This is a genomic window from Acidimicrobiales bacterium (genome assembly GCA_035531755.1).
Classification (GTDB): Bacteria; Actinomycetota; Acidimicrobiia; order Acidimicrobiales; family UBA8190; genus DATKSK01.
The window spans coordinates 1-57671 of sequence record DATKSK010000003.1 but is presented as its reverse complement, the minus strand read 5'-3'; the positions used below and the strand labels follow the sequence as shown (position 1 = coordinate 57671).

Annotated in this window: 52 protein-coding genes and 2 tRNA genes (1 of these 54 running past the window's edge); 19 read left to right on the top strand and 35 right to left on the bottom strand. The window is 72.6% G+C overall.

Annotation, left to right across the window (positions count from 1 at the left end; translation table 11 throughout):
* From VMV22_00690 to VMV22_00590, 21 genes are all read right to left on the bottom strand, one after another.
* A protein-coding gene (locus tag VMV22_00690; GenBank protein ID HUY20833.1) for a histidine phosphatase family protein crosses the window boundary here: on the bottom strand, positions 1 to 286 show its beginning. Its footprint begins 422 nt before the window's first position; only the first 286 of its 708 coding nucleotides appear in the window; its start codon is at positions 284 to 286; its stop codon lies beyond the left edge, outside the window.
* A complete protein-coding gene (locus tag VMV22_00685) occupies positions 283 to 1734 on the bottom strand; it encodes a VWA domain-containing protein (protein HUY20832.1) in 1452 nt (483 codons plus the stop codon). The genes VMV22_00690 and VMV22_00685 overlap by 4 nt, the downstream gene beginning before the upstream one ends.
* 10 nt (positions 1735 to 1744) lie before the next feature.
* Positions 1745 to 2752: a MoxR family ATPase gene (locus VMV22_00680; protein ID HUY20831.1), complete on the bottom strand. Its 1008-nt coding sequence runs from the start codon at positions 2750 to 2752 to the stop codon at positions 1745 to 1747.
* The gene (locus VMV22_00675; GenBank protein ID HUY20830.1) at positions 2749 to 3996 is read right to left on the bottom strand and encodes a glutamate-5-semialdehyde dehydrogenase; all 1248 of its coding nucleotides are present in this window, start codon (positions 3994 to 3996) and stop codon (positions 2749 to 2751) included. Before VMV22_00675 ends, VMV22_00680 begins: the two co-directional genes overlap by 4 nt.
* A 106-nt stretch (positions 3997 to 4102) precedes the next feature.
* Entirely contained in the window at positions 4103 to 5311 is a 1209-nt protein-coding gene (gene proB, locus VMV22_00670; protein HUY20829.1) for a glutamate 5-kinase, read from the bottom strand.
* Entirely contained in the window at positions 5308 to 6639 is a 1332-nt protein-coding gene (obgE, locus tag VMV22_00665; protein ID HUY20828.1) for a GTPase ObgE, read from the bottom strand. The genes proB and obgE overlap by 4 nt, the downstream gene beginning before the upstream one ends.
* Before the next feature lie 54 nt (positions 6640 to 6693).
* Positions 6694 to 6948 (bottom strand): 50S ribosomal protein L27, encoded by a 255-nt coding sequence (gene rpmA, locus VMV22_00660; protein HUY20827.1) that lies wholly within the window; start codon positions 6946 to 6948, stop codon positions 6694 to 6696.
* A 23-nt stretch (positions 6949 to 6971) separates the two neighbouring features.
* Entirely contained in the window at positions 6972 to 7292 is a 321-nt protein-coding gene (gene rplU, locus VMV22_00655) for a 50S ribosomal protein L21 (GenBank protein ID HUY20826.1), read from the bottom strand.
* Between the two features lie 12 nt (positions 7293 to 7304).
* Entirely contained in the window at positions 7305 to 9266 is a 1962-nt protein-coding gene (locus tag VMV22_00650; GenBank protein ID HUY20825.1) for an Rne/Rng family ribonuclease, read from the bottom strand.
* Between the two features lie 24 nt (positions 9267 to 9290).
* On the bottom strand, positions 9291 to 9986 hold the full coding sequence (locus VMV22_00645) for a TIGR03936 family radical SAM-associated protein (protein HUY20824.1): 696 nt from the start codon (positions 9984 to 9986) through the stop codon (positions 9291 to 9293).
* Complete coding sequence (locus tag VMV22_00640; GenBank protein ID HUY20823.1) at positions 9983 to 11953, bottom strand: TIGR03960 family B12-binding radical SAM protein; 1971 nt, start codon at positions 11951 to 11953, stop codon at positions 9983 to 9985. The genes VMV22_00645 and VMV22_00640 overlap by 4 nt, the downstream gene beginning before the upstream one ends.
* 13 nt (positions 11954 to 11966) lie before the next feature.
* Entirely contained in the window at positions 11967 to 14255 is a 2289-nt protein-coding gene (gene mrdA / locus VMV22_00635) for a penicillin-binding protein 2 (GenBank protein ID HUY20822.1), read from the bottom strand.
* Positions 14252 to 14785 carry a rod shape-determining protein MreD gene (gene mreD / locus VMV22_00630; GenBank protein ID HUY20821.1) on the bottom strand — a complete coding sequence of 178 codons (534 nt, stop codon included), beginning with the start codon at positions 14783 to 14785 and terminating at the stop codon, positions 14252 to 14254. The genes mrdA and mreD overlap by 4 nt, the downstream gene beginning before the upstream one ends.
* Positions 14782 to 15627 (bottom strand): rod shape-determining protein MreC, encoded by an 846-nt coding sequence (mreC, locus tag VMV22_00625; protein HUY20820.1) that lies wholly within the window; start codon positions 15625 to 15627, stop codon positions 14782 to 14784. The genes mreD and mreC overlap by 4 nt, the downstream gene beginning before the upstream one ends.
* A gap of 125 nt (positions 15628 to 15752) precedes the next feature.
* The gene (locus tag VMV22_00620; GenBank protein HUY20819.1) at positions 15753 to 16784 is read right to left on the bottom strand and encodes a rod shape-determining protein; all 1032 of its coding nucleotides are present in this window, start codon (positions 16782 to 16784) and stop codon (positions 15753 to 15755) included.
* A gap of 229 nt (positions 16785 to 17013) precedes the next feature.
* Positions 17014 to 17424 (bottom strand): nucleoside-diphosphate kinase, encoded by a 411-nt coding sequence (ndk, locus tag VMV22_00615; protein ID HUY20818.1) that lies wholly within the window; start codon positions 17422 to 17424, stop codon positions 17014 to 17016.
* Positions 17421 to 18797, bottom strand: a complete 1377-nt coding sequence (locus VMV22_00610) for a folylpolyglutamate synthase/dihydrofolate synthase family protein (protein ID HUY20817.1) — start codon at positions 18795 to 18797, stop codon at positions 17421 to 17423. Before VMV22_00610 ends, ndk begins: the two co-directional genes overlap by 4 nt.
* Before the next feature lie 17 nt (positions 18798 to 18814).
* Entirely contained in the window at positions 18815 to 20089 is a 1275-nt protein-coding gene (gene clpX, locus VMV22_00605) for an ATP-dependent Clp protease ATP-binding subunit ClpX (GenBank protein ID HUY20816.1), read from the bottom strand.
* Positions 20090 to 20117: 28 nt separating this feature from the next.
* On the bottom strand, positions 20118 to 20759 hold the full coding sequence (locus tag VMV22_00600; GenBank protein HUY20815.1) for an ATP-dependent Clp protease proteolytic subunit: 642 nt from the start codon (positions 20757 to 20759) through the stop codon (positions 20118 to 20120).
* Positions 20756 to 22204, bottom strand: a complete 1449-nt coding sequence (gene tig / locus VMV22_00595) for a trigger factor (GenBank protein HUY20814.1) — start codon at positions 22202 to 22204, stop codon at positions 20756 to 20758. The genes VMV22_00600 and tig overlap by 4 nt, the downstream gene beginning before the upstream one ends.
* Positions 22205 to 22367: 163 nt before the next feature.
* Positions 22368 to 23189 (bottom strand): maleylpyruvate isomerase family mycothiol-dependent enzyme, encoded by an 822-nt coding sequence (locus tag VMV22_00590; protein HUY20813.1) that lies wholly within the window; start codon positions 23187 to 23189, stop codon positions 22368 to 22370.
* 374 nt (positions 23190 to 23563) lie between these two features.
* On the opposite strand from VMV22_00590, the gene VMV22_00585 reads away from it, so the two are divergent.
* Both VMV22_00585 and VMV22_00580 read left to right on the top strand, forming a co-directional pair.
* Positions 23564 to 25885: a sensor domain-containing diguanylate cyclase gene (locus VMV22_00585; protein HUY20812.1), complete on the top strand. Its 2322-nt coding sequence runs from the start codon at positions 23564 to 23566 to the stop codon at positions 25883 to 25885.
* A gap of 163 nt (positions 25886 to 26048) precedes the next feature.
* Complete coding sequence (locus tag VMV22_00580) at positions 26049 to 26198, top strand: DUF5679 domain-containing protein (protein HUY20811.1); 150 nt, start codon at positions 26049 to 26051, stop codon at positions 26196 to 26198.
* Positions 26199 to 26202: 4 nt separating this feature from the next.
* Here VMV22_00580 and VMV22_00575 read toward each other — a convergent pair whose 3' ends face one another.
* Both VMV22_00575 and VMV22_00570 read right to left on the bottom strand, forming a co-directional pair.
* Complete coding sequence (locus VMV22_00575) at positions 26203 to 27150, bottom strand: hypothetical protein (protein HUY20810.1); 948 nt, start codon at positions 27148 to 27150, stop codon at positions 26203 to 26205.
* Between the two features lie 35 nt (positions 27151 to 27185).
* Positions 27186 to 29612: a phosphoketolase family protein gene (locus VMV22_00570; GenBank protein HUY20809.1), complete on the bottom strand. Its 2427-nt coding sequence runs from the start codon at positions 29610 to 29612 to the stop codon at positions 27186 to 27188.
* A 29-nt stretch (positions 29613 to 29641) separates the two neighbouring features.
* Between VMV22_00570 and VMV22_00565 the strand changes: the two genes are divergently transcribed.
* Complete coding sequence (locus VMV22_00565) at positions 29642 to 30757, top strand: acetate/propionate family kinase (GenBank protein HUY20808.1); 1116 nt, start codon at positions 29642 to 29644, stop codon at positions 30755 to 30757.
* On the opposite strand, the gene VMV22_00560 is transcribed toward VMV22_00565, so the two are convergent.
* The gene (locus VMV22_00560) at positions 30754 to 31296 is read right to left on the bottom strand and encodes a pyridoxamine 5'-phosphate oxidase family protein (protein ID HUY20807.1); all 543 of its coding nucleotides are present in this window, start codon (positions 31294 to 31296) and stop codon (positions 30754 to 30756) included. The two genes, VMV22_00565 and VMV22_00560, sit on opposite strands and share 4 nt — an antisense overlap.
* A gap of 150 nt (positions 31297 to 31446) precedes the next feature.
* Here VMV22_00560 and VMV22_00555 point away from each other — a divergent pair, with 150 nt between their 5' ends.
* Complete coding sequence (locus VMV22_00555) at positions 31447 to 32457, top strand: zinc-dependent alcohol dehydrogenase family protein (protein HUY20806.1); 1011 nt, start codon at positions 31447 to 31449, stop codon at positions 32455 to 32457.
* Between the two features lie 23 nt (positions 32458 to 32480).
* On the opposite strand, the gene VMV22_00550 is transcribed toward VMV22_00555, so the two are convergent.
* The 4 genes from VMV22_00550 to VMV22_00535 all read right to left on the bottom strand — a co-directional run bounded on the left by VMV22_00550 (position 32481) and on the right by VMV22_00535 (position 37724).
* Positions 32481 to 33449, bottom strand: coding sequence for a zinc-binding alcohol dehydrogenase family protein (locus VMV22_00550; GenBank protein ID HUY20805.1), 969 nt, complete (start codon positions 33447 to 33449; stop codon positions 32481 to 32483).
* Positions 33450 to 33517: 68 nt separating this feature from the next.
* Positions 33518 to 35818, bottom strand: a complete 2301-nt coding sequence (locus VMV22_00545) for an IPT/TIG domain-containing protein (GenBank protein ID HUY20804.1) — start codon at positions 35816 to 35818, stop codon at positions 33518 to 33520.
* A 218-nt stretch (positions 35819 to 36036) separates the two neighbouring features.
* Positions 36037 to 36201: a hypothetical protein gene (locus VMV22_00540; protein HUY20803.1), complete on the bottom strand. Its 165-nt coding sequence runs from the start codon at positions 36199 to 36201 to the stop codon at positions 36037 to 36039.
* Between the two features lie 266 nt (positions 36202 to 36467).
* On the bottom strand, positions 36468 to 37724 hold the full coding sequence (locus VMV22_00535) for a serine hydrolase domain-containing protein (protein ID HUY20802.1): 1257 nt from the start codon (positions 37722 to 37724) through the stop codon (positions 36468 to 36470).
* A gap of 399 nt (positions 37725 to 38123) precedes the next feature.
* Here VMV22_00535 and VMV22_00530 point away from each other — a divergent pair.
* Both VMV22_00530 and VMV22_00525 read left to right on the top strand, forming a co-directional pair.
* A tRNA-Pro gene (locus tag VMV22_00530) sits at positions 38124 to 38197 on the top strand.
* Positions 38198 to 38294: 97 nt separating this feature from the next.
* Positions 38295 to 38369, top strand: a tRNA-Gly gene (locus tag VMV22_00525).
* A gap of 444 nt (positions 38370 to 38813) precedes the next feature.
* Here the strand turns inward: VMV22_00525 and VMV22_00520 are convergent.
* The 3 genes from VMV22_00520 to VMV22_00510 are packed head-to-tail and all read right to left on the bottom strand — an operon-like array spanning position 38814 to position 41808.
* Entirely contained in the window at positions 38814 to 40217 is a 1404-nt protein-coding gene (locus tag VMV22_00520; GenBank protein ID HUY20801.1) for an ATP-binding protein, read from the bottom strand.
* Complete coding sequence (locus tag VMV22_00515; protein ID HUY20800.1) at positions 40210 to 40908, bottom strand: response regulator transcription factor; 699 nt, start codon at positions 40906 to 40908, stop codon at positions 40210 to 40212. The genes VMV22_00520 and VMV22_00515 overlap by 8 nt, the downstream gene beginning before the upstream one ends.
* 21 nt (positions 40909 to 40929) lie before the next feature.
* On the bottom strand, positions 40930 to 41808 hold the full coding sequence (locus VMV22_00510; GenBank protein ID HUY20799.1) for a M48 family metalloprotease: 879 nt from the start codon (positions 41806 to 41808) through the stop codon (positions 40930 to 40932).
* Positions 41809 to 42462: 654 nt separating this feature from the next.
* Here VMV22_00510 and VMV22_00505 point away from each other — a divergent pair.
* Genes VMV22_00505 through VMV22_00495 form a run of 3 tightly spaced genes read left to right on the top strand, consistent with a single transcriptional unit; the run spans position 42463 to position 45096 of the window.
* Positions 42463 to 43401: a TerC/Alx family metal homeostasis membrane protein gene (locus VMV22_00505; GenBank protein HUY20798.1), complete on the top strand. Its 939-nt coding sequence runs from the start codon at positions 42463 to 42465 to the stop codon at positions 43399 to 43401.
* On the top strand, positions 43401 to 44018 hold the full coding sequence (locus tag VMV22_00500) for a DedA family protein (GenBank protein ID HUY20797.1): 618 nt from the start codon (positions 43401 to 43403) through the stop codon (positions 44016 to 44018). The genes VMV22_00505 and VMV22_00500 overlap by 1 nt, the downstream gene beginning before the upstream one ends.
* A 34-nt stretch (positions 44019 to 44052) precedes the next feature.
* Positions 44053 to 45096: a DMT family transporter gene (locus tag VMV22_00495; GenBank protein ID HUY20796.1), complete on the top strand. Its 1044-nt coding sequence runs from the start codon at positions 44053 to 44055 to the stop codon at positions 45094 to 45096.
* 841 nt (positions 45097 to 45937) lie between these two features.
* Here the strand turns inward: VMV22_00495 and VMV22_00490 are convergent.
* Both VMV22_00490 and VMV22_00485 read right to left on the bottom strand, forming a co-directional pair.
* Complete coding sequence (locus VMV22_00490; GenBank protein ID HUY20795.1) at positions 45938 to 47287, bottom strand: HAMP domain-containing sensor histidine kinase; 1350 nt, start codon at positions 47285 to 47287, stop codon at positions 45938 to 45940.
* Positions 47288 to 47292: 5 nt separating this feature from the next.
* On the bottom strand, positions 47293 to 47970 hold the full coding sequence (locus VMV22_00485) for a response regulator transcription factor (GenBank protein HUY20794.1): 678 nt from the start codon (positions 47968 to 47970) through the stop codon (positions 47293 to 47295).
* A 748-nt stretch (positions 47971 to 48718) separates the two neighbouring features.
* On the opposite strand from VMV22_00485, the gene VMV22_00480 reads away from it, so the two are divergent.
* The 6 genes from VMV22_00480 to VMV22_00455 all read left to right on the top strand — a co-directional run bounded on the left by VMV22_00480 (position 48719) and on the right by VMV22_00455 (position 53386).
* Complete coding sequence (locus tag VMV22_00480; GenBank protein HUY20793.1) at positions 48719 to 48841, top strand: hypothetical protein; 123 nt, start codon at positions 48719 to 48721, stop codon at positions 48839 to 48841.
* Positions 48842 to 49142: 301 nt separating this feature from the next.
* Positions 49143 to 50366 (top strand): hypothetical protein, encoded by a 1224-nt coding sequence (locus VMV22_00475; protein HUY20792.1) that lies wholly within the window; start codon positions 49143 to 49145, stop codon positions 50364 to 50366.
* 112 nt (positions 50367 to 50478) lie between these two features.
* Positions 50479 to 50817, top strand: a complete 339-nt coding sequence (locus VMV22_00470) for a hypothetical protein (GenBank protein HUY20791.1) — start codon at positions 50479 to 50481, stop codon at positions 50815 to 50817.
* Complete coding sequence (locus tag VMV22_00465; protein HUY20790.1) at positions 50781 to 51731, top strand: ATP-binding cassette domain-containing protein; 951 nt, start codon at positions 50781 to 50783, stop codon at positions 51729 to 51731. Before VMV22_00470 ends, VMV22_00465 begins: the two co-directional genes overlap by 37 nt.
* The gene (locus VMV22_00460; GenBank protein HUY20789.1) at positions 51731 to 52606 is read left to right on the top strand and encodes an ABC transporter permease; all 876 of its coding nucleotides are present in this window, start codon (positions 51731 to 51733) and stop codon (positions 52604 to 52606) included. The genes VMV22_00465 and VMV22_00460 overlap by 1 nt, the downstream gene beginning before the upstream one ends.
* A 21-nt stretch (positions 52607 to 52627) precedes the next feature.
* Complete coding sequence (locus VMV22_00455; GenBank protein ID HUY20788.1) at positions 52628 to 53386, top strand: tyrosine-protein phosphatase; 759 nt, start codon at positions 52628 to 52630, stop codon at positions 53384 to 53386.
* A 70-nt stretch (positions 53387 to 53456) separates the two neighbouring features.
* Here the strand turns inward: VMV22_00455 and VMV22_00450 are convergent, their stop codons facing one another.
* Positions 53457 to 53639, bottom strand: coding sequence for a hypothetical protein (locus VMV22_00450; protein HUY20787.1), 183 nt, complete (start codon positions 53637 to 53639; stop codon positions 53457 to 53459).
* A gap of 196 nt (positions 53640 to 53835) precedes the next feature.
* The gene (locus tag VMV22_00445; GenBank protein HUY20786.1) at positions 53836 to 54534 is read right to left on the bottom strand and encodes a DedA family protein; all 699 of its coding nucleotides are present in this window, start codon (positions 54532 to 54534) and stop codon (positions 53836 to 53838) included.
* A gap of 87 nt (positions 54535 to 54621) precedes the next feature.
* On the opposite strand from VMV22_00445, the gene VMV22_00440 reads away from it, so the two are divergent.
* The 4 genes from VMV22_00440 (at position 54622) to VMV22_00425 (ending at position 57671) form a co-directional block, all read left to right on the top strand.
* Positions 54622 to 55533, top strand: coding sequence for an alpha/beta hydrolase (locus VMV22_00440; GenBank protein HUY20785.1), 912 nt, complete (start codon positions 54622 to 54624; stop codon positions 55531 to 55533).
* Between the two features lie 10 nt (positions 55534 to 55543).
* Complete coding sequence (locus VMV22_00435; protein ID HUY20784.1) at positions 55544 to 56386, top strand: PD-(D/E)XK nuclease family protein; 843 nt, start codon at positions 55544 to 55546, stop codon at positions 56384 to 56386.
* A 102-nt stretch (positions 56387 to 56488) separates the two neighbouring features.
* Positions 56489 to 57058 carry a phosphatase PAP2 family protein gene (locus VMV22_00430; protein HUY20783.1) on the top strand — a complete coding sequence of 190 codons (570 nt, stop codon included), beginning with the start codon at positions 56489 to 56491 and terminating at the stop codon, positions 57056 to 57058.
* A gap of 7 nt (positions 57059 to 57065) precedes the next feature.
* The gene (locus tag VMV22_00425) at positions 57066 to 57671 is read left to right on the top strand and encodes a DsbA family protein (protein ID HUY20782.1); all 606 of its coding nucleotides are present in this window, start codon (positions 57066 to 57068) and stop codon (positions 57669 to 57671) included.

Below are 57671 nucleotides of genomic sequence, written 5' to 3'. Positions count from 1 at the left end.
CGGCGATGCCCGCCGTCTCGAGGGCGCGGGCGAGCACGCTGGCGTAGAGGGCGCCGGCGCCGGACAGCTCGCCGGTCTCGACGAGCCGGGTGCGCAGCGCCGCCGCCTGGCGGCGGCCGTCGGGTGACAGGCCGGTGCAGCCCGTGCGCCCGCCGATGACGCCGGCCACGTTGCAGGCGGCCTCACCGTGGCGGACGAGCACCACCCGGGTGCGTCCCTCGGGGGCCACGCGCACCGTCCGCAGCCCGGGGGGCACCCCGCCCCCGGGCGGGGCCTCCCCGCTCATGCCAGCTCCGTGACGAAGTGCTCGAGCTGGCGCAGGTTCCGGCACTCGAAGACGTCGTCGCAGTGCACCGCGTACTCGCCCAGGATCGAGTCGCCCGTCCCCCAGTAGGCGCGGGGCTCGGGGTTGAGCCAGAAGACGTGGCGGGCCCGGTGCCGGATCTCCTGGACGACCCAGGCCTGGGAGGCGTGGTAGTTGTTGCGGGCGTCGCCGAGCAGGAGCACGCTCGTGCGCGGCGTGATCTCCTCACCCCATCGCTCCCAGAACACCGATAGGGCATGGCCGTAGTCGGAGTGCCCGTCCACCCAGACGACATCGGCCTCCGTGTTGATCCGGTGCACCGCCTCGGCCACGTCGTCGACACCCTCGAAGAACCTGGTGACCTCGTCGATGCCGTCGATGAACACGAAGCTGCGGACCTTCGAGAACTGCGAGCTGATGGCGTGCACGAGGTGCAGCGTGAAGCGGGCGAAGGCGGCCACCGAGCCCGAGATGTCGGCGATCACCATGATGTCGGGCTTGGCCGGGCGCGGGTAGCGGAACTTCGGGTCCACCGGGACGCCGCCCGTCGAGAGCGAATGCCGCACTGTTGAGCGGAAGTCGAGCGGCCCCTTGCGGCCGTGGCGGCGCTTGCGGGCGAGGCGCACGGCCAGCTTCCGCGTGAGCGGATGGATGGCGCGGCGCAACGACGCCAGCTCGTCGCGCGTGGCGTGCATGAAATCGATCTCTTCGGGCAGCGGGGAGCGCAGGGACCGGGCGAGCGCCTCCGTGCCGCGGTCGGCCACCAGCCGGCGGCGGATCTCGTCCTCGAGCTCGCGCCGGAGGCGGTCGAGCCGCGCCTTGAACTCGTCGCGCGCCAACCGCTCCTCGAGCGGCGTCAGGTGGCCGTCGGGCGCCTCGGCGCGCGCCGTCTCCATGAGGCGCTCCAGGATCCCATCGAGGTCGAGGTTCCGCAGCGTGCGGTACAGGTAGTAGGTGCCACCGACCGGGCGTCCCGGCTCCATGCCGGCGTAGCGGGTGACGGCCTGGCGGGCGAGCGCGGCGACCTGGGAGTCGTTGGCCGACGCAAGGGCGCGGAAGAGCATCTCGGCCAACTCCTCCGCCGAGACGGGCTCCCCCCCGCCACCGCCCTGGCCGCGCCCACGGCCCTGGCCGGCGTCGGCGTCGGCGTCGGTGTCGGGGTCGGTGTCGAGGTCCCCGGTGCCGCCGTGGTCGGCGTCGATGTCGTACTGCGGGCCCCGCATGGAGAAGTAGACCTCGAAGGCGGTCTCGAACGCCTTCCAGTGCGCCGAGGACTTCACGAGGGTGGCAGCCAGCGCGTACTTGAGCGCCTCACGGTCCTCGAGCGGTATGTGGTGCACCGCTTCGGCGGCGTCGATGGACTCGGTGAGCGAGACCGGGAGCCCCGCGGCCCGCAGCTCGCCGACGAAGCCGGTCAGGACGTCGAGCACGGCGGGGCCCTCAGGCCCGCTTCTCCCCGGCGCCGGCGAGCTCCTTGGCCGCCCGCTCGAGGTCGCTTCTGTACTTGAGCAGGACGTGCAGCGTGGCGGTCGCCTGCTGGGCGTCGATCGACTCGACGCCCAGCACGACCAGCGTGCGTGCCCAGTCGAGGGTCTCGGAGACCGACGGGTACTTCTTGAGCTCGAGCGTGCGCAGCGACCGGACGATCCTCGCCACCTGGTCCGCGAGCTCCTCGGTGACGCCCGGGACGCGGGCCAGGACGATGTCGCGCTCGCGCTCGAGCGACGGGTAGTCGAGGTGCAGGTACAGACAACGGCGTTTGAGCGCCTCCGACAGCTCGCGGGTGTTGTTCGACGTCAGGAACACGAGCGGGATCTGCTCGGCGCGCACCGTCCCGAGCTCGGGGATCGAGACCTGGTACTCCGACAGCACCTCGAGCAGCAGCGCCTCGGTCTCGAGCTCGACGCGGTCGACCTCGTCGATCAGAAGGACCACGCGCTCGTGGGAGCGGATGGCCTCGAGCAACGGTCGGGTGAGGAGGAACTCCTCGGAGAAGATGTCGTCCTCGAGGTCGCGCCACGCGCCCGCCGCGGCCGGTGCGGTGCCTGCTCCGGGGGCCGACCCGGTATCGTCGACGACGCGCTGCGCCTGGATACGCAGCAGCTGCTTCTTGTAGTTCCACTCGTAGAGCGCCTTGGACTCGTCGAGGCCCTCGTAGCACTGCAGGCGGATGAGCCGGCTCCCCGTCACCCGGGCGACGGACTTGGCGAGCTCGGTCTTGCCGGTGCCCGCCGGCCCCTCCACCAGCACGGGCTTGGCCAGACGGTCGGCCAGGTGGACCACGCCCGCGATGCCGTCGTCGGCGAGGTAGCCGACCTCCGCCAGGCGCTCGCGCACCTCGGTCACCGAGGAGAACAGGGGCGGGCCGGGGTCCGGGAACCCGAGGGGGCCGGGGACCCCCGTGACGTTCTCCTCGGTCGCCGCTCCGGCCTCGCCCGCCACGCTCATGACCGCACCTGCCCGTCCCCGATCACCAGGTACTTCACACAGGTCAGCTCGCGTAGTCCCATCGGCCCGCGGGCGTGGAGCTTCTGCGTCGAGATCCCGATCTCCGATCCCAACCCGAACTCCCCCCCGTCGACGAACCGGGTCGAGGCGTTCACCACCACGGCGGCGGCGTCGACCTCGCGGCAGAACCGCTCGGCGGCACGCAGGTCCGTGGTCACGATGGCCTCCGAGTGCCCCGAGCCGTACCGGGCGATGTGGTCGATGGCGGCGCCGAGGTCGCGCACCACCGCCACCGACAGCACCGGGCCCAGGAACTCGGTGGCGAAGTCCTCCTCGGTCGCCGGCCCCATCGCCGCGACGACGGCCCGGCTGCGCTCGTCGCCGCGCAGCTCCACGCCGGCGAGCGCCTCGGCGGCGCGCGGCAGGAACTCGGCAGCCACGTCCTCGTGCACGAGGAGGGACTCCGCGGCGTTGCACACCCCGGGCCGCTGCGTCTTGGCGTTCACGACGATGGAGAGGGCCATGTCGAGATCGGCGGCGCCGTCGACGTACACGTGGCAGTTGCCGTCCCCGTCGATGACGTAGGGCACGGTGGCGTGCTCGCGGATCGACGCCACCAGCGAGTGGCCGCCGCGCGGCACCAGACAGTCGATCATGCCCTCGAGCTGCATGAACTCCACCGCGGCGTCACGGCTCGTGTCGGACACGAGCACCACGGCGTCCTCCGGGAGTCCTACCTTGGCGAGCGCGTCGCGCAGACAGCCGACGATGGCGGTGTTGGAGCGCAGGGCGCTCGACGAGCCCCGCAGCATGGTGGCGTTGCCCGCCTTCAGGCACAGCCCCGCGGCGTCACTCGTGACGTTGGGCCGGTTCTCGTAGATGATACCCACCACCCCGAGCGGGACGCGGACACGTTCGATGAGCAGGCCGTTGGGCCGCCGCCATCCCTCGACGACCTCACCCACGGGATCGCGCAGCGCGGCGATGTCGCGCAGGCTGGCCGCCATGGCCAGCACCCGGTCGCCCGTGAGGCGCAACCGGTCGAGCTGGACCTCGCTGGCCCCCTCCGCCCCGGCGCTGTCCAGGTCGGCGGCGTTGTGGCCGAGGATCTCGCGGGCGCGCCCCTCCACCAGGTCGGCCGCCACGCCCAGGGCCCCGTCCTTGGCGGCGGTGCCGGCCACGGCGAGCGCACGCGACGCCGCCTTGGCGCGGCGCCCGAGGTCGACGAGGTGCGCTCGGGCCATGCCCCAGGCTACCCCCGCCCCGCGACCGTCCCGGCCGCTCGGGGCCGCCCCGACCACCCGGCCCGTGTCCCGGACGGGCGGCAGTGGGGAGGGACGGGCGCGACCGTCAGACCAGCACCACGAGGTCGTCCCGGTGCACGACCTCGTGGGGCAGCGCCTCGGGGAGCTCCGTCGTGCGCCGGCCGGCCCACGACGCGATGCGCTCGGCGGAGTGCCGGGCGAGCCCCTTGGCGAAGACCACGCCGTCGGGCCCGGCGATCTCCACGGCGTCGTCGGCGTCGAACCGGCCCGACACCGAGACCACCCCCGCCGGAAGGAGCGACGCCTCCCGCTCGACGAGGGCGAGCCGGGCGCCCTCGTCGACCACGAGGCTGCCCGCCGCCGCCACCGCGAAGGCGATCCAGAGCTTGCGCGCCGGCAGCCGGCGCCCGCGCGGGCGGAACACGGTGCCCACGCCGGGTTCCCCGAGCACGGCGCCGCGCAGCACGCCGGGGCGGGCGGCGTCGGCGATCACCGTCTCGACGCCCGACCACGCGGCGATCTTGGCGGCCGCCAGCTTCGACGCCATCCCCCCACTGCCGACCTCGGTGCCCGGTCCACCGGCCAGCGCCTCGAGCTCCTTGTCGACTTCCACGACCTCCTCGATGAGCGATGCCTCGGCGGTGGTACGGGGGTCGGCGGTGAGCAGGCCGGCGGTGTCGGTGAGCAGCACCAGGAGGTCGGCGGCGACCAGGTGGGCGACGAGGGCGGCCAGGCGGTCGTTGTCGCCGAAGCGGATCTCGTCGTCGGAGGTGGCGTCGTTCTCGTTGACGACGGGGACCACGCCCAGCTCGAGAAGGCGCGCCAGCGTCCGGCGGGCGTGGAGGTACTGCTGGCGGTGGATGAAGTCGAGCGGCGCCAGCAGTACCTGCCCCACCGCCAGGCCGTGCCGGCCCAGGGCGTCGTCGTAGACGCGCATGAGCCGGGGCTGGCCCACCGCCGACACGGCCTGCAGGGTGGCCGGGTCGCTCGGCCGCGGCCCGCCGCCCATGGCGGACCAGCCCGCCGCGATGGCACCCGAGCTGACGAGGACGACGCTGTGGCCGAGCGCGTGCAGCGCCGCCACCTCTGCGCACAGAGCGTCGACGGCGGCGGTGTCCACGCCCCCGCCGGCGTCGGTCAACGACGACGACCCGATCTTGGCCACCACGGTGCGGGTGACGATGCCGGCCACGCCTGCTGCGCCGATCGCGTCGGCCGCGCCTGCTGCGCCGATCGGGTCGGCCGCGCCTGCTGCGCCGATCGGGTCGACGCCCGGCGCGGAGGGCCGGCTCACTGCTCGTCTCCGCCGTCGCGTCGCCGGGATCGGCGGATGGGCGCGGGCGGGGGCTTGGCCACGGCGGCGTCGACGCCTTCGTCGCGTTGGTACGTGAAGCTGAGGGCGCCGAGATGGACGACGTCCCCCTCGCGCACGCCGGCGCGCACGAGGGCGCGCTCCACTCCGAGCCGGCGCAGGCGGTGCTGGACGTAGTCGACGGCGCCGTCGTCGGTCAGATCCGACAGGGCGACGGCGCGCAGCGCGGCGCGGCCCTGCACGACGAAGGACCCGTCGTCGGCGCGGCTGACCTCGACACCCTCGGCGACAGGCCGGTGGATCACGATGGACCCGTCGGGTGCCGCCGCCGCCCCCCGGGCGTCGGTGACGGCGGCGGCGAGCAGGGCGAGCAGCTCCGGGACCCCGGCGCCGGTCACCCCCGAGACCCGGAGAGCCGGCCCGCCGACGGCACCGGGGGCGGCGTCGGCCCTCGAGCCGACGACCACGCGGGGCCGGTCGAGCAGCTCCGGGCGGAAGCGGCCCAGCTCCTCGAGCAGGATGCGCTCCTGGTCCTCCGGGGCGCGCCCGTCGGAGGCCGCCAGGTCGAGCAGCACCACGAGCACACGGGCACGCTCGGTGTGGCGAAGGAACCGGTGCCCGAGGCCCCGCCCCTCGGCGGCGCCTTCGATCAGGCCGGGGATGTCGGCCACCACGAACTCGGTCTCGTCGCCCTGTCGTCCCATCCTCACCACGCCGAGATGCGGCTCGAGCGTGGTGAACGGGTAGTCGGCGATCTTCGGCTTCGCCGCCGAGATCCGCGAGATGAGCGTGCTCTTGCCCGAGTTGGGCATGCCGACCAGCGCGACGTCGGCGAGCAGCTTCAGCTCGAGATCGAGCCAGCGCTCCTCCCCGGCCTCGCCCTGCTCGGCGAAGGCCGGCGCCCGGCGCCGGTTGGAGAGGAAACGGGCGTTGCCCCGGCCGCCCCGGCCGCCCTCGGCGGCCAGCCACCGGTCCCCCGCCGCCGCCAGGTCGGCGAGGACGGTGCCGTCGCGGGCACGCACCATGGTGCCGACGGGCACGGCGACGTCGAGGGCGGGCCCGCGGGCCCCGTGGCGCCGCTTGCCCTGCCCGTGCTGGCCGTTGGTGGCACGCCGGTGGGGGTGGTCGCGAAAGCCGAGGAGCGATGCCTGGTTGGGCGACGCCACCAGCCACACGTCACCGCCGTGACCGCCGTCGCCCCCGTCGGGGCCGCCCCGCGACACGTGCGCCTCACGGCGGAACGACACCGCGCCCGCTCCGCCGTCCCCGGCCTTCACGTGGACTTGCGCCTCGTCGACGAACCCGGGCACGGCTCCGATCCTACGGCGCAGTCCTGCCGGCCCGGCGTGCCGGGCGGCGAGGGCTCAGGACTCGGCGCGAACGCTCACGAGGCGACGGCCCTTGCGGCTGCCGAAGCTCACGACACCTCCGGCGGTCGCGAACAAGGTGTCGTCACCGCCCCGCCCGACGTTCTCGCCGGGGTGGAACTTCGTCCCGCGCTGGCGCAGGATGATGGCCCCGGCCGGGACGGTCATGCCGTCGTAGGCCTTCACGCCGAGGCGCTTGGACTTCGAGTCACGGCCGTTGCGGGTGGAGCCGCCGCCTTTGGTCTTCGACACGGGGATCTCCTCCTGGGTGCGGTCTAGCTGCCGGTCGGGACGGTGATCGACGTGATCTCGACCGTGGCGTACTGCTGGCGGTGCCCCCACCGGCGCCGGCGGCGGGCCTTGGCCTGGTACGTGAAGCCCCGGATCTTGGGGCCCAGCTCGTGGCCCACCACCCGGGCGGCCACGACGGCCCCGGCCAGCTCGGCCGGGGTGGCGAGCACCCGCTCCTCGTCGACCACCAGGACCGGGGCCAGCTCGACCTCGCTGCCCTCGGGCACCCCCAGGAGCTCCACGCGCAGCTGCTGGCCCTCGGCCACGCGCTCCTGCTTGCCTCCGCTCTGGATCACTGCGTACATAGCCCGACAAGCTTACAGCAGCGTGTCGTCGAGCACGATCCCGCGGCCCCCGCAGATCGTGCAGGTGCTCGAGAGCGACTCCACCAGGCCCTCCGAGACCCGCTTGCGGGTCATCTCCACGAGACCCAGTTCGGAGATGTCGAACACCTGGGTCCGGGTCTTGTCGCGTGCCAGCGCCGAGCGCAGGGCGGCGGCCACCCGGTCCCGGTTCTCCCGGATCTCCATGTCGATGAAGTCGATGACGATGATCCCCCCGATGTCCCGCAGGCGCAGCTGGCGGGCGATCTCCTCGGCGGCCTCGAGGTTGTTGCGGTAGACGGTCTCCTCGAGGTTCGAGGTCCCCACGTTCTTGCCGGTGTTGACGTCGATGACGGTGAGGGCCTCGGTGCGCTCGATGATGATCGAGCCGCCCGACGTCAGCCACACCTTGCGGTCGAGCGCCTTGTGCAGCTGTTCGTGGACGTGGAACCGCTCGAACACCGGGAGGTTCTCGGCCTGGGGGTCGTAGTACTCGACCCGGTCGGCGAGCTCGGGGTTCACCTGCCCGATGTAGTCGCGGACCTGGGCGAACAGCTCCTCGTCGTCGATGACGACACCGCGGTACTCGCGGTTGAATTCCTCGCGCACGATACGCACCGCCAAGTCGGGCTCGCGATACAGCAGGCCCGGCGCGCTCGACCGGCCCGCCTCGGCCTCGATAACGGCCCACTGCGACACCAGCCGGTCGACGTCGTGGCGCAGCTCCTCCTGGCTGGCCCCTTCGGCCGCCGTGCGCACGATGAGGCCGTGGCCGGGCGGCCGGACCTCGTCCACGATGCGGCGCAGGCGCTTGCGCTCGTTGTCGTCGAGGCGCTTGGAGATGCCGAACGCCGTGGAGTTGGGCACCATGACGACGAAGCGCCCCGGCAGCGACACCTCCTGGGTGAGCCGGGCCCCCTTGGCGCCGATGGGGTTCTTGGTGACCTGGCACAGGATCACCTGGCCGGGCCGGAGCATCTCCTCGATGCGCGGGGAGGATTTCTGAGCCGTCTCGATGTCGTCGCGGTCGTAGCGGACGTCACCCCGGTAGAGCACGGCGTTCTTGGGCGTGCCGATGTCGATGAAGGCCGCCTCCATGCCCGGCAGCACGTTCTGGACACGGCCCCGGTAGATGTTGCCGTCGATCTGCGTGGCGTCGTCGGAGATCCGCGACACGTAGTGCTCGACCAGCGTGCGCCCTTCCAGCACGGCGATCTGGGTGGCATGGGGCCGCACGTGCACGCACATCAGGTACCGGCCCACCGGGCGGCCCCGGCGCTCCCGGCCGCTCTTGCGGCGCGACCGGCCCCCGGCGGGCGACCCCTCGCCGGTGTCGTCGTCGGCGTCCCCACCGCCCGGGGCCGGCGCCGCCACCACCGACGACGCCGGCGCCGGGCGTTTGGCGCCGCGCGGCGCGCGGGTCGCCGGGCTCGCAGGCGCCACCGCGGCCGCCGGTGCGGGGGTGGCGGGGACGCGGGCGGGACGGGTGTCGCCGATCCTCGGGCGCGCCGGGGGCGGCCGCGTGTCGCCGAGCCGGGGCGACGGCGCCGCGGTGGGGACGACCTCGGCGATCGTGGCGGTCGCGCCCGCGACGGCGCCGACGGCGGCGACGTCGGCAGGCGCCGCCCCGGCCTCGCCGCCCGCGTCCTCGTCGGCCCCGGCCTCGCCGCCCGCGTCCTCGTCGGCCCCGGCCTTGCCGCCCGCGTCCTCGGCGGCACCGGCCGGCTTGCGCCGGCGGCGGTTACGGGATGCGCCGGTGGAGGACGGTGGTGACGGCGAGTCGCTCGAGGGCGCGTCGCCGGTGGGCGCGTCGCCGGTGGGCGAGCCGGTCGATGCCGAGCCGTTGGACTGGGGCTCGTGCGGCGCAGCGTCGCTCGACGCGGGGTCGGTGGATGCGGGCACGGACGGCGAGCCGGTCGGCTCGGCCGCCGGCGGCCCGGCGCTCGTATCGGACATGGGGATGATCCCTTCTCGTACTGCTCACGAGGCGCGCTCCCAGGTGAAGGCGGCACCGGTGTGGTCCGCCACGAGGGGCTCCCCGCGGGAGCCGTCGCGCTCGATCAGTTGACGGGTTCTGCGGGCAAGGCCGAGCTCGATGCCCATCGCCTGGGCGAGCTCGGCGGGACGGACGCCGCGTGGCCTGGTGCCCAGCTCCGCGAGGAGCAGGGCCCCGGTCGCACCGGCGCCGGCTGACGACAGCGCCAGCACCGAGGGGCGCAGGTCGTCGACCACGGCACGCCCCTTTCGCTCGCGCCGGATGGGGAGGGAGGCGGCCCCGAGCACGCGCTCGATGGCCGCACCGAGGTCGTCGGGATCACCCGGCACCTCGATCTCCCAGGTACACGAGGACACCATTTCCTGGAGCGACGGGGCGCCGTGCTCGAGGACACCCGCGGCGACGACGTCGACGCCGTCGGGCAACAGTGGCCCGACGAGTGCGCCGAGGTCGACCGGGTCGACGGGCGTGGCCAGCGAGATGTCGAGGTACTCGGCCACCGATTCGCAGCCGGTGGGCAGGGCGAGGCCGAAGCTCAGCTGGGGGCGCGGCGAGAACCCCGCGGTGTAGGCCACCGGAACGCGGCCCCGGCGCAGGGCGCGCTCCCACATGCGCGCCACGTCGCGATGGCTGGTCCAGCGCACCCGCCCGACCTTGGTGAAGCGCGCCCGCACCTTCATGCCGATCGCGCCCCGCCCACCGCGGCGACGATCGGCGCCTTGTCGAGGAACCGCACGGGCACCGCACCCCCGGTCGCCAGGTCCTGGCCCGTCCCCTGGCTGCCGCCCGCCGGGGGGACGGCGGAGGCGACCATGTGCTCGACGCCGAGGCCGGTGCAGGCCCCGCAGTCGTAACAGGGGGTCCAGCGGCAGTCCTCCAGGCCGTGCTCGGCCAGCGCCTCCTGGAAGTCCTGCCACAGGAAGTCCCGGTGCAGGCCGGCCGACAGGTGGTCCCAGGGCAGGACCTCGTCCTGCTCCCGGTGGCGGTACACGGCATCGGCGAGGTCCAGGCCCGCGGCGTCCAGGGCGTCGCGCCACAGGCCGAGGTCGAAGTGCTCGGACCACTCCTGGAAGGTGCCGCCGGCCCGCCACACGTGCTCCACCACCGCGCCCATGCGGCGGTCCCCCCGGCTCACGATGCCCTCGGCCGCGGTGGCCTCGGGGTCGTGCCAGCGCAGGGTCAGCCCGCGCGTGGCCCGGGCCTCGTCCTTGAGCAGCCCCACCTTGCGCCGGAGCTCCTCGATCGTGTTCTGCCCGAACCACTGGAACGGGGTGTGCGGCTTCGGCACGAATCCGCCGACCGAGGCGGTCACGGTGACGGAGCGGTGGTGGCGTCGGCCGATCTCCACGCAGTTCCGGGCCAGGCGGGCGATCCCGAGCACGTCCTCGTCGGTCTCGGTCGGCAGGCCGATCAGGAAGTACAGCTTCACGCGCTGCCAGCCCTGCGAGAACGCGGCGTCGACGGCGGCGTAGAGGTCCTCCTCGCGGATGAGCTTGTTGATCACCTGGCGCATGCGCCACGTGCCGCCCTCGGGGGCGAAGGTGAGCCCGGTGCGCCTGACCTTCTGGATCTCCGCCGCCAGGCCCACGGTGAACGCGTCCACCCGCAGGCTCGGGAGGCTCACCGACACCTGGCCCGAGCACTCGGGGTCGTTGATCACCGAGGACACCGCACCTTCGATGCCGGAGAAGTCGGCGCTCGACAGCGAGGTCAGCGTCACCTCGTCGTACCCGGTGCGGGCCAGCCCCTCGCGCACCATCCGGTCCACCTGCTCCACGGGGCGCTCGCGCACCGGGCGGGTGATCATGCCGGCCTGGCAGAACCGGCACCCCCGCGTGCAGCCCCGGAAGACCTCGACGTTGAGCCGGTCGTGGACGACCTCGACCAGCGGCACGAGCTGCTGCTTCGGGTAGGGCCACTGCCCGAGGTCGGCGATCGTCCGCTTCTCCACGCGCGCCGGGACGCCGGCGAGGCGCGGGACGACACCGGTCAGGCGCCCGTCGTCGTAGACCGGCTCGTAGCACGAGGGGACGTAGACGCCCGGGACCGCCGCCAGGGCCACGAGCAGGTCGGGGCGCGACCTGCTCCCCGCGGCCTGCCAGGCCCCGATCACCTCGGTCAGCTCGCCCACCGCCTCCTCGCCGTCGCCCAGCACGAAGGCGTCGACGAAGTCGGCCAGGGGCTCGGGATTGAAGGCGCAGTGGCCCCCCGCCACCACCAGGGGGTCGGTGGGGCCCCGGTCGGCGCTGCGCACGGGCACGCCGGCCAGGTCCACCAGGTTCAGCACGTTGGTGTAGGTCAGCTCGGCCGAGAGGTTGAAGGCCAGGACGTCGAACGCCGAGGCCGGGAGGCTCCCCTCGAGCGAGAACAGCGGGACCGAGGCGGCCCGCATGGCGGCCTCCATGTCGGTCCAGGGGGCGTAGGCGCGCTCCGCGACGGCGTCGTCACGCTCGTTCAGGATCTCGTAGAGGATCTGCAGGCCCTGGTTGGGCAGCCCGATCTCGTACGTGTCGGGATACAGCAGCAGCCAGGCCACGCGCCCGGGTGCATGGACGGGACGGAGCGCCCCGAGCTCGCCGCCGATGTAGCGGGCGGGCTTCGTGACCTGGGCCAGGAGAGACTCGATCCGTGGCCACAGGGAGGTCATGTGCCCGCCGAGTCTAGAGCCCTCCCCGCGGGGCCCGGCGCCGCTGCGGGGGAAGGGCCCCCGCCGTCGTGGAGGTGGCCACCGTCGTGGTGGTGCCGCCCGCCCCGGTGGCGCCGGCCGCCGAGCCCGGCTGGGCCGGGGTGGGCGGGGCCGGGGCCGATGGTGTGGCCGGCGCCGGCGGCGCCAGGCTGGCCGGGGCCTCGGGGTGGGCCACGAGGTAGTCGAAGCCCTGGCGCGCCACCGGGGCGGCGGCCAGGGACCCGTACCCACCGCCCTGGACCACGACGGCGATGAGGTACCGGGGGTGCGGCAGGGGCCCCCACCCGACGAACCACGAGTTGGGCTGCTGCTCGTTGGTCGTGGCGGTGCCGGTCTTGCCCGCCAGAGGGAAGGTCGACAGGGGGAAGCCGGCGAACGCCGGGGCGGCGGTGCCCTTGGGGTTCTGGACGACGCCTTCGAACCCCGACAGCATGGCCTGGTAGTTGGCGGGCGAGTAGTCGACGTGCCCGGCGACCTTGGGGGAGATGGTCCGGAGCACCCTGCCGTGGGCGTCGACGAACCCGGCGGCGACCTGCGGCACGTAGCGGGTCCCACCGTTGGCGAAGGTGGCGAACGCCACCGCCTGCTGGAGCGGGGTGATCACGGTGCCGCCCTGGCCGAAGGCGAGCTCGAGGTTGTTCCCCGTGAACCACCCGCCGTTGGGGTAGGCCTTCGGGTACTGGGCGTGCTCGCGGGCCACCACCGCCGGCGAGTCCACCCGCCCGAGGTCGGTCTCGCCGGGCAGGTCGATGCCGGTCACGATCCCGTAGCCGAGCTGGGTGGCGGCGTCCTGGATCGGCGTCGGGCCGTAGCGCCCGTTCGCCTTGTACGCGTCCCAGAAATTGACGCCGAGGTTGTAGAAGAAGATGTCGCTCGACACGGTGAGGGCCTGGGACACGTTGATGCGGCCCCCCACCTCGCCCTCGTTGTCGTGGTACACGGCGCAGCCCGACCCCCCGGTCTGGCACCCCGGGATGGTGTACGAGCCGGTGTCGTTGATCACGGTGCCCGGCGAGATCAGGCCCGTCTGCAGGGCGGCCGTGGCGGTGGCGAGCTTGAACGTCGACCCCGGCGTGTACAGGCCGGCGATGGCGTTGTTGTTGAGGGCGCCCGACGACCGCAGCTGGTCGTAGTGCGTGGTGGAGATGCCGTTGGTCCACCACGTGGGGTCGTAGGTCGGCGACGACACGAGCGCCAGCACGGCGCCCGTCTGGGGGTCGAGGGCCACCGCCGCGCCACCCTTGGAGGCGCCGTGGAACGTGGCGATCTCGGCGTCGAGTGCCTGCTGCAGCGTCTGCTGGAGGCCGGCGTCGACGTTGGTCACGAGGTCGGCGCCCGACTTCGGCGGCGTCTCGCCGAGGCTCCCCACGACCTGGCCGTGGGCGTCGACCTCGACCCTGTCGACACCGGGGTGCCCCCGCAGCTCGGCCTGGTACTGGCCCTCGAGCCCGCTCTGGCCGTAGAGGTCGCCGAGCTGGTAGCCGTCGGACTGGTGCGCCTGCAGCTGCGAGCTCGAGATCTGGCCGACGTAGCCGAGCATCTGCACCCCGGTCTGGCCCATGGGGTAGGTCCGGTTGGTGTCGGCGACCGTCGACACGCCGGGGAAGGCGGAGGCGTGCTCCCCGATGTAGAGGACGTCGGCGAGGGGCGCGTTCTCCAGGATGGGCACCGGCTTGTACAGGCTGTACTGGACGTTGGCCAGGTCGGCCTGGATCTGGGCCACGGGGATGCCGAGGAGCGCGGCGAGCTGGCCGACCACCTCGGGGTGCTGCTGGGCCGCCACCCGCGACAGCGTGATGTCGCGCGTCACCTGGTCGCTCACCATGATGTTGTCGGTGCGGTCGAGGATGAGCCCCCGCGGCGCGGGCACCTCGACGGGCCGCACCTGGTTGGCCACCACCGTCTGGGTGTACGCCGACTTGTCGAGCACCTGCAGGTACCACAGGCGGATGAACATGAGCGAGAACAGCGCCAGTGCGGCCACGCCCAGCACGCGCAGCCGGATCACGGGGCGCGGCGCCGACGGCTCGCTCACCGACATGACGCGGTCGACGACCGAGCGGCGCGGGCGCATGCGCGGCCCCCGGGGCTCGTGCGACCGCGCCGGGCGGGGGGCCTTCGGCTTGGGGTACAGGCGCGCGCCGCGCAGCGGGTGGCGCAGCCGGCCCCCGCCCACGCGCTGCGGGCGGGGGGGGCGCGGGGGGCGGCGCGGCGTGTCGGCCGAGCGCAGCGCCAGCGCGAACCGGCGGCGGCGGACCCTCATCGCAGCGCCCCGCCCATCTGGGCGCCGTGGCCGTGGGCCGGGCCCGGCGGCGGGACGGCCCATGCCACCATGCGCAGGACGGGGATGGCCAGCAGCGCCGCCGACGGTGCTCCCACCGCCAGGGCGGGCGCCAGGTACGCCCTGAGCATCGCGGGGTCGCCGAGCACGGCCCCCAGGATCGCGTAGGCCCCCATGCCGGCGGCGGTCGCGGCCACGGCGACGACGGGCGGCAACCACCACGAGCTGCGGACGAGCCCCCGGGTGGCCAGGCCGGTGACGAACCCGAGCAGGCAGCCGATGAGCGCGGACAGGCCGAACGGGGTGGGCAGGAACAGGTCGGCGACGAGGCCGGTGACGAAGCCGAAGACCGCCCCCCGGTCGGGCCCCGCCGCGTAGCCGGCCATCACCGGCAGCAGGAGCATCATGTCGGGGTGGGCGCCGCCGGCGCGCACCGAGTCGAGCAGGGTGTGCTGCACCACGAGCACCACCGCCACCACCAGCGTCGACCGGGCGACATCCGCGCTCGTCATGATCCCGACTGCCACTGCAGGACGTCGACGTAGGTGAGGACGTCGAGGTCGGCGAGGGGCTGGGCCGTCACCGTCTCCTGCGTGGCCGACGGTGTCGACGACACCGACCGGACGCGCGCCACGGGGATGTCGGGCGGGAACTGGGCGTGCTGGAGCCCGCTCGTGGTGAGCACCTCCCCCGTGTGCAGCGGCACCCCCGGGGCGACCAGGTTCACCGCCAGGTCGCGGCCCAGGCCCGATCCCTGGACCAGGGCGAGGTCGTCGCCGGGGCCGAAGCGCACGCCGACCGACGACCGGACGTCGGTGACGAGGCGCACGGTGCACCCCGAGGACCACACCTCGATGACCTGGCCGACGAGGCCGGCCCCGCCGACCACGGGCATCCCCACCGCCACCCCCTGCCTGCTCCCCTTGTCGAGCTCCACGGTGGCGGTGAAGTCCGACGGGCTCAGCGCCGTCACCTGGGCGACGACGGTGGGGATCCCCCCGGTCCAGGGCAGCGCGTCGAGGCGGTCGAGGGAGCGCACCGCGTTCTGGAGCGCCTGGCGGGAGAGCGCCTGGCGCTGCAGGGCACCCAGCTGGCGACGGAGCTTGGCGTTCTGGTTCTCGAGGTCCCCGGCGTGCACCGCCCCCGACAGGAAGCTCCCCACGGGCCGCACCACGTCGTCCACGGCGTGCTGGACGGGTGAGAAGGCGTCATGGGCGCCGCGCTTGGCCCACGAGATGACGCCGTGCGCCTGCCCCCGGTAGTCGAGGGTGATGATGGTGATCGACGCCACCACCAGCAGGGCGATGGTCATCCCGCGGCGGGCGCGCCGGGTGCGCCGTGTCCTCCTCGGCATGCGGGACCCTACTCAGGCAGGGCTGACGGCCCCGCCGGCCGGGCCGGCCTCCGCAGCGCGCCACCGGGCGGTCCCGCCGCCCCGCGTGCCGGCCGAATCGGCGCCGCGCCGGGCGCGGGCCCCCATCACCCGGCGGAGGACGTGATGAGGACCTGCTTGAGGGCTTCGAATTCCTCCAGGCACTGCCCGCTGCCGATGGCCACGCAGTTGAGGGGGTCGCGGGCCACCACGATGGGCATGCCGGTCTCCTCCTGCAGACGGGCGTCGAGGCCGTGGAGCAGGGCGCCGCCCCCGGTGAGCACGATCCCCTGCTCCATGATGTCGGCCGCCAGCTCGGGCGGGGTCTTGTCGAGGGTGACCTTCACGGCGTCGATGATGGCCGACACCGGCTCGTCGATCGCCTTGCGGATCTCCTCGGTGGAGACCACGACGGTCTTGGGCAGACCGGTCACGAGGTCGCGGCCCCTGATCTCGGCGTGCAGCTCCTCCTCGAGGGCGAAGGCCGACCCCAGCGCGATCTTGATCTCCTCGGCGGTGCGCTCGCCGAGGGCGAGGCTGTACTCCTTCTTGATGTAGGAGATGATCGCCTCGTCGAGCTCGTCGCCCCCGATGCGAACCGACTGGCTCGTGACGATGCCGCCCAGGGAGATGACGGCCACCTCGGTGGTCCCGCCGCCGATGTCGACGACCATGTTCCCCGTCGGCTCGTGCACCGGGAGCCCCGCACCGATGGCGGCGGCCATGGGCTCCTCGATGATGTAGGCCTTGCGGGCGCCGGCGTACTCGGCCGCCTCCATGACGGCGCGCTGCTCCACGCCGGTGATGCCCGACGGCACGCAGATCACCATGCGCGGCTTGGCGAAGCGGCGCTGGTGGACGCGCTGGATGAAGTAGCGGAGCATCTTCTCGCAGATCTCGAAGTCGGCGATGACGCCGTCCTTCAGCGGGCGGATGGCCTGGATGTGGCTGGGCGTGCGGCCGATCATGCGCTTGGCCTCGGCGCCCACGGCGAGGGGCCGACCGTCCTTGACGTTCACCGCCACGACCGAGGGCTCGTTGAGGATGATGCCGCGGCCTCGCACGTAGACGAGCGTGTTGGCGGTGCCGAGGTCGACCGCCATGTCGCGGCCGAGCAGGAAGAACCGGTTGTCCCTCATGGGCGTCGATCCTCGTGATGGAGCGGGGGCCGTCGCCGGATCCGGGCGGCCTCCCGCCGGTACTGGGGGTTGGCACAAGGGTACGGGACCATGCGCGACCACACAAGGCGACGCCCGGGACGCCACCGCCCGCGTTGTCCCTGCTGCCTGCGAGGACGCGCCGACGGCGCCGTCCACCACCCCTGGCCCCCGGGACGCCACGGCGGGCGTTGCCGCCGGGTGGCGGCCGTCAGACCAGGGACGGGAAGAAGATCCCGATCTCGCGCGCCGCGGACTCGGCGGAGTCCGACCCGTGCACCAGGTTCTCGGTCAGCAGCGATCCCAGGTCGCCGCGGATGGTCCCCGGCGGGGCCTCGGCGGGGTTCGTGGGGCCCATGAGCGTGCGCACGGTGCGCCAGGTGTCCTCGGGGCCCTCGACGGCGAGCACCATCGACGGCGACCGGGTGATGAAGGCCACCAGGTCCCGGTAGAAGGGCTTCCCTTCGTGCTCCCGGTAGTGCCGGGCGGCGGTGTCCTCGTCGATCCGCCGGAGCTCGGCGGCCACCAGGCGCAGCCCCTTGCGCTCGAGGCGGCCCACGATGTCCCCCACCAGTCCCCGTTCGACGGCGTCGGGCTTGCAGATCACGAGCGTGCGATTCATGGACCGGAGAGGCTACCGGGAGGGGCTTGCTGCGTCGATCCGACGAGCAGCGCACGGGCGTCCGCCACCACGTAGAGCGACCCGGTGACGACGAGCGTGCCGTCAACAGCCACCCGCCCGCGGGCGAGGGCCAGCGCGTCGGCCACCGTGTCGGTGGACACCGCCTGCAGGCCGAGGGCGCGGGCCGCCTCGGCGATCACCGTCGCCGGCAACGCGCGCGGCGACGGCGCCGTGCACGCCACGACGGTGTCGAGCCCCGCCGCGGCCAGCGCCTCGAGCACCGCACTCGGGTCGCGCCCCTGGAGCATGCCGATCACGACCACCGCCCGACCGCCGGCGCCCAGGTCGTCGACCAGGGCGCGGGCCAGCGCGTGGGCGCCCGCCACGTTGTGCGCCCCGTCGAGGACGACGAGCGGGGACCGCCCGACGATCTCGACGCGCCCGGGGACCCGCACCGCCGAGAAGGCCTGCTCGACCACGTCGGGCGACAGCGGGGCCGCGAAGAACGCCTCGGCCGCCGCCAGGGCGCACGCCGCGTTGTCACCCTGGTGCGCCCCGTGCAGCGGCAGGTACACCTCGGGGTACGAGGCCCCGGGCGTCCGCAGGTCCAGGAGCCGGCCCCCCACGGCGACCCGACTGGCGTCGCAGGCGAAGTCCCGGCCGCGCACCCAGGTCTCGACCACGCCGTTGGCCTCGGCCGCCCCGAGGAAGACGTCGAACAGCCCGGGCTCGGTCTCCCCGAGCACGAGCCGGCACCCGGGCTTGATGATCCCGGCCTTCTCGGTGGCGATGTCCAGCAGCGTGGGGCCGAGGATCTCGACGTGGTCGTAGCTCACGTTGGTGACGACGGCGACATCGGGCTCGACGACGTTGGTGGCGTCCCAGCGGCCGCCGAGGCCCACCTCCACCACGGCCACGTCGACGGGGCTGTCGGCGAACCAGCGGAACGCCGCCGCTGTCAGCAGCTCGAACCGGGTGAGGCGGTCGGTGAGCAGGGGCTCGACCAGCCGCAGCGCCTCCAGCACTTCGACGAGGTCGTCGTCGCCGATGGGCTCACCGTCGCGGGCGATGCGCTCGTTCACCCGGGCGAGATTGGGGCTCGAGTAGGTCCCCACCGTGAGCCCGTTGGCCATGAGCAGCTCGCTCAGGATCTTGGCGGTCGACCCCTTGCCGTTGGTGCCCGTCAGGTGCACCACCGGACAGGCCCGCTCGGGATCGCCCAGCAGCCGGCACAGGGCCCGGATGCGATCGAGCGTGGGGGCGCCCACGCGCGTCGGCATGGACCGCTCGTAGTCCGTGTGGTCGTCGAGCCAGGCGACCATCTCGTCGCGCGCGACGCGCCCGGCGTCGCCGCCCTCGTGGCGGACGGGCACCGCGGGTGGGAGCCGCGTCAGGAAGCGGCCCGACGGGTGCGAACGGTCTTGGCCGGTTCGCCCTGGGGCACAAGCGTCGGGTGGACGCGGTCGAGCACGACGGCACGGTCGATCAGGCACCGCCCGACGTCCGAGCGACTCGGGAGGTCGTACATCACGTCGAGGAGGACCTCCTCGAGGATGGCGCGCAGGCCCCGGGCCCCCGTGCCCCGCAGCATCGCCTGCTCGGCGACAGCCTCGAGGGCGTCCGGGGCGAACTCGAGCTCCACGCCGTCGAGCTCGAAGACACGGTGGTACTGCTTGACGAGAGCGTTCTTCGGCTCCACCAGGATCTGGATCAGGGCGACCTTGTCGAGGCTCGACACGGCACCCACGACCGGGAGCCGGCCGATGAACTCGGGGATGAGGCCGAACTTCATGAGGTCCTCGGGCAGGACGTGGCGCAGGACCTCGGCGTCGCGGGCCTCGGTGCTGCGGCGTACCTCGGCTCTGAAGCCGATGCCCTTGCGGCCGATGCGGCTCTCGATGATCTTGTCGAGCCCGGCGAAGGCGCCGCCGCAGATGAACAGGATGTTCGTCGTGTCGATCTGGATGAACTCCTGGTGGGGGTGCTTGCGCCCCCCTTGGGGCGGCACCGAGGCCGTGGTCCCCTCCAGGATCTTGAGCAGCGCCTGCTGCACTCCCTCACCCGACACGTCCCGCGTGATCGAGGGGTTCTCGCTCTTGCGGGCGATCTTGTCGATCTCGTCGATGTAGATGATCCCGGTCTCGGCCCGCTTGACGTCGTAGTCGGCCGCCTGGATCAGCTTGAGAAGGATGTTCTCGACATCCTCGCCGACGTACCCCGCCTCGGTGAGCGCCGTGGCGTCGGCGATGGCGAACGGGACGTTCAGCATGCGGGCGAGCGTCTGTGCCAGCAGCGTCTTGCCGCAGCCGGTCGGGCCCAGCAGGAGGATGTTGGACTTCGCCAGCTCGACCTCGGCGGTCTGCGTCGGGCCGGCCTGCACCCGCTTGTAGTGGTTGTAGACGGCGACCGACAGGATCTTCTTGGCGTACTCCTGCCCGATGACGTAATCGTTCAGGAAGTCGAAGATCTCACGCGGCTTGGGGAGCTCCTCGAACGACAGCTCGGTGGTCTCGGCCAGCTCCTCGGCGATGATGTCGTTGCACAGATCGATGCACTCGTCGCAGATGTACACGCCCGGCCCGGCGATCAGCTTCTTGACCTGCTTCTGGGACTTGCCGCAGAAGCTGCACTTCACGAGGTCCCCACCGTCCCCGAACTTCGCCACCGTCTCCCCCTTCGTCCCTTGGCCGAGCCTACGCCGCGCCGACGGCTTCGGCTGCGCCCACGGCGTCCCGGCTGGTGATGACCTCGTCGATCAGCCCGTAGTTCACAGCTTCCTCCGCCGTGATCACGAAGTCGCGGTCGGTGTCCCGGGCGATCTTCTCGACGGACTGGCCGGTGTCGTCGGCGAGCATCGAGTTGAGGAGGTCGCGCATGCGGATGATCTCCTTGGCCTGCAGCTCGATGTCGCTCGCCTGGCCGGCGGCGCCACCCCAGGGCTGGTGCAGGAGGATCCGGGCGTGCGGGAGGGCGAAGCGCTTGCCCTTGCCCCCGGCGGCCAGGAGGACCGCCGCCGCGGACGCCGCCTGGCCGAAGCAGAAGGTCGACACGTCGGGCTTCACGAACTTCATGGTGTCGTAGATGGCGAACAGCGCCGTGATGTCCCCGCCGGGCGAGTTCACGTACAGATGGATGTCCTTGTCGGGCTCCTCGTACTCGAGGAAGAGCATCTGCGCGCAGATCAGGTTGGCCACCGTGTCGTCGATGGGCGTCCCGAGGATGATGATGCGCTCCTTGAGCAGCCGGGAGTACAGGTCGTACCCACGCTCGCCGCGGCTGGTCTGCTCGATGACCGTGGGAACGAGATAGCCGTGTGCATCACCGGTGCCGCTCATGACTCGGCCTCCACGGTGGACCGCTCCTCAACCTGCACGCCCTCGCTCCCTTGCTCGCCGGGCCCGTCCGCCTCGGCGGTGCCCTCTCCGCCGCCGACGGGATCGGCGCCACCGGTCAGTTGTGCTCCGACGTCCGCCCGCAAGACGTCCCTGGCGACAGGCTTCCCGTCCTCGTCGACCAGGTCGACGTGGTCGAGGAGCCAGGTGAGTGCCTTCGCCTTCCTCCTGTCCGAGCGTACCGCGGGGAGCCTGCCTGCGCGGTCGAGTCGGCGGTGGAGATCTGCGGCCGTGGTGCCCGCCTGATGGGCCATCTCCTCCACCGCTTCCTCGAGCTCGTCGTCGGTGACCTGGATGTTCTCGGCGTCGACCAGGGCGCGCAGCGCGAGATCGAGACGCACCGCCCGGGCCGCGTCGGCACGGATCTCCGAGAGCAGGTCGGCCTCGTCCCGGCCCGAGGCCTGCAGGAACTGCTCGACGCTCAGGCGGCGGGCCTCCAGCCGGTGGCCGAGGTCGTGGAGGCGTTCGCGGACCTCCTCCTCGACGAGGGACGCGGGCGGGTCGTCGGCCACCAGGCCGACCAACGCGTCGAGGGTGCGCTCCCGCAGGGCGAGCTGGGCCTGCACCACCTTGATCTGGCTCAGCCTCGACCGCAGGTCGTCGCGCAGCGCCTCCAGCGTGTCGAACTCCGACGCCTCCGACGCCCACTCGTCGGTCGCCCGGGGGAGCACCTTCTCCTTGACGTCCTTCACCAGCACGCGGATCTGAGCCTCGTCCTGCGAGCCGTCCTCGGCGCGCACCGGCGCCGCGAACTGCAGGATGTCCCCGGGCTTGGTCCCGCGGAGCTGGTCGTCGAGGCCCACGATGTCGGCGCCGCTCCCCACCTCGTAGAGGTAGTCCTCGACGTGCAGGTCCTCGCCGCGCGGGCGTATGCCGGTGAGGTCGATGGAGACGTAGTCACCGTCCCTGGCCGCCCGGCCCACGGCGGTCAGTTCGCCACCCTGCTCGCGTAACCGGTCGAGCTGGGCGTCGACTTCCTCGTCCGTCGCCTCCACGCCCGGGAGCGTCACCTGGAGCCCGGCGTAGCCGGCGATCGACACGACGGGCCGGATCTCGACCACGGCGTCGAAGGTCACCGGGCCGTCGTCCTCCCCCGAGGTGATGTCGATCTCCGGTGCGGCGATGGGGTCGAGCTCGGTGTCCACGACAGCCCGGGCGTACATGTCGGGCAACGCGTCGTTGAGCGCCTGTGCACGCAGGGCGGCCGCGCCACCGAAGCGCGCCTCGAGGACGGGCCGGGGCACCTTGCCCGGGCGGAAGCCGGGGACGCGCACCTGCCGGGCGAGGCGGCGGACCGTTGCGTCGAGGGCCTCGTCGACCTCGGACTCGTCGACTTCGACCGAGAGACGGACCCGGTTGCCCTCGACCGGCACGGCGGTGGCACGCATAAGGAAGGCAGAGTCTACAAGCCTCGGCGCGACCGACCGTCGCCTCATGGGCGCACCACGGACCGTCGCCTCTCGGGCGCACCACGGACGGTGACCGTCGGGCCGAGCCGCCCAGGGCGGAGCTGTGCGGCGGCGGACCGGTGGGGCGTCGCCCGGGTCATGCTCAGACCATGAACGCCATGGCGTCGAGCACCCGCCGCGCCAGATCGGCGTCACCGTGGACGACGACCAGGCCGGCGTCACGGGCCGCGGCGCCCGTGACCCGGCCGCACGCCAGGCGCCAGAACACCTCGTCGTCGAGCTCGAGCACGGCGCCCGTCTCGTCGTCGCCGGCGGTGACGATGCTCGCCCGGCCTCCGCGCACGGCCACGTCCAGGCGCCCGAGCACCGGCCCGCGCAACTCGAAGCGCACGCACGAGCCCTCGGGCGCGGCCGCCTGCTTGCCGACGACGAAGGGCATGCCCGACGCCAGCCGGCCGAGCGCCAGCTGCGCGACGGGCCCGGTGCAGTGGCCGGGCCGCCCGGTGGCCACGCGCATGTCCTGCTCGTGCACCCAGCAGTCCATGGCGCGCACGCGCATGAACTCGCGGTACGGGACCGGCCCCACCGGGCTCGGACCCACAGCCGCGAAGCGCTCCTCGGGCCACGAGCGCATCTCGTCGAGCCGCCGCGCCGTGACCGCCCTGAACTCGTCGGCGACCGCACCGGCCGGGAGCGGCCGGCACTGCGCCACCCATGCCTCGTTGCTGGCGCCGAGGTCGTTGCGCACGAAGTCGGGTACGTCGGGCAGCGGGTCGGGCTCGGGCTCGCCGAGCAGCCAGCGCTCGGTCCCGATCATGTGCGCCAGGACGTCGCGCACGCTCCAGCCGGGGCACTCCGACGGCAGGTCCCACTCGACGTCGGCGAGCTCCTGCGCCAGAGCGGAGATGGCGTGCCACTCCTCGTCGAGGATCGCCACGACCGGCTCGACTGCTCGCGTTGGCATCTGGCCCCCTTCGCCGCGCCGGCCACCGACCCAACCCCCGCCGGCCCCGGGGCCCCCAGGCTAGGGGCGGCGGTGCCCGGCGGTTCAAGGCCCGGCCCCACGGGACCGACAATTCCCCTCACGAGGACCTTCCCATCCCCTTCCCCATTCCCGTCCCCCGCCCTGGCGGCCGTTCGGGCGACACCGGCCGCGCCCGGCGGCGGGCTGCAGCCCGCGGCACGCGCCCGGCGCGCGACGTCGCCGGCGCGCCCGTCCCGGCGCGCGACGTCGCCGGCGCGCCCGTCCCGGCGGGCGACGTCGCCGGCGCGCCCGTCCCGGCGCGCAATTACCATTCCGGGCGTGGCCAGGCACCACCGTCGAAGGGGTGGGCACCGATGACGGTGGGAACGTCGGGAGGGCCCGGGCTCGGGGCCGCCCGCCAGGATGTCTCGGGCGCGCTGACGAGCGTCGTGGTGCGCTACGTGCGCGGGCGCGTCGGGGACGAGGGCGTGGCCCGCATGCTCGAGCTCGGAGGCGAGACCCGGCCGGCGGCGGTGCTCGAGGACCCCACCAGCTGGAGCTCGCACGACGAGGCGGTGGCACTGCTCGACGCCGCCGCCGTGGTCACCGGCGACCCCGACATCGGCCGCCATGTCGGCGAGGAGATGCTCCGCCAGCACGATGGCACCGAGGTCGCCGACCTGTTGCGCTCCCTGGGCTCACCCGGCGAGCTGTTGCGCAACGTGGCCGCCGCCGCCGCCAAGTTCTCGACCGTCTCGACCGTGGAGCCCCTCGAGGTCGGCGACGCCCACGCCGTGGTGCGCGCCATCACCCGACCGGGCTTCGCACGCCACCCCCAGATCTGCGCATTCACGAAGGGCCTCCTGTCACAGGTCCCCGCCCTGTTCGGCCTCGTCCCCGCCGTCGTGGGCGAGTCGGAGTGCCAGGCTCGGGGAGGGCGCTTCTGCCTCTACAGCGTGGCCTGGGAAGCGGGGCAGTGGTCCTCCTTCGTCGACGGGCGCACCAGCCTGTACACCGCGGCCTGGAGCGACAGGACCGTGGTGGAGGCGCGCTCGCAGATCGAGCTCGACGAGCACGAGCGCATCGCCGCCCTGGAGGGCCAGGTGCGGCAGCTCACCAAGCGCCTCGAGGGCGTGTACTCCACGGCGGCCGACCTCCTCGCCGCCGAGGACATCGAAGGGGTCCTCGCCCGCATCACGGCCCGGGCGGCGCACGCCGTCAACGCTCCCCGGTACCTCCTCGTGGTGCAGACGTCGTCGGACGCCACCTACCAGCTGCACCATCACGGATTCTCCGAGGACGAGGCCAACCTGCTCGCCCACGAGCTGCTCGCTGACCGGCCCGACGACCTCGGCGGATCGCGCCTGATCGTCGACATCGCGTCGTCGCGTCGACACTACGGCCGCCTCGCCGCGGTCTATCCGGAGGGCATGCGGTTCTTCACGCAGGAGCAGCAGATCCTCGCCGTCTACGGGGACTACGCCGCCACCGCGCTCGACGTCGTCACCGCCCTCGACGAGGCCCGGCGCTCGAACGCCACGGCGAGTGCCCTGCTCGACTTCTCGCGGGCGCTCTCGGGCGCCGACACCGTCGACGAGGTGGTGGCCACGCTGCTCGCCACCGTCCCCACCGTCGCGGGTTGCGAGCGCGCCACGGTGATGCTGTGGGACCCCGACACCGAGACCCTCACCGTACGGCACCCCGCTCCCGGGTGGGCCCCCGTCGTGCCCGACGACGCCGGCGCGACCGCGCCGGACGACACCCCCGGCGCCGGGCCGGCGGGAGGGGCCGGAGCCGGCGCCGGGGCCGCCGACGAGACACTCACGATCCACCGGTCGGCCACACCACTGGTCGAGCGGCTCCTGCATCGGCGGGAGATCGTCATCGTGGACCGCGCCACCGACGACCCGTTCGTGCAATCGGTGCTGGCGGGCTCCGACACCGCCACGGCGGTGATCGCCCCCCTGTTCTCGGGCGACGAGTTCCTGGGGTTCGTCGCCGCCGACTTCGAGCACCGCATGGACGACATGCTGCGCACCGACCGGGGGCTGCACGAGCGGCTGCGGGGCCTCGCCGACCACGCCGTGACCGCCCTCCAGAACGCTCGGCTGCTGGAGCAGATCAGGCACATGGCATGGCACGACGCCCTCACCGGCCTGCCGAACCGGCGGCTGCTCGCCGACCGGGCGCGCCAGGCGCTGTTGCGCGCCACGCGCACCGGCGAGTCCGTCTGCATCTTCTTCGTCGACCTCGACCGCTTGAAGCACGTCAACGACGCCCTGGGCCACGCCTCGGGCGACGAGCTCATCCAGCAGGCGGGGCGCCGCCTGTGCGAGACCGTGCGCCGCCAGGACACCGTGGCCCGCCTCGGCGGCGACGAGTTCGCCGTGCTCCTGCCGGACGTGGGGGACCTCGAGGCGGTGTCGGAGCTCGCCGGCCGGGCCCTCCACGCCCTCGGCCAGCCCTATGTCGTTTCGGGCCGCGACGTGCACACGACGGCGTCGATCGGCATCGCGCTCGCCCCCCTCCACGGCGGGACCTACGACGAGCTGCTGTCGAGCGCCGACGCCGCCATGTACCAGTCGAAGGGAACGGGTGGCAACAACTTCCGCGTCTTCATGGCGGAGCCCCCGGGCCCGCGGCCCGACGACGCCCGGCAAGAGGCCGGGACCCGCCCCGGCCCGGCTCCCGCCTGACACCCCGGCCGCTCCGGCACCCCGCTCCTCCTGACGCCGGGGTGTCCCCGATCGCCCCGGCCGTCCTCGCGGCCCGGGAGGCGCCACCATCCGCGTGTGGTGGGGGGCCCGGCGATAGCTTCGACCCGACCCCTGGCGGGGCGCACAGCGAGGAGGCCGAAACGTGGCGTCGTACGAGGGCTATTGCGTGAAGTGCCGTGAGAAGCGGCAGTTCGAGGGCACCGAAGTCGAGCTCGCCAACGGTCGGCGTGCCGCCCAGGGCAGCTGCCCGACCTGCGGGACCAAGATGAACAGGATCCTGGGCAAGAAGTAGCAGCTCAGCGGCGGTCGAGGGCGTCGAGCAGCGCCCCTTCCCGCAGTCCCCACTCGCTCACCACGAAGCGCCCGACCCCCAGCTCGGTGGCCACGGTTGCCAGGACGGTCGCGCCCACCGGCAGCAGGTCCGCCCGACGTGGTTGCATGCCGGGCAGCGCCAGGCGGGCGCGCAGGTCGAGGCCGGCCAGGAGGCCGGCGAGCTCGCGGACCTGGTCGGCAGGCAGCTCCACCTGGTTGACCTCACCGGGGCCCGCCGAGGGCCGGCGCCGGGCCCGCGCCGCCACCAGACGGGCGAGTGCCCGTACCGTGCCGCCGCTCACCACGGTGCGCCCGGCCACGCCCCGGTAGCCCCCGATGGCCATGGCGATGGGGACCAGGGCCTGCGCAGTGCGGTCCCGCACCGCGTGGCGGTCGGCCTCCGACATCGGGTCGCCCGTGCCGAGCTCGCCGCGCAGACGCGCCGGGCCCACCGCCGCACTGGTGGCCACCGGCACCCGGTGGGCGTCGCCCACGGCCGCCTCGAGGCTCCCGCCACCGAGGTCGAGCCCGAGCGTCGGGCCCGGGCCCATCCACACCCCGGCACGCTGGCCGATGAAGCACAGGCGGGCCTCCTCCTCGCCGTCGAGCACGCGCACCTTGGTCCCGACCACCCGCTCCAGGCGTTCGACGACCTCGGTGCCGTTGGCGGCGTCGCGCAGGGCGGCGGTCGCCAGGGCCACGACCACCTCGGCGCGCGCCTCCGCGAGCCCGGCCCGCAGGCGCTTGGCGGCCGCCACCGAGGCCGCCACCCGGTCGCGGGGAATGCTCCCGCGCGCGCCCACGCTCAACCCCAGGTTGAGCAGGGCCCGGCGGTGCAGGACCGGGGTCAGCGTGCGCCCGGGCCCCGCCTCGCACACCAACAGGTGAAAGGAACTGCTTCCGAGATCCCACACCGCGACCCGCACCGGCACGGCGCGAACGTAGTCGCCGCCCGCACCCGGGCGTGTCAACCCGGCCAGCGCCACTGCGCGATGTCCGCCGGGTCCTCGCCGTGCTCACGGGTGTAGCGACGAGCCTCGAACCGGGCGTCGACCATCTGCTGGCGCAGTGCAGCGGTCCGCACCTCGAGGCCGGGCACCCGGTCGAGGACGTCGATGACCAGATGGAAGCGGTCGAGGTCGTTCAGCATGACCATGTCGAACGGCGTCGTGGTCGTACCGTGCTCCTTGTAGCCGCGCACGTGGATGTTGTCGTGGTTGGCGCGGCGGTACGTCAGCCGGTGGATCAGGAACGGGTACCCGTGGAAGGCGAACACGACCGGTCGGTCGGTCGTGAACATCGTGTCGAACTCCCGGTCGGTCAGGCCGTGCGGGTGCTCCGACTCGGGCTGCAGCCGCATGAGGTCGACCACGTTCACGACCCGCACCTTCAGGTCGGGCAGGTGCCGGCGCAGCAGGTCGACGGCCGCCAGGGTCTCGAGCGTGGGCACGTCCCCGCAGCAGGCCATCACGACGTCGGGCATCGACCCGGCGTCGTTCGACGCGAACTCCCAGACGCCCGCCCCGCGCGTGCAGTGGATCATGGCGGCGTCGGCCGACAGCCAGTCGTGCTCGGGGTGCTTGCCCGCCACGATGACGTTGACGTAGTCGCGGCTGCGCAGGCAGTGGTCCGCCACCGACAGCAGGCAATTGGCGTCCGGGGGGAGATAGACGCGGATGACCGACGCCTGCTTGTTCACGACCACGTCGAGGAACCCCGGGTCCTGGTGCGAGAAGCCGTTGTGGTCCTGGCGCCAGACGTGGCTCGACAGCAGGTAGTTGAGCGAGGCCACCGACCGCCGCCACGGGATGTGACGGGCCGACTCCAGCCACTTGGCATGCTGGTTGAACATGGAGTCCACGATGTGGATGAAGGCCTCGTAGCAGTTGAACAGGCCGTGGCGCCCGGACAGCAGGTATCCCTCGAGCCAGCCCTGGCAGAGGTGCTCGGACAGGACCTCGAGGACGCGCCCCCCGGGGGCCAGGTGGTCGTCGCCGTCGACGACCCGGCCCATCCACGCCCGGTCGGTGGCCTCGAACACGGCCTGCAGGCGGTTCGACGCCGTCTCGTCGGGGCCGAAGAGCCGGAAGGTCGACGGGTTGGCCCTGATCACGTCGCGCAGGTACTCGCCGAGCACCCACGTGGCGCCGTGGAGGGCCGGGCCCGGCGTGTCGACCTCCACGGCGTAGGCCGACCAGTCCGGGAGCTCGAGGTCTTCGAGCAGCACGCCCCCGTTGGCGACCGGGACGGCGCTCATGCGGCGCTCACCCACCGGGGCCACGCCCGTGACGACGGGGGTGGGCCGGCCGTGCTCGTCGAACAGCTCGTCGGGGCCGTAGCTGCGCATCCACTGCTCGAGCTGGGCGAGGTGCGCGGGGTTGCTCCGGACCTCGTCGAGGGGGACCTGGTGCGAGCGGGCCGTACCCTCCACGGCGACGCCGTCGACGAAACGCGGGCCCGTCCAGCCCTTCGGGGTGCGCAGGACCACCATGGGCCACGCCGGCCGCCGGCGGTCACCGCCCGATCGGGCCTGCGCCCAGATGCGTGCGATCTCGTCGAAGGCGGCGTCGAGGGCGACCGCCATCCGCTGGTGCACGAGCATCGGGTCCTCGCCGTCGAAGCCCCCGTCGACGATCCAGGGCCGGTAGCCGTAGCCGGCGAGGAGCGATGTCAGCTCGTGCTCGGGGATCCTGGCCAGCACCGTGGGGTTGGCGATCTTGTACCCGTTCAGGTGCAGGACGGGGAGCACGGCGCCGTCACGCTGCGGGTCGAGGAACTTGTTGGCGTGCCAGCTGGTGGCGAGCGCACCGGTCTCGGCCTCGCCGTCACCGACGACGCAGGCCACGACGAGGTCGGGGTTGTCGAATGCCGCGCCGTAGGCGTGCGCCAGGCTGTAGCCGAGCTCGCCGCCCTCGTTGATCGAGCCGGGGGTATCCGGTGCGGCGTGGCTGGGGATGCCGCCGGGGAACGAGAACTGCCGGAAGAGCCGGGCCATCCCGGTGGCGTCCGTCGAGACGTGGGAGTACAGCTCGCTGTAGGTCCCCTCCAACCAGGCGTTGGCCACCATGGCCGGCCCACCGTGTCCCGGGCCGCACACGTACAGGACGCTGGCGTCGCGCCGGGTGATGACGCGGTTGAGGTGCGCGTAGACGAAGTTCAGGCCCGGGCTCGTCCCCCAGTGGCCGAGGAGTCGGGGCTTGATGTGCTCGACACGCAACGGCTCGCGCAGGAGGGGGTTGTCGAGGAGGTAGATCTGGCCGACCGACAGGTAGTTGGCGGCGCGCCAGTAGGCGTCCAACCCCGAGAGGTCCTCGGGCGCGGTGTCACCGCCGGTGCCCCGCACGGCGACGGGCTCCTCCGGCGAACGGGACGGGGCGTCGGCCGCGTCGTGCATGGTGGGTTCCTCCTTGGCATGGTGGGGACGTGCGAGTGCTCGTGGTCAATGCGGGGTCGAGCAGCCTCAAGCTGAGCGTGCTCGGCCCCGACGACGTCCCGGTCATGGAACGCGCCCTCCCCCTGCCGGACCCGGGGGACATCGCCGACGTGGTGGAGGAGGCACTCCGGGACGTGCCGGCCGTGGCCGCCGCCGGGCACCGCGTGGTGCACGGCGGGCTCGAGTTCCGCCAGGCCGTCGTGCTCGGGCCCGCCCTCGAGGATCGGCTGGCGGGCCTGGCCACGCTGGCCCCGCTCCACAACCCGCCGGCCCTGGCGGCGATCCGCAGGCTCCAGGCGCTTCGGCCCGGCCTCCCCCAGGTGGCGTGCTTCGACACCGCCTTCCACGCCACGATGCCCGACGAGGCCTCGACGTACGCGCTGCCCGCCGCCTGGCGACGTCTCGGGCTCCGGCGATTCGGGTTCCATGGCCTCAGCCACGCCTGGGCCGCCCGGCGGGCCGCCGAGCTGCTGGGCCGCCCTGCCCGCTCCCTGCGGCTCGTCACCGCCCACCTGGGCGCGGGGGCGTCGCTGGCGGCGGTGGACGGCGGGCGGTCGGTCGACACCACCATGGGATTCTCCCCCCTCGACGGGCTCGTGATGGCGACGCGCTCGGGGAGCGTCGACCCCGGCGTGCTCGTGTGGCTGTTGCGCCACGAGCACGCCGGGGTCGACGAGATCGAGGACGTCCTGGACCGCCGCTCGGGCCTGCTCGGCCTGTCGGGCACCTCCGCCGACCTGCGGGCGGTGTTCGAGGCCGCCGACCGGGGCGACGACCGGGCGCGGCTGGCCGTCGGCGTGTACGTCCACCGGCTGCGCGCCGGCATCGCCGCCATGGTGGCGGCCATGGGTGCGCTGGACGGCGTGGTCTTCACGGGCGGCGCGGGCGAGGGCTCGCCACGACTGCGGCGCGATGCCGCCGGGGGGCTCGGGTTCCTCGGGATCGTGCTCGACCCGGCGCGCAACGAGGCGTCGGAGCCCGACCGCGTGGTGTCCCCCGACCGCGTGGTGTCCCCGGACGGCGTCGAGCCGGCCGTGCTGGTCGTGCGCGCCCGCGAGGACCTCGAGATCGCCCGGCAGGTCCGCGCCCTGGTCCCCGCCCCTTAGCGGCCGGGGTGCCCGGCGGTCGCCGGCGGCGCCGACCGGCGGGGCCCGGGCCGCACGCGGCGCCCCGTCATGGCCGTGGGCGTCAGGCGCAGCCAGTAGGCGCGCACACCGGCGGACCACGGCTCGGGCCTCGGCTGGGGCGATCCGTCGTGGATGTGGATCTCCTCGCGGACGTGGCCGGTCACGACCACGCTCCACCCCGACTCGGCGACGCGGTCGATGTTGTCCACCTCGAAGCACACCTCGGCGTCGCGCCGCACGGCGTCGAGCTTGGTCCCGGCCGCCGTGCGCATCACGACGGCACGGCCGTCGAGCACGAAGTTCACCGGGAAGACGTGGGGCGGCCGGCCCGAGACCACCAGACGGCCGACGCGCTCACCGCCCAGGAGGGCCAGGCAGTCCTCCTCGCCGATCTCCTCCAGGACGCCGCCGCCCCCGCCCGCTCCCCATGTCCCCGGGGACGCTCGACCGGTGTCGACCCGCCGCGGGGGCACGAGCCCGCCCGCCGGAACCGGCGCCGCCCCGCGCTCATTGGTCATGATCCCACCATCGCTCCCCCGGCGTGCCCGGACCAAGGGTCGAAGGTCCCTCTTTGCGGCCGGGTCGGTGCGGGGGCCCCGCGCGGGAACGCGCCCGGTGACCGCGTGCCCCGAACGGCGCCGGGCGTCGGCGGTGCGCGACCATGGGCCGTGCGCGCCTGGGAGGTCGTCTCGCCCGGACCCGTGGCGGGACACCCGCTCCGCCTGGCCGAGCGGGCCCGACCGGTGCCCGGCCCGGGCCAGGTGCGCGTGCGCGTCTCGGTATGCGGCGTGTGCCGCACGGACCTGCACGTGGTCGAGGGCGACCTCCCGGTCCACCGCCCCGCCGTCGTGCCGGGCCACGAGGTCGTCGGTGTCGTGGACGCCGTGGGCGCCGGCGCCACGCGCTTCGAGCCCGGGGACCGCATCGGCGTCGCCTGGCTGGCCACCACCTGCGGCCGCTGCCGGTTCTGCCGACGCGGGGACGAGAATTTGTGCCCCGAGGCCACCTTCACGGGCTGGGACCACGACGGCGGCTACGGCGAAGCGGCCGTCGTCGACGAGCGCTACGCCTACCGGCTCCCCGACGCCCTGGCCGACGAGCAGGCCGCCCCGCTGCTGTGCGCCGGCATCATCGGCTACCGCGCCCTGCGCCGCACCGAACTGCCCCCGGGTGGGCGCCTGGGCCTCTACGGGTTCGGAGGATCGGCGCACCTGACCGCCCAGGTGGCCATGCGCCAGGGCGCCGAGGTCCACGTCATGACCCGGTCCGCGGACGCCCGGCGCCTGGCGGCCGAGCTCGGGGTGTCCTCGGTGGGCCGGGCCGACGCCGCAGCGCCGGTCCCCCTCGACGCCGCCATCGTGTTCGCCCCGGCGGGCGAGATCGTGCCCAGGGCCCTGGCGGCCCTCGACCGTGGCGGGGTGCTCGTCATCGCCGGGATCCATCTGAGCGACGTGCCGCCGTTGCACTATCAGGACCACCTCTTCTACGAGCGGCAGGTGCGCAGCGTCACGGCCAACACACGACGCGACGGGGAAGAGTTCCTCCGCCTGGCGTCGCGTCTCGGCGTAATGGCGACGACGACCACCTATCCACTGCAGGAGGCCGACCGCGCCCTGGCCGACCTCGCCGGGGACCGCGTCACCGGGGCCGCCGTGCTCCGGGTGACCCCGGAGACGTGACGCCCGCGGCGCCCACGTCACTGTCAGGGGACGAGGAGGACGCGGCCGAAGGCCTGCCGGCTCTCGATGTAGGCGTGGGCGGCCGCGGCCTCCGACAGGGCGAAGCGGCGGTCGATGACGACACTGAGGCGGCCGGCGGCGACGTCCGCCAGGTGCCCGGCGATCACGGCGTGGGGACGCGGGCTCAGGAACAGCTCGGCGCCGAGGAAGTAGCCGGTGAGGCTCTGGTTGTTGGGGCGCAGGGTCGACACGTCGAGCTGCTCCAGGGCGTCGCGCCCGGCGTCCCCCACCGTGACGCAGCGGCCCCGGTAGGCGAGGGCGCGCAGGCTGCCCTGCAGGGTGGTGCCGCCCACCGAGTCCACGATCACGTCCGCGCCGCGCCCGTCGGTGAGCCGGCGCACCTCGGCCACGAAGTCCGTGGCCGCGTAGTTGATCCCGTCGTCGAGGCCGAGCGCAGCGAGGCGGGCGAGCTTGTCGTCGCTCGAGGCCGTGGCGAGCACCCGGGCGCCGGCGCGTGCCGCCAGCTGGACCGCGGCGATCCCCACGCCGCTCGCCCCCGCGTGGACGAGCGCGGTCTCCCCCGCCTGGAGGCGGCCGAACTCGAACAGGCAGTCGTCGGCGGTGCCGAACGGCACGGGGACGCAGGCGGCCTCCTCGGTCGACAGGCCGTCCGGCACGGCCCAACAGAACGGCGTGGGCACGGCCCGAAGCTCGGCGTGCGACCCGTCGAGCCCGACGGTCACCACCCGGTCGCCCACGGCGAACCCGCCCACCTCGCTCCCGACCGCCACCACCGTTCCCGCGCACTGGTAGCCGACGATGTGCGGCGCCGTGCCCATCTCCCCGCCGGCGCGGCTGAGGGTGTCGCCACCCTCGATGCTGACGGCCTCGACGCCCACCAGGACGTCGCCGGGCCCCGCCACCGGGTCCGGCACGTCGGCGTAGCGCAGGACCTCGGGCCCCCCCGTTCGGTCGTAGACGGCTGCCTTCACGGCGGTGACCCCTCCCTCGCGCTGCTTCCTCGCGCTGCCCGGACCGTAGCCCGCGACGCCTGTGGCGATCAGGGGGTGGGCGCCAGGCCGACGATGGGCTTGTTGAGGGTGATCGCCCCCGTGGAGCCGTGGAAGGCGGCGTCGCCGAAGGAGAACACGCCGCCGTCGGAGGCCACCAGCCAGTAGCCCGCCCCGTCGGGGGTGCCGACGGGGACGACGGGGACGACGGGAATGTAGACGAACCGGTCGGCCGCCGACGTGGCGCTCGTCGCCACCGGCGTGGTGACGGTGACGTCCACCGAGCCTGCGCCCGCCGGCGAGGTGGCGGTGACGGTGGTGGCGTCGACCACGTGGAACGAGGGGGCAGCCGTCGGCCCGAAGCGCACGGCGGTGGCCCCGGTGAGGCTGGTGCCCCGGACGGTCACGACCGTGCCCCCCGCCGCCGCGCCGCTGGCCGGCGACACCCCCGTGACGGTCGGCGGGCTGGGGAGTCCGCCCCCGGTCAGGGCGTTCACCTGTCCCGGGGCGCCGTAGCCGGTGACCGTGAGCGTGGGCGAGCTCGCCGACGCCAGGTCGGCTTCGAAGACATCCTCGGAGACCGGGACCCCGTTGACCGTGTACTGCTGGTTGGCGTCCTGGCCGAACTGGACGAGCGTCGGCGTGCCCGACGCGTCGGCCACCACCCAGTCGTGGACCGAGTCGGGCTCGGCCGCCTCGGCGCCGTCCGCGGCGACCACGGTGCCGGCCACCGACGGCCCCGGAGCGGGCGCGGCCCAGCGCAGCTCGCTCGTCACCGTGCTCCCGAACGTCGACCCGGCGACCGGCGATCCCGCCGGGTCGTGCGCCAGCTGGGTGCTGACGGTGGCCGACGCCGACTGCCCGTCGGGGGAGTCGAGTACCACCTTGGCGTCGTTGTTGGCGCCCACCATGTAGGTGGTGAAGGTGGCGGTGGCGCCCGACGCCACGGTACGGACACCACCGCCCTGGGGTCCCATGGTGTCGTTGTTGACCCCCAGGCCGGACGGGCCCGGGTCGGCGGGGTTGGCGAAGTGCTGGTTGTAGTCGAGGTCGTAGCTGCTCGGCGTGCAGCGCAGGGAGCCGTCGGGGTCGGACTGGGTGGCGAGGGTGCAGATGACGTTGGTGTACGGCATCTCGGCCACGTTGGCGATGGCCGCGATGTACAGCGTGGTCGGCCCGGTGTTCTTCACCGACCACGCGAGCGCATAGGGCTCGGTCCCCGACGACAGCGCCCCGGAGCCGTTCACCATGGTGGCGCCGACCACGGCCTGGGCGGCCGTGTCCTCGTCCTGGCCGGGGTGGCCGCTCGACTCCTCGACGAAGTAGTGGCCTCCGTCGGAGTACACGTCGGCGCCGGCCACGGATGCGGCCGCGCCGTTGCCGTCGGTGACCGACATGACGAGGCCGGTGGGTGCGGGCCCGGGGTTGCGGTAGACGACGGTGGCCGTACCGTCGGGGAAGCCCGACGCGCCGGCGGTGACGGTCGCGCTCTCCTGGGTGCTGTCGGCCGCGGTCAGGAGGATGCAGCGGCCGTTGCCGTCGGTCGTGCACGAGGTGAGGTCGTGGGTGCCCAGGCTGCCCGAGGACTCGGTGGCGGTCACCGTGACGCCGGTGGCCGGCAGGCCCCCCGAGGTGAGCGTGGCTGTGACACCGCCCTGCATCGACCCGTCGGCCGGGACGATGACGTTGGTGGGGTTGAGCACGAGCGTGTCGGAGTACGTGAACCAGTCGAGGGTCTGCACCATGCTGGTGCCGCCCGGCGTGGTCACCTGGACGTCGACGGTCCCCGACCCGTCCGGCGCGACGGCGGTCACGGTGGTGGCGTTCACCACGGTGACGTTCGTGCCCGGGTTCCCGGGCCCGAAGGTGACGGCGCTCGCTCCGGTGAGTTCGGTGCCGGAGACCGTCACCGTGGTCCCGGCCGCCCCCGACCGCGGGCTGATGGCGGTGACCCGGGGCGGCGGCGCACCCGTGTAGGTGAAGCGGTCGGAGGCCGACGTCGTCGACGTGCCCCCCGACGTGGTGACGGTGACGTCGGCCACACCCAGTCCGGGGGGCGACGCGGCGGTGCAGGACGTGGTCGATGTGCACGACACCGACATGGCCGCGCCGGGGCCGAACAGCACCACCGAAGACCCGATGGCGAATCCCGTGCCGGTGATCGTCACCGCCGTTCCCCCACCCGCGAGCCCGGAGCCCGGGCTCACGTGGGTCACGGTCGGGACCGCCGGCGACGCCACGGCCGGGCGCACGGCGAAGGGACCGGCGACCGACAGCGCCGTGGCCGTCGCCAGGATCGCCCCACCGATCGCCAGCCGTGCCCGAAACCGGGCGCGGGGCCCGGGCTGCACCCGGGGACGCGGGGCACGCCGCCCCGTCCCGGTCCGCTCCGTCGACACCCCGCCCGCCCTCCTTCCCACCACCGAGCGCGGTCATCTTACGTCCGCCCGTGCATCGAAGCAGGTGGGGAGGCACAAGGACCAGCGTGGGCGCGGCCCGGGATCGCCTGTCGGCCCTCGACGCCTCGGGGAGCCGCCCCGGGTCCCCTACGGACAGTCGGTGGGGACGCTCACTCCCGGTCCTCCCCCGACAAGAGCGCGATGGCACGCCCCAGCTCACTGCAGAGACGCGAGATCTCCTCGTGCGTGAACGGCTCGGCCCGCCGGCCGTCCCGGATGTCCTCGGCCACGACCATCAGCACGCAGAGTCCGTCTGTCAGCTCACCGTCGATCATTGGTCCCATGCTACGAGGCCGCTCCCGATCCGTCGCCGGGCGGTGACGCCCTCCGGTCTCGACGCATCGTCCGATGGCCTCACTCTGCGTCCCCTGGGCGAGACGGTGAGCGAACGAGGCGCAGTGCCCGTACGACGCGACACCGGCGACTCCGAGGGTCACGGACCTTGCGCCGTACCCCCGGTCGACACCCACCGGCGACGGCACCTCGCTCTACATCCGCGATCCCGATCGGAACCTGGTCGAGCTGCGCCACTACGGCTGAGTCAGCGGCGCACCGCGTCGAGGCAAGCCTGCATGAGCCGGAAGCTCCGGGTGTCGCCCGTCGTGCCGATGTCCATCCGGTTCATCACGTACCCCATGCCCAGTTCCTGATCGGGGTCGGCCCACCCGGCGGACCCGCCCATGCCGAAGTGCCCGAAGGCCTTCTCCCCGCCGAGCCCGGCGGCGGCGATGAGCCCGCGGTTGACGTTGAACCCGAGGCCCCACTGAATGTCCAGGCCGAGGAGCACGGTGTCGGGCCCGGTGGTCTGCGGCTGCACCGCCCGGTCGACCTGCTCGGGGGTGAGGATGCGGAACGGCTTCCCCGATGCAGTCTGCACGTCGCTCACGCACGCTCCGTAGAGACAGGCGAGCGAGCGGGCGTCGCAGATGCCGTTGGCGGCGGGGATCTCCGCGGCATGGAGCCGGGGGGTGTGCCAGATCGCCTCGTCGCTGAGCGCCCCGCCGGGAGCAGTCAGCGCCTTGAAGAGCGGCCCGTCCTCGGCGAAGTACGTGGACGCCAACTCGGCCAGGTGCGCCAGATCCGGCCCGGCCCCGGCCCCGGGCGCGCCGGCGCCCCCGGCGGCCAGGGAGCCGGTCGACAGCCCGGACTTGAGCCCGTCGACGAACGACACCAGCCGTGCCACGCGCGGCTCCTCGGAAGCGGGGAGGCCGATGTAGACGTCGGCGTCGAGCGGACCGGCGATCTCGTCGCGCAGGTAGGTGCCGATGCTCATGCCCGTCACCCGGCGTACGACCTCGCCGACCAGCCAGCCGTACGTGGTGGCGTGATACCCGTGGGCGGTGCCCGGTGGCCATGACGGGGCCTGCCGTTCCAGGGCCTCGACGACCGGGTCCCACCGCAGCATGTCGTCGAAGGACATCGTGCCGTCCACCCAGGCCAGACCCGCTCGATGCGCCAGGAGGTCGGCCACCGTGACCCGTTCCTTCCCGGCCTGGGCGAATTCGGGCCAGTACGAGGCCACGGGCGCCTCGACGTCGAGCAGCCCTTCCTGGGCGAGCCGGTTGGCGCACATGGCGGTGGCGCCCTTCGTGGTCGAGTACACGAGCACGAGGGTGTCCTCGTCCCAGGGCCTGCCCGTCGTCTGGTCGGCGATGCCGCCCCACAGGTCGACCACCTTCTCACCCCGGTGATAGGCAGCGAAGGCGGCACCCACCTCGGTCCCGGCGTCGAAGTTGGCCTGGAACGTGTCGCGCACGCCTTCGAAGCCCGGCGCCACCCACCCGCTTGTCGTCGTCACCTGCATCTCCTCGTGTCGTGCGCGGAGGCTACGCCCGATCGCATGACGAGCGGCCGCGGTCGCGGCGGACCAGGTCGGAGACGTCCTCGGGCGAGCGACCGATCACGATCGACTCCGAGTGGGTGAGCTTGTCCATCCGCTCGGTCTGCCCACCTCCGGACGGGGTCGTCGAGGCACCCGCTCCCCCTCGGCGTGCCTGCGACGGCATCACCGGACCGCCCACGCAGTGGCGACGCGGGACACGCGCTCAGGGCGGCCGAGGCCGCGCCACGGACCTCGCCGACCCTCGGGTCGCCTACGCTGTCCGTGTTCCGTTCCCCGGCGTACGAGTGCTGCGGGCGCCGCGCCGGGGAACGCATCGGGCCTGAGGCGGCGAGATCCGGAGGGCCCGGAGGTACCCGGGGAGTAGCGCAGCCTGGCAGCGCACCTGCTTTGGGAGCAGGAGGTCGGGGGTTCGAATCCCCCCTCCCCGACAGCGCCGGCCCGCCCCGTGCGATCAGCGGGTCGGAGCGGTGACGGGTGGGGCCAGGATCCGACGCGCGGCACGCCACGGGTAACCTCGGGCCGTTCGCGGGCGTAGCTCAATGGCTAGAGTCCCAGCCTTCCAAGCTGGTTATGCGGGTTCGATTCCCGTCGCCCGCTCCACCGTCGCCCGCGCAACCGCGTCACACTGGCGCTCGGAACGCCCTCCTCGGCCGGCGCGAGCCACCACATCCTCGGCGGGCGATGTGCCGGGCCACCCTGGCACATGAGCGCCGCTCGAAGGCCCGGCGTACCCCACGGGGGGCCATGGCCTCCTCCTGGATCCTGGAGCGGCGGGCCGCGCACGTCGCGGTCACGCGCGGTGCCATCAGGGGCGAGTCCGTGCAGGCAACGGCCGCGTCGGCAACGGCACGTCGTGGTCTTCGACGAGATGCCACTCGAGCTCCGACCTCGACGGGAAACGGAGGTCGCAACGGGGGCACTGGCTGACTGCCATGTCGGGCTCCTTCTGTCGGCAGGTGTCGGTCATTGCCGAATTGAACGCCCTGGATGTGAAGGAACCGTCGTGCTCGTGTGCGCATGCGATGGAGAACCAGGTCAGCGATCCTACGAGCGGGGGAAGGTGACGACGAAGTGCGCGCCCTGCTCGTCCTGGCTCGTCACGCTCACCTCGCCTCCGTGGGCGTGCACCAATTCGACCACGACGGCGAGCCCGACTCCACTCCCCTCGACCTGTCGGGCGGCGCGCCCGCGCCAGAACCGGTCAAAGACATACGGCAGCTCGTCCGAGGGGATGCCGACGCCCGTGTCGGCGACGACCAGCCGCGCATGACGGTCCGCGGCCTCGACGGTGAGCGAAATGCGGCCGCCCGCCGGGGTGAACTTGACCGCGTTGGTGAGAAGGTTGGTCACCACTTGGTGCAAGCGCGCCTTGTCGCCTCTCATGACGACGGGCTCGAGCGACCGCACGAGGACGAGCCCCGCCGAATCCACGCGAGCCTCCATGGCGTCGGCAGCACCCGCCGCCACTCGGGCAAGGTCGACAGGCCGATGGTCCATCGAGAGACCCGCCGCTTCCGCGGCGGCCAGGACCTCCAAGTCCTCCACGATGCGCGACAGCCGGATCGTCTCGTCGTGCAGCGACGAGAGCGTCTGGACGTTCGGCTCGGACACGCCGTCCACCAACGCCTCGGTCGACGCCTGCAGTATCGCAAGGGGCGTACGTAGCTCGTGCGCGATGTCAGCCACGAGCACTCGGCGCAGGTGGTCCTCGTGTTCCAGGGTGTCCGCCATGTGGTCGAACGCGCTGGACAGCTCGGCCAGCTCGCCCGGCGCCTCGATGTCGCCCACACGGGTCCCACGCTCTCCGGCTGCCATGGCCCGCGCCGCTCGGGTCAGAGACACGACGGGCCGCGTGATCCTCCTGGCGGCGACGAAGCCGGCGAACACCGCCAGCAGGGCGACGACCGCCGCGCTCCCGGCCACTGCCGCGGCCAGTGTGCCGCGCAGGTGGCTGCCGACCGCACCGATGCCGGTAGCTCCGACCTGCACCGTCACGGATCCGACCCGGTGGCCCTCGACCAGAATCGGCAGTGACCGAGGCCGGCCCCGCGAGTCCGGGCGGGAGCCTTCTGGGATGGCGCTCGCGACCAGACCGCTCGAGGCATCGGTCACGCGTACTGCGATGCCCGCTCTCGTGGCCAGTGTCAAGGGGGCCGACAGATCCGCGTTCGACCACGACCCCGAGGCGCGGTAGCTGACCGCCAACGCGCTTGCCACCGCGTGGGCCAGGTCGTCCTCTTGCTGGCGCGCCAGAGTCGAGACATCGGCACTGGCGAACACCAGGGTGACGCCCGCGAGGAGCCCCAGGGCGATGAGCGAGACCAGTGCGATCACGCGGGCGAGGCGCCAGCCGATCGGCGACAGCACTCCGACCGCCGTCCCCCGCTCCGGGGGAACCAGGTTGGCGCGACCTTGCACGGTCGAGGCCGGGTCGCGGATCTCAGCCATCACGGGGGAGGCGAAGCCGATAGCCGCCTCCGAGCACCGTCTCAACGATCAGAGGGGCATGGGGGTCCAGCTCGATCTTGCGCCGAAGGTTCTTGATGTGAGAGTCGACCGTCCGCTCGTAGCCCTCGAATTCGTAGCCGCGCACCCTGTTGATCAACTCGAGACGTGAGTACACGCGGCCGGGAGTCGTGGCCAGGGCGAGTAACAGCCCCCATTCCGTAGGGGTCAGCTTGACAGTGTCGCCGCGAACCATCACCTCTCGTCGACCCTCGTCGATCACCAGCTGGCCGTCACCGAAGGAGGATCGGTCGTCGTGCCCGGCCGTGGTCCGACCCCGACGCACGATGGCCCGCGCGCGCAGCACGAGCTCGCGCGGGCTGAACGGCTTGGTCATGTAGTCATCGGCGCCGAGTTCCAGACCTCGGATCCGGTCGCTCTCGGACGCCTTCGCCGTCAGGATCAGAATCGGAACGTCGGTGAAGGTGCGCAGCTCGGTGGCGACGTCCTCACCGGACAGGTCGGGGAGACCGAGGTCGAGGATCACGAGGTCGGGGTCCGCCCTGCGGGCGAAGGCAAGGGCCTCGGCTCCGAGTCCCGTCGACAGCACGACCATGCCTTCACGCTCGAGATAGGAGCGGAGGAGGTCCCGCAACTTGCTCTCGTCCTCGACGACCACCACCGTGGTCGCCATCAGCGTCCCTTCATGCCGCCATTATCGGTCAAGAAGGCCGTGACCGGCGGCCGGGTGTGCCGCGCGTGCGCGGAGGCGGGCCACGCGCTCGGCCACCGGCGGGTGCGTCGAGAAGAGCCGGGCGAAGGCCACGCCGGGCCCGAGCGGGTTCACCACCCACGCCGAGGCCTGCGCGGGCGCCAGGGCCATGGGCACGACGTGGGCGTATCCGTTGATGCGCTCGAGGGCCCGGGCCAGCGTCTCGCCACCACCGGCGATGTCGGCCCCGGTACGGTCGGCGTCGAACTCGCGACTGCGTGACAGGGCGAGGTGCAGGAGTCCCGCTGCGACGGGCGCCACCAGCGCTGCGAGCAGGGCGCCGAACGGCCCTGGGCCGTCGTCGCGGCTGCGCCCACCCAGCAATGACGAGAACAAAGCCAGGTTGGCGAGCGCCGAGACGCCGGTCGCCAGCGCGGCGGCCACCGAGGTGAGCAGCGTGTCGCGATGGCGGATGTGGGCGAGCTCGTGGGCGATCACCGACCGGACCTCGGCCGGCTCGAGCAAGGCCAGCAGACCCTCGGTCACGACCACCACTGCGTGCTTGGGGCTGCGCCCGGTGGCGAAAGCGTTGGGCTGCGGGCACGACGACAGGTACATCCGCGGTGCGCGAAGTTCCGCCCGTCGGGCGAGCTCCACCACCATCGCCTGAAGGCCGGGCGCCTCGTCGGGACCCAGGCGGCGCGCCCGGGCGACGCGGATGGCCAGCCGGTCCGAGAACCACCAGGAGCCGCTTACGACGACAAGCCCGAATCCCAGGCCGAGCAGGGTCCCCGCACGTCCTGCGACGAGCCCGCCGCAGATGACCAGGAGGCCGCCGATGGCGCCGAGCAAGAATGCGGTCTTCACCGTGTTGCGAATCACGTTCCCGACTCTCCCTGGTTGGTGCCCCGCATTCGACCGCGTCGAGGTGAGGGCGCCATGGCGCTCCCGTGGAGTTGGTGTGGAGTCCACGCGGGCCGGTCCTCGGCAATGTCCATGGAGCCTCCACATCACCTACACGCCCCCTCGACCGGAGCATGGTGGGCTGGCAGGGACACGAAACGAGCGGCCGCTGCGCAGGCGCCGTGATGATCATCGGAGAATGACATGGGCCGTCGGGATGCCGACAACGAGCAGGGATTCGCGACAATCGTCGGTACGTCCGTGGAGGTGCGCACCCGATTCGAGGTGGACTTGTGGGTCCCGGGCTTCGAGATCACCGATGTTCTCCCCTTTGGCTTTCGCGTACGCCGAACGGGCGACGGCGCCATCCTCCCCGAGACCTTCCCCCCCGCCGATGTCCGGTTGGTCAGCCCGATGCACTCGAGCGGGCCCTTCCGGAACCCTGGGGCCCCGATTCCCCCGCACGCAGTCGCGGGGCCCCAGGGGCAACGGCGGGTCGGGCTCGAGAATCCATGACCGCATCGCTCGGCCCGACGACGTTCGCCATCGACCAGGGCACCGCGGGGGCGCCGCATCCGCTCCCGAGCGGGGCAGCGCCACGACCACCGCGCTGCTCCGACATCGGCTGACCCCGTGAGTGTTCCCCTGTGGTGCTGGTTTGCGGCCGGTGCGTTGATCGCCGCTCTCCTCGCCGTCGATTTCGCCGTGCACCGCGGCGTCCGCCAGATCAGCCTCCGGTATGCGATCGCCGTCAGCGCCGGCTGGATCGGCGTCGGTGTCCTGTTCGGACTGGTACTGGGAGCGACCCGGGGTTGGGACAGTGCATCGGAGTACTTTGCCGGCTACCTCATCGAGAAGTCGCTGAGCATCGACAACATCTTCGTCTTCGCTCTCCTCTTTGGCTCCTTTGGCGTGTCACCGACCCATCAACGCCGAGTCCTCTTCTACGGAGTCTTCGGCGCGCTCGTGCTTCGAGGCGTCTTCATCACCGCCGGTGCCTCACTCCTCGACCACTTCAGCTGGGCCCTCTACGTCCTGGGCGCCCTCTTGCTCCTCTCGGCAGGACGCATGGTGCGTGACACCGCTCTTGTCGATCCGGAGCGCAATTTCGTCATCAAGGGTCTCCGCCGTGTTCTCCCTGTGACTCCCACGTACGTCGGCGCACGGTTCTTCGGTCGGCACGACGGCAGACTGATGGCGACACCACTGCTCGTGGCGCTGATTGCCATTGAGGTCACCGATCTGGTCTTCGCCATGGACTCCATCCCCGCGATCTTCGGAGTCACGAGAGACGTCTTCGTCGTCTTCACTGCGAATGCCTTCGCCGTTCTGGGTCTTCGTGCGCTGTATTTCGTGCTGGCCGGCGCGCTCCACCGATTCGCCTACATCAAGTACGGGGTGGCTGCGCTTCTCATCTTCGTCGGACTCAAGATGTTGCTGGCCTGGTTGGTGGTCATCCCGATCCTCGCCAGCCTGATCGCCATCGTGGTGATCATCGGCATCTCGATCGCCATCAGCGTCTGGCACGAACCGCGCAAGGCGGTGGTGCCGGCGGGAGCATCCAGGACGTGATGACGGTCGGCCTTCTCTCGGACCTCCAGGTCGACGCGGCCCTGTCGTACCTCGTGGCCTTCCTGGTCCCCACCCTCGACGCCGTCTTCCCCGTCCTCCCGAGCGAGACGGCCATCGTGGCATTGGGTGTCGCCACCGCCGGGAGCATCGATCCGCGAATCGCCGTCCTGGTCGCCCTCGCCGCAGGCGGAGCGTTTCTCGGAGACAATCTGTGTTATCTGATCGGGCGGCACTACGGCCCGTGGGCCAACCGGACGTTCTTCTCGAGTGCCCGTGGCGCCGAACGCAGGGCATGGGCCGAGCGCACGCTCGAGCGCTTCGGCGCCCGCCTCATCATCGTCTGCCGCTTTGTCCCCGGCGGCCGCACCGCCGTGACGTTCACCTGCGGCGCGATCGGCTACCCGCGACGGCAGTTCGTCCCCGCCACAGCCACCGCCGGGGTGATCTGGGCGACATACGCCTTCTTCATCGGCCGGCTCGGTGGCAAGGCCTTCGCCGGCAAGCCCTGGGCGGGCTTTCTCCTCGCCCTCGGCCTGGCGCTCGTCGTGAGCATCGCCATCGAGCTCGCCCGTCGCGTCGTCGGCTGGCGGCGCCAGCTCGGGGAGAGTGCGCTGTGATGCCTTGCGTCCGGCGCAGCGATCAGGGACGGCGATGACGGTCGGGGCCTCCGTGGTGGCAGCCCTGGGCGCGGCGATGAGCTTCGCCCTGGCGGCCATCCTTCAGCAGGAGGCCGCACAGTCGATGCCCGTGGACAAGACGCTCACGTTGAGACTCCTCACCGAATTGCTGCGGAGACCGAAGTGGGTGGCGGGCGTGGGGTTGCTCGTCGCCGGATACGGCCTCCAACTCGTGGCGTTGGCCTATGGGCCGGTCGCGCTCGTCCAGCCCATCGTCATCACCGAGCTTGCCTTCGCCATCCCGCTCGCCATCTGGCGACGCCGTCGCCCCGCCGGGCGTCGCGAGTGGACCGGGATCGGCTGCGTCCTGGTCGGAATCGCCACCTTCCTCCTGGTGGCATCGCCCCAGAGCGGGAACCCCGACCCGGGTCGATTCGCATGGCTCCTGGCTCTGCTGCCGGCCGGAGCCGCCATCGTGCTGGCCTCCGGCCTCGGCGCCAAGGCGAGCGGTCCGAAGCGGGCAATGCTCCTCGGCGCCGCTGCGGGAATGGCCTTCGGTGTCCTTGCCGTGCTCACCAAGGCCACGACGCACCTGCTGGGTGAAAGCGTGGGCCGGGCCTTCACGAGCTGGCAGCTCTACGGCGTGGTCGCGCTGGGGATCCTCGCCCTCGTCTTGTCGCAGAGCGCGTACCAGGCGGGGCCCCTCGCGTACTCCCTTCCGCTGGTGGGAGTGCTCGAACCTGTCGTCGCGGTCTTCATGGGCGCCACCGTGCTGGGCGAGCAGGTCCAGATGCACGGACCGGCGCTGCTGCTCGAGCTTCTGGCCGCCCTCGTGGCGTGCGGCGGGATCGAGCTCCTCGCCACCTCCCCCACCGTGCTCAGCATCTACGAGGAGGGGGGACACCCCGATGGCGGTCTCGTTTCGCCGGGGCAGCCATGCACCCGCCCGGCACCGGCTCCGATGGGATGCCGGTGCCGGGCGCGGCAGTCGTCCGTCGGATCCCGAGGCGCCGGCATCAAGCTCCTGGGCCGCGACGGCCATGACAGCTCGATCACCGGATGCACCTCCCTGTGGTGAAGCCGCCACGCATCTGACGCCCACTGCATAGGAATCTCCATCCCTTCTTCACGTCGTCTCCAGGAGTCCCTGCACATCGGTGGCGTTCACTCGGTGCATGGCAAACCAAGAGCGTGGAGCGAGCCCCAAAACGCAGGAGCGACCAATGGATGGGTGCCGAGCCGAAGATTCCCTGGCACTCGTCTCGACCCACCTCATACGGGCGCTGGCCTCCCTCGATCGAGCGTCCGAGGCATCAACCGATGCTCTGTCCGGTCAGCGATTCGTCCAATTCGACGTAGCCAGTCGTGCCATCCATTGTGCACTCGTCACTCTCGACGAGTGGGGGGATGCCGGCCGGCTCGAGATGGCACCATGAGCAGCCCTCGCCGAGGGTTCCCGACACTCGGTGACCGATCGGTCCCTGGCGGATCGGACGTTGAGGCACTATCGGAGGACGCCGCGAGTCACGCACCTCCCGTCCGTGCCCGTCACGATTCGGATGCCTCCACGGAGCGGCTACCAGTGGTCGAAGGCAGCGAGGTCATGCATCCACCAGGTCCACAAGCCATGATCGGTCCACTCGACGCGGTGGTCTTCCATATCCATCGAGCTGGATTGCTGATCCGTGCGAACAGCGAGGGACTCCCAGGCTCCGTCGGCGACGAACTGGCCCAAGCCAGGACAAGGCTTGACGGTGCGATCCGCCAACTCCGGCGCGTGGCGCTCGACAGCAATTCCCGCTGAGGCGTCGACCCCGAGGGCTATCCGGTCGGGGCACCGGTACGGGCTCCCTGTGGCCCGGCAGGTCGGTGCTCCACCATGGCGCCGATACTGGCGAAGGACTTCGGTGGCACACCGCTCAAACGGCAAGTGGGAAGGAAACCGTGAAACGTGCTCCGGGCGCGTTGTCGACGTCGATCCGACCGCCGTGTGACACCACGACGTCGTGGGTAATAGCCAGGCCAAGCCCAGTGCCACCGAGATCGCGGGCCCGACCGTCGTCAAGGCGAGCAAACCGTTCAAAGATCCGCAGGCGTTGATCAGGCGGGATCCCGGGACCGTCATCGGCGACGATGAGCGTAACCGTTGTGTCGGACTCGGTCAGGGTTATGGTCACTTTTGACTGTGCGTGCCGCGCGGCATTGTCGAGGAGGTTCCGTACCGCTCGAGTTAACGCGTCGGCATCGCCGAGGAACTGCGCGCCCGAGACACCGGCGGTGTCGATACGATGAGATGAGCGGCTGCGTAGCCTCCGCGCTTCGGTCATCACGATCTCATCGAGGTCGATCGGCTCGCGGGCAGATACGCCTGACGACGAGGCGTCCGACGCGGCGAGGACGAGCAGGTCATCCACCAGATGCTGCAGCCGGATCGCGTCGTCCAGCACATCTTGCTCGGTTGCCTGCCAGTCAGCACCGCTAGGATGCGCCAGATCGACTTCGAGCCGGGCTCGTATGCCCGTCAGCGGGCTGCGGATCTCGTGGCTCGCGTCGGCGATGAATCGACGTTGGCGCTCGTTCGCATCGTCGAGCCGACCGAGCATGGCGTTCATAGTGCGCGCCAGACGACCAATCTCATCGACCCTGTTCGGCTCCGGGACACGTTGGTGGAGGTCTTCGGCCCCGATGACCTCGACCTGTTGGCGGATCGCTTCCACCGGCCGGAGCGCCCTGCCGCTCACCACCCAGGTCGTCCCGGCCACGAATAGCAGCAGGACCGGCAGCCCAATGAGCAGGAGCCGGGCGAGACTGTTCGTGCTGGCGCCCACGATATTGAGGCTCCCCGCCACGTACACGATGTAGGTGCCGCTCGGTGTGGCTACCCGGAGCGCCACGACGAGGAACGAGGAATCCCCGACGGGCAGACGGGCGACCATGCGGGAGGCGAAGCCCGAAGGACCGGGTTGCAGCGTGCTGATGCGCGGCTGACCTTCGATATTCGATGATGCGGCGATCACATTCCCGCGCACATCAACCACCTGGACCGCGCTTTCGTCGCCCGGCGTCACGGCCAGTGGGGAAGTCGGGGTTCCGTCGGCAACAGTCGTGGCGACGTCACGAGCCCGCAGTCGTGCCGCCGTCTCGATGTTGTCGATCAGCGAGACGCGGTGAGCGTTGACCACCCAGGCCCCACCAGCCGCGAGGGCAAGCGCCACGACGATGACCGCAGCCAGGGTTATACGGACCCGAACGGACGCGAATCCGCGCACCCCGCTCAACCTCCGTTGCGGTCGAGTCGGTAGCCCGCGCCGCGAATCGTCTGGATGAGGCCACGATCGAACGGCTCCTCGAGCTTTCTACGCAAGTGGCGGATATAGACTTCGACGATGTTGGGGTCGCCATCGAATGCGAAGTCCCACACGTTGTCGAGAATCTCCGCCTTCGTGACGATCTCGCCGGCCCGTCGCATCAGGAATTCCAGCACGGAGAACTCTCGCGCCGTGAGCGCCACTTCGACCTCCCCGCGCGCACAGCGGTGGGTGACCGGATCGAGCCTGACGTCGCCCGCCGCGTACACCACCGGTTCCGAGTGCCCACGCCGGCGAAGCAGGGCGCGGAGGCGGGCTAGGAGCACCACGAAGGAGAACGGCTTGGTCAGGTAGTCGTCCGCGCCGGTGTCGAGCGCCTCTGCCTGGTCATAGTCGCCGCTCTTGGCGGTGAGCATCAGGATCGGTGTCCAGTCACCCGCTTCCCTGATATTCCTGCACACCTCGTACCCGTTTATCCCCGGCAACAAGATGTCGAGCACGATGGCGTCGTAGGAGTTCTCCGTCGCCATCCACAGCCCGTCGGTCCCCGTGAGGGCAACCTCGACGGTGAAGCCCTCGGCTTCCAGGCCGCGGCGCACCGCCGCCGCGATCTTTGTCTCGTCTTCGACAATGAGCACCCGCACCGGACGTCCTCTTCCTCGGACTCCATCGTGCCCCCTGCGAGCTGAACGTCGGCTGAACGTCGGCTGAACGTCGGCTGAACGTCGGCAGGGGGCTGTGCGGGGGGCGGGCATGCCCACGAAATGGAGGAGGGACGCCCGTAGGCGTCCCTCCTCCGGCCCGAGGACGAGGGGCTTTACTCGACGCCCTCGAACTGGTGGTCCACGTTTTGGCCGGCCGTGTCAGCGTGTCCGCCGCCGGGGAGGCCGGCGTCACCTGGCTCCTCGACTCCCGGCGTCTCCGCCCCCGTTCCCTGCGTTTCGGTGGCCGCGCCCGAGGCGGTCGGCTGGGTCAGGTCCGGCGCATGCGTCGCGGGGGTGGACGCTGCCGACGAGGGCGAGGACTGGGCGAATGCGACTCCGCCCGCCACGCCCACGACGCCGAGCATGCCGCCCACTCCGATGGCTAGCTTCCGTGTGAGGTTCATCGTGATGTGCAACTCCTTGCTGGGTTTGATGATGCATGGTCATCGTGCAGGTGGTCCGCTGAACGGCAGCTGAACAACGCTGAATCGGCCTTCAGCAAGCCGGCCGTCGTGGCCCGCTGACTTCTGCGACAGGGACTGCACGTCGGGCTTCGCAAGAAGACGGGCCCACCGGCGCACGACGCCCTCGTCGGCCGGGATTTCAGCGCCGGCGACCTCGACGAGCGGTGGCTGTCCGACCCCTACACCGAGCACCGGACGACGGGTTCGAGCCCGGGGGCGCCGTCATGAACATGGTCAGCCACGGCTGGCCCCAGGTCCGGTCCAGCCTGAAGACCCTCCTCGAGACCGGTGACGCCCTGCCGACCGGCGCCGCCGCCCCCCGGCGGGACGACGCGCTGCGCCCGTAGGCGGGTGCTCCTCCCGCGTGGGGGCCCGGCGCCCCCGGCCCACATCCGGGGATGACGGGCGTCTGACGACCCTCGCCCACCACGCTCCTCGGGCCCGTCCACCCGGCCACACTCCCCCACGGCGGCGGGCCGGGCTGCCAGGATGGGGCGCCGGTGCTTCCCCGGGGGGCACGGTCGTGAGGTGCATCCACATCCTTCTCACAGGTCGAGGTCGCACGATGCCGCCACCGCCAACCGGCGGGCGGCGGAGCTGGCGGGCCCCACGGCCCTCGCTGTGACCGTCCTGGAGAGAACGGCTCGGATGCCGACGACGACGCCCGATCATCCGGGGGGCCCGACGCCAGGGGCCCGACGGTGGACGAGGCCGTGGCGCGACCTCGTCGACGACCCGCGTGTCGTGGGCCTGATCGCCGTGGCGGCGGCGGTGGTGGTAGCGGCGCTGCGCATCGCGGTGGTGGGCCACGGCGACATCGGCACATTCGTCGTGGCCGGGAGCCGGTTCGCCGGCACGCACCTGCGGGTACCCGTGATCGCCGGGAACGGGTACGACGGGCAGTTCTACTACCGCCTCGCCCTGGGGCCCCTCGACCTCGCCCCGCACGCCTTCGGCATCCATCTGGACTCCCCGGCGCGCGTCGAGCGGATCACCTACCCGGCCCTGGGCTGGGCCCTGGCCGGCGGGCGGGCGGGCCTCGTGCCGTGGTCGCTCGCGACCGTGAACGTGGTCGGCCTCGGTGTGCTCGGGTGGCTGGGGGGGATGCTCGCCCGCGACGGAGGTCGGCGCGCCCTGTGGGGACTGTTGATCCCCGGCTACTTCGGCTTCGTCTGGACGCTGTCGCGCGACCTCACCGAGATCACCGAGGCGGCGCTGCTGGTGGGTGGCCTGCTGGCCGTGCGGCGGGGGCGACCGGTGGTGGCCGCCGTCGCCCTGGCCGGTGCCGTGCTCGCCCGCGAGACCGCCCTCGTCGTCGTGGCGTGCCTCGCCGTGGTGCAGCTCGCCCAGTGGTGGAGCCGACGACGCGGGCGGGAGGACACCGGGCGGCCGCGCGTGCGCGCCATGACGTGGGGCGTGCCGCTGACGGCCTTCGTGGTGTGGCAGGCCGTCGCCGGCTCGGCCGTCGGGCAACTGCCGCTCACGGCGTCGAGCCGGCACAACGTCGGGCTGCCGTTCGCCGGTGTGGTGCGGGGCGTCCACCACTACGCGTCCCTCTTCCCGAGCCACGCCTCGGAGCTGTGGTTCGCGGAGATCGTGGTCCTGGGCGTCGTGGTGGCCTCGGCGGCGCGCCGCGTGCGCAGCAGCGTCGCGCCCGCCCACGAGCGGATCGCCTGGGCGGCCTACGGGGTGATGACCGTCTGCCTGTCACCGGGCATCTGGCTCGGTGACGTCGGGTTCCGCGGCCTCGACGACCTCTACGTGCTCAGCTGCCTCGTGCTCCTGGCATCGAGCCGGCGGGCCCGGTGGGTGGCCCCGCTCGTGGCGATCTCGTGGGTGGTGGTCGCCGTTCAGCTCATCATCGTGATCTGACCGCCCCTGTCGAGCACCGGACGCGCCGATTCGTGTCCCCGACGGTGCGGGCCGGCCTCTCCTACGTCCTGCTGTCGTACCACGAGGACAACTGCCAGGGCATCCGCCCGGCGTGGCGGCATGGACGGCGTACTTCGCGCAGCTGCACACCCTGTACCCGAACGCGCTCCTCGGCTTCGGCGAGGTCGGCATGGACAATCCCGCCACGCCCGTCGACGCCGCCGCGGCGCGCTCCGTCATGGCGTACGACTACGGGCTGCGCATCACCTTGCCCTACTCTGTCGGCGGCTATTCCTGGTGGTACGACGACGAGGACTGCCTACCGTCGTCCACGAGCCTCCTCGGGCCGACATCCGATCCGCGTTCGGCGCCGAGACCACCGCCCTGGCGCACCGACCCGGTAGCCTCGGCCCCGTGGCCGAAGCCGGCGTCATCCACACCGAGGCCCTGACCAAGGTGTATGCGGGCACCGACTTCAGGGCCGTCGACGAGCTCGACCTGACCGTCGCCCCCGGCGAGATCTTCGGCTTGCTCGGGCCCAACGGCGCCGGCAAGACCACCACGGCGGGCATGCTCACCACCCGCGTCGTCCCCACGTCGGGGAGGGCCTGGGTGGGCGGCATCGACGTGGTGGCGCACCCGACGCTCGCCAAGCAGATCCTCGGGATCGTGAGCCAGGAGAACACGCTGGACCGTCAGCTGTCGGTGTGGGAGAACCTGTACTTCCACGGCCGCCTCTTCGGCATCGGCGCCCGCCGGTCCCGCCAGGCGGCCGACGAGCTGCTCGAGCAATTCCAGCTCTCCAAATGGGCGAAGACCACCGTCTACGCCCTGTCGGGCGGGATGGCACAGCGGCTGATGGTGGCGCGGTCGATCCTCCACCGGCCGGCGGTGCTGTTCCTCGACGAGCCCACCGCCGGCCTCGACCCCCAGAGCCGCCTGGCCCTGTGGGAGGTGCTGCGCACGCTCAACGCCGAGGGCCAGACCATCCTCCTCACGACGCACTACATGGAGGAGGCCGACCAGCTGTGCGCGCGGGTGGCGATCATGGACCACGGCAAGATCCTCGCTCTCGACACCCCGGCCCAGCTGAAGCGCACCGTGGGAGCCGACACCATCGTGACGGTCAAGGCCACCGGGGACTACGACACGCTCTCCGCCGTGCTGCGGGACCTCGACGGGGTCACCCGCACGCGCCAGATCGACAACGGCGTCGAGGTCCACGTGACGGTGTCGGACCGGATCGTGCCCAGGGTCGTCAACGTGGTGGAGGACGCCGGGCTCGAGGTCGTCGACCTGTCGGTCGCCGAGCCGAGCCTCGAGACGGTCTTCATCAACCTCACCGGAAAGGACCTGCGCGACTGATGGTGACCACCCCGGCGCCCGCCCTCCACATAGAGACCAGGCCCACGCGCTCGGCCGTCGCCGCCAGTTGGGTCTCACTGCAGGCGCTCATGCTGCGCGACCTGGTCGTGCTCAGGAAGAACCTCGGCGAGTTCGTGATCCGCACGCTGGTCCAGCCGTTCCTGCTGTGCTTCGTCTTCCTGTTCGTCTTCCCCAAGATCGGCCAGGGCATCGGCGGGGGCCGGGGTGCGGCCGCCGAGTCGGGGTTCGCCACCGTGCTCGTCCCCGGGGTGGTGGGCATCTCCATCATGTTCCAGGGCGTGCAGTCCGTGGCCCTGCAGATGGCCCAGGAGTTCGGCTTCACCCGCGAGATCGAGGACCGGGTGCAGGCGCCCTGCCCGATCTGGCTGGTGGCGGTGGCGAAGGTCCTCTCCGGGGCGGTGCAGGGGCTGGTGTCGGCCGCCATCGTGCTGCCGATCGCCTCGGTCGTCCACGCCGCCGGGGTCGAGGCCGACATCCACCTGCACGTCTGGACCGTGCTCAGCATCGTCCCCTTGTCCTGCATCGCCATGACATCGCTCGGGCTGCTGCTGGGGACCTCCTTCGAGCCCCGCAACATCGGCCTCATGTTCGGCTTCGTCGTCCTGCCCATCACCTTCCTGGGGGGCACCTATTACCAGTGGACCAGGCTGGCGCCGGTGAAGATCGGCGGATGGCACTGGATGCAGACGATCGTCCTCGTCAACCCGCTCATCTACGTGAACGAGGGGATGCGCGCCGCGTTCACCGACGCGTCACACATGCACCTGTACGTCGTCTACCCGGTGCTGGTGGCGTTCAGCGCGCTCTTCCTCGCCGTCGGGTTGCGCAACTTCCGGCGCCGGGTGCTGTCCTGACGCTGCGGTAGCCTTCGCCTCGTGGCCGACGGCGCTGCCCCACCCGTCCGCAGACTGTCGCTGACGGGCTGCGTCAACTTCCGCGATCTCGGCGGCTACCCCGCCGCGGACGGTCGGCACATCCGCTGGCGGATGCTCTTTCGCGCCGACGGGCTCGCCCGCCTCGACGAGGACGACTGCGCGCAGCTCGTCGGGCTCGGCCTGTCGACGGTGATCGACCTTCGGACCCCGGGGGAGGTCGAGGAGCGCGGGACGTTCCCCGAGGACGCCGTCGAGGTCGAGTACCACCACCTCCCGCTCACCGACGTGTTGCCGCCCGTCGAGGACCTCGGCCGCTACGACGAGCCCGCCTTCGTGACGTCGCGCTACCTCCAGCTCTTCACCGAAGGCTCCGCATCGCTCACCCGTGCCGTTCACGTGCTCGCCGAGCCCGGCGCCCTTCCGGCGGTGTTCCACTGCAGCGCCGGCAAGGACCGCACCGGCGTCCTCGCCGCCCTCGTGCTCGGCTTCCTCGGCGTGCCGCGACCGGTGATCGTGGAGGACTACGCGCTGAGCGCCGAGGCCATGGTGGCCCTGCTGGCGCGCCTCGAGGCCGAGTACGCCGACGCCGCCGAGGAGGTCGGGCGCTATGCGCCCGCGGTGATCTCGGTGGCTCCCGAGACGATGGACGGGTTCTTGGACTCGCTCCAGGACGAGCACGGCACGTTCGACGACCTGGCGGCGACGCTCGGGGTCACCGACGCCGTCGGAGCGCTGCGCGCCGCGCTGCTCGACGGGTGAGCCCCCCGGGGCGTGATCCCGGCATGGTCGCTCGGCGCCGGTGCCGCTCCGACGCCGGCGGGCGCGCCGGTCAGTCGACGGCCTGACGGAACACCAGGAGGTCCGAGCCGTCGCGCGCCGTGACGGCGGTCACGAGCTCCCAGCCGCCCTCGGAACGGGCGCGCAACACCTCGTCGACCCTGCCCGCGTCGCGGGTGTCCTCGGGGCGCAACGCCCCCGGCAACAACGTCAGCCCGTACCGCCACGGCCCCACGGGCGCAGACCCTAGTCAAGGCGACGGGCTCCGTCTCAGGGCGCCGAGCAGGCCGAATCCGGCCGTTTGCGCCTCTGTCCAGGGTCGTCGCCGACCACACCGGGGCGATGAATTCCTGGCGAACCTCAGGCGAACGTGGCGCGAACACTACGTGGACGATGCGCGAACAACCCCGCGGCGGCGCGCCGTCGGGGGATCAGCCGCGGTCGGCCGGCTGGCGGTCGCCGTCCCCCGGGCCCGCCGTCCCCGGGGGCGTCGCGCCGGTCCGGGCACCACGCTGGGCCTGCTCGGTGCGCACCACCCGGATGCGGTGCACGAGCGCCGCCACCAAGACGACGGCCGCCAGGGCGGCGACGACGTAGGAGGCGTCCCCGAAGGCCTTCACCATGGAGTGGTAGCTGCTGCCGAGCGAGTAGCCGATCCCGGCCAGCACGCCCACCCAGACGGTGACCCCGATGGCCGTGAACACGCCGAAGGGCAGCAGGGGCATCTCGGCGACGCCCGCCGGGAACGAGATGAACGTCCGCACCACCGGCACCACCCGGCCGACGAGCACGGCGGAGTCCCCGCGCCGGGCGAACCAGGCCTCGGCCTTGTCGAGGTCGCGGTGGGTGAGCAGCAGGTAGCGGCCGAAGCGGTCCACGAAGGCCCGGCCGCCGGTGCGGCCCACGCCGTACGAGACGAAGGAGCCGACCAGCTCGCCGGCCACGCCGACCACGATCACGAGGACCAGGTTGAGCGGGTGGTGGTCGACCGCACCCGACAGGGTGGCCCCGCTCGAGAGGGCCCCGGCCAGGCCCAGCGTCAGCTCGGAGGGGATCGGGATGCAGGCCGCCTCGGCCACCGTGAGGAGGAAGACGGCCAGGTAGCCCCAATGCGAGATGAAGTGCTCCACGGGCCTGTTCTAGTCGGCCCCGTCCCGCGACGGGTACTCCCCCGGGGCCGCGTCGCCGGCGGCCGGGCACCCGGTAGCGTCGCCGCGATGCCCGGGACACCCTTCTCCGACGACGACGGCCCGTTGCGGCCGGCGGTCCCGGCTGGCCACGTGACCACGCCCGACGGCGTGGCGGTGGCCTACTACGAGCTCGGGGGCGTCGGCCCTCCCCTGCTCCTGGTGCACGCCACCGGGTTCTGCGGCCCGGTCCTGGCCCCCCTGGCCGCCCGCCTCGGCGACCACTTCCGCTGCGTGGCGCTCGACCTGCGGGCGCACGGGGCCTCGGGCCCCCCGCCGGGTGCGGACTTCGACTGGCACGGCTTCGCCGCCGACGTGCTGGCCGTGGTCGACCACCTGGGCATCGAGGGGGCCGTCGGGTTCGGCCATTCCTGCGGGGGGGCGTCGCTCCTGCTCGCCGAGGAGGCCCGGCCCGGCACCTTCGCCGGCCTGTACTGCTTCGAGCCCGTCGTCTACCCGGGGGACGAGCCCCTGGCGCCGACATACGCCCGGAACCCGCTGTCGGCCAGCGCGCTGCGCCGGCGCCCGCGATTCGGCTCGCGGGGCGAGGCCCTCGCCAACTTCTCGGGCAAGCCCCCGTTCGACGGCCTGCACCCCGAGGCGCTGGCCGCCTACGTCGACAACGGGTTCGCCCCGCTCGACGGGGGCGGTATCGGGCTGCGCTGCCGCCGGGGGGACGAGGCCGCGGTCTACGCCCACGCCTTCTCCCACGACGCCTTCGCCCGGCTGGGCCTGGTCCGCTGTCCGGTGACCCTGGCCTGCGGCGCCGACACCGACGGGTTCGGGCCCGACCTCCTGGCCGCCTATGCGGGGCGCCTGCCGGCGGCGACGACGGTGGTGCTCGCCGGCATCGGCCACTTCGGGCCGCTCGAGGACCCCGACGCGGTGGCGGGCTCGGTGGCGGGCGCCCTGGTCCCTGTGGCCGGCACACCCCGGACGTAACCTTCGGTCGATGGCCCTGGCGCTGCCCCGTTCGCTCTCCCCCTCGAAGTTGAGCGCCTTCAAGGACTGCCCGCTCGCCTTCCGCTTCTCGGCGATCGACCGCGTCCCCGAGGAGCCGTCGCCCCACATGGTGAAGGGGACGCTGGTGCACAGCGCCCTGGAGCGCCTGTTCTGGGACCACCCCCGGGGTGCGCGCACCCCCGACGCCGCCCGCCACGCCCTGGCCGCGGCCTGGGAGTCGCTCGCCCAGAGCCCCGACGCCACCGCCCTCGACCTGTCGGCGGACGACCGTGACGCGTTCGTGGCCGACGCCCAGTCGCTGCTCGACGGGTACTTCCGGCTCGAGGACCCCGACGCCGTGGACGCCGTGGGGGTGGAGCTCACGCTCGAGGCGGCCATGGGCGATCTGCGCCTGCGGGGCATCATCGACCGCCTGGACGTCACGCCCGACGGCGAGCTGGTCGTCGTCGACTACAAGACGGGGCGCGTCCCGTCGGTCAACCAGGAGAACCAGCGGCTCGGCGGCGTGCAGTTCTACGCCTTGCTCTGCGAGCAGGTCCTCGGGCGCCGACCCAGCCGCATCCGGCTCATGTACCTGCGCGAGCCGCTCGTCATCGAGGCCGAGCCCTCGGAGCAGGCGGTCAAGGGCACGCGCCAGCGGACCACGGCGGTGTGGTCGGCCATCGCGCGGGCGTGCGTGCAGGAGGACTTCCGGCCGCGCCCGTCCGCCCTGTGCAATTGGTGCAGCTTCCGGCCGCTGTGCCCGGTCTACGGCGGGGACCCCACGCAGGCGGCAGAGCACGCCCCGGCGGCCGCCGACGGTGCCGCCGTGCCGGTGGCCCGGGCGGGCTGAGCGCGTCGTCGAATCGCCGGGCCCGGTGCGCTCGTCGTCCCGGCCACGGCGCGCCGGCCGGCACGGTGCCGGGCGGCGGTATGCGGCCGGTAGCCTGCGGCCGTGCTGTCGTCCGCCGTCGAGTCGTTCGACCGTTTCGTCGACGAGCGGTTCGAGCCGTGGCGCGGGCGGCGGGTCGCCGACGCCGTGGCCTACGCGGCGTCGGCCCTCGGTGACCACGGCCTCGTGTGGTTCCTCGCCGGCGTGGTGCGCGGGCGTCGGGCCGGCCCACGGCGCGCCCTGGCCGTGCGCGCCGTGGTCTTCACCGGGGTCCTGACCCCCGTGGTGAACGCCGGGCTCAAGTCGGCGGTGGGCCGGGTGCGGCCGGACCGACAGTCGGGTCGGTCCATTCCCGTGCGCATCCCGCGCACCGCCAGCTTCCCCTCGGGCCACGCCCTCGCCGCCTGGTGCGCGGCCACGCTGCTCGCCGAGGACGACCCGGCTGCCGCCGCCTACTACGCCGCCGCGGCCGCCGTCTCGGCCAGCCGGGTGCACCTCCGGCTCCACCACGCCACCGACGTCGTGGCCGGGTCCGTCCTGGGCGTGGGGCTCGGACGCCTGGGCCGCCACCTGCTCGCCCCGGGGGGGGCCGTCATGGGCCGCCTGGAATGCACAGGGCGCCCGCGGCGTTGACCGTCAGGTGGGCACGCCCGTCTTCTCCGTCACCTACGACTACCGCTGTCCCTTCGCCCGCAACGTCCACGAGCATCTGGTGGCCGGCCTGCGCGGCGGTGCGGGTTGGGACGTGGAATTCACCCCCTTCTCGCTGACCCAGGCACACGTGGAGGAGGGCGGCGTCCCGGTATGGGACGACCCGGACAAGGCGTCGCACCTCCTCGCCATCGAAGCCGGCCTGGTGGTGCGCGACACCGACCCCGACCGGTTCTTCGACGTGCACCTCGGGCTGTTCTCCACCCGGCACGACCACGGACGCGACGTGCGCGACGAGGCCGTCGTCCGCGACGTGCTGACGGGTGCCGGGGCCGACGCCGACGCCGTGCTCGCCACGGTGGCCGGCGGGGGCCCGCGTGCCGAGTTCCGCAAGGCCCACGAGGCCGCGGTGGCGGACCATCACGTCTTCGGGGTGCCCACCTTCGTCTCGGGTGACCGGGCGGTCTTCGTCCGTATCACCACGCGGCCCGGCGGCGATGCCGACGTGGCCCGCTCGACGATCGACGGCGTCCTGTCGCTCCTCGAGAACCACCCCGAGCTCAACGAGTTCAAGCACACCACGATCGAACGCTGA

Bases quoted from the DNA above. Each gene is read 5' to 3' on its own strand.
- VMV22_00680 (HUY20831.1), bottom strand. From the start codon at position 2,752: ATGAGCGTGGCGGGCGAGGCCGGAGCGGCGACCGAGGAGAACGTCACG.
- VMV22_00675 (HUY20830.1), bottom strand. From the start codon at position 3,996: ATGGCCCGAGCGCACCTCGTCGACCTCGGGCGCCGCGCCAAGGCGGCG.
- rplU (HUY20826.1), bottom strand. From the start codon at position 7,292: ATGTACGCAGTGATCCAGAGCGGAGGCAAGCAGGAGCGCGTGGCCGAG.
- VMV22_00650 (HUY20825.1), bottom strand. From the start codon at position 9,266: ATGTCCGATACGAGCGCCGGGCCGCCGGCGGCCGAGCCGACCGGCTCG.
- VMV22_00645 (HUY20824.1), bottom strand. From the start codon at position 9,986: ATGAAGGTGCGGGCGCGCTTCACCAAGGTCGGGCGGGTGCGCTGGACC.
- VMV22_00640 (HUY20823.1), bottom strand. From the start codon at position 11,953: ATGACCTCCCTGTGGCCACGGATCGAGTCTCTCCTGGCCCAGGTCACG.
- mrdA (HUY20822.1), bottom strand. From the start codon at position 14,255: ATGAGGGTCCGCCGCCGCCGGTTCGCGCTGGCGCTGCGCTCGGCCGAC.
- mreD (HUY20821.1), bottom strand. From the start codon at position 14,785: ATGACGAGCGCGGATGTCGCCCGGTCGACGCTGGTGGTGGCGGTGGTG.
- mreC (HUY20820.1), bottom strand. From the start codon at position 15,627: ATGCCGAGGAGGACACGGCGCACCCGGCGCGCCCGCCGCGGGATGACC.
- VMV22_00620 (HUY20819.1), bottom strand. From the start codon at position 16,784: ATGAGGGACAACCGGTTCTTCCTGCTCGGCCGCGACATGGCGGTCGAC.
- ndk (HUY20818.1), bottom strand. From the start codon at position 17,424: ATGAATCGCACGCTCGTGATCTGCAAGCCCGACGCCGTCGAACGGGGA.
- VMV22_00600 (HUY20815.1), bottom strand. From the start codon at position 20,759: ATGAGCGGCACCGGTGATGCACACGGCTATCTCGTTCCCACGGTCATC.
- tig (HUY20814.1), bottom strand. From the start codon at position 22,204: ATGCGTGCCACCGCCGTGCCGGTCGAGGGCAACCGGGTCCGTCTCTCG.
- VMV22_00590 (HUY20813.1), bottom strand. From the start codon at position 23,189: ATGCCAACGCGAGCAGTCGAGCCGGTCGTGGCGATCCTCGACGAGGAG.
- VMV22_00585 (HUY20812.1), top strand. From the start codon at position 23,564: ATGACGGTGGGAACGTCGGGAGGGCCCGGGCTCGGGGCCGCCCGCCAG.
- VMV22_00570 (HUY20809.1), bottom strand. From the start codon at position 29,612: ATGCACGACGCGGCCGACGCCCCGTCCCGTTCGCCGGAGGAGCCCGTC.
- VMV22_00560 (HUY20807.1), bottom strand. From the start codon at position 31,296: ATGACCAATGAGCGCGGGGCGGCGCCGGTTCCGGCGGGCGGGCTCGTG.
- VMV22_00540 (HUY20803.1), bottom strand. From the start codon at position 36,201: ATGATCGACGGTGAGCTGACAGACGGACTCTGCGTGCTGATGGTCGTG.
- VMV22_00520 (HUY20801.1), bottom strand. From the start codon at position 40,217: ATGGCTGAGATCCGCGACCCGGCCTCGACCGTGCAAGGTCGCGCCAAC.
- VMV22_00515 (HUY20800.1), bottom strand. From the start codon at position 40,908: ATGGCGACCACGGTGGTGGTCGTCGAGGACGAGAGCAAGTTGCGGGAC.
- VMV22_00500 (HUY20797.1), top strand. From the start codon at position 43,401: ATGACGGTCGGCCTTCTCTCGGACCTCCAGGTCGACGCGGCCCTGTCG.
- VMV22_00495 (HUY20796.1), top strand. From the start codon at position 44,053: ATGACGGTCGGGGCCTCCGTGGTGGCAGCCCTGGGCGCGGCGATGAGC.
- VMV22_00480 (HUY20793.1), top strand. From the start codon at position 48,719: ATGAACATGGTCAGCCACGGCTGGCCCCAGGTCCGGTCCAGCCTGAAG.
- VMV22_00475 (HUY20792.1), top strand. From the start codon at position 49,143: ATGCCGACGACGACGCCCGATCATCCGGGGGGCCCGACGCCAGGGGCC.
- VMV22_00460 (HUY20789.1), top strand. From the start codon at position 51,731: ATGGTGACCACCCCGGCGCCCGCCCTCCACATAGAGACCAGGCCCACG.
- VMV22_00440 (HUY20785.1), top strand. From the start codon at position 54,622: ATGCCCGGGACACCCTTCTCCGACGACGACGGCCCGTTGCGGCCGGCG.
- VMV22_00435 (HUY20784.1), top strand. From the start codon at position 55,544: ATGGCCCTGGCGCTGCCCCGTTCGCTCTCCCCCTCGAAGTTGAGCGCC.